The following is a 57,671-nucleotide window of genomic DNA, read 5'->3' on the forward strand; positions in this document are numbered from 1 at the left end:
CAAAAAGGCATCCAAGGTTTAGACAAAGTGGGGCAAACCGCGACAACCATGAAAGGCTCCCTCAATTTGCCTCCAAGACAAAACCTAGCCTTAGCTGGCATGGGTGGCATTCCGGACCAAGCCCCATCCAAAATCACGCAAGGCACCGAGAACCTGAAAGACATCTTACAAAAATTCGATGTGAACTTGAGTGGCAAAGGGAAACAGGCGGATGATATAATAAAAGAAACAAGTAAAGCATTTGAGCCTGAAAAAGTGACATTGAAAAATGGAGAAACAGCTTATAAATCTTCACGTGGTGAACTTGTAAGGTCTCCTGATTTTCTAGATGAAGCTGGAGAAATAAAATGGCCACCGAAAGGAACAGATGGCTTTGCTTGTGATAGTGGTGGAAAGCCTATCACACAGGAAGCTAATTTGAAAAAAGGTCAAATAATTGATAGATACGGAGAGTCTGGAGGTAGATATACGAGTCCTGTTGAAAACGGGAAAATATTAGAATATGATACTAGAGGATTACCATATCCAGAAAGTGCAATGGACTACCATCAGTACGAAGCTATAAAAGATATAAATATGAAAAATGTAATAAGTGGGTATAATAATTTAGAGGAACTTGATCGAATAGAGTTAGATATTTTAATGGATAAATATGAATTTACTTTATCTGATATTGCGAATGCTCGACAAGGCAAAATCGCTGAGATCTTTGGCGATGGTGGGGGAATTCAAATAAAGTTTGAAACTTCTATTTCATGGTATGAAAAACTCGGATTATTACAGGAGGTAAAATAAATGAAATCATTGGAGAAAAAAGCAATGAAAATAAATCAGAAAATAAAAGAATTGGGATTTGAATCCTTACGCGTTTCTGTTTTTAATGCTCCAGATCAAAAAAGAGTAGAATATCAAACTCGAATTGAATTTGATGAAGCAAGTCAAAAATATCAAGTATATTCATTGGCCGACAGAGCTAGCATAATGGGTAGAGTAAAAGAATTTTCTGATTTTGAAAATGCTCAAAATGATTTTTTAAAAAAACTTAGACTTACGATAGAATATAACAAATTAAGAGTTAGTAGAAATGAACCCCCTGAATACCCATGCCCTTTATGGGATAACGAAAAAGCAGAATAAACTAAAGCCCCGACAAAAGTTGGGACTTTTCTATAAGTTTCTTGTGGATTCTTCTACTTATATAATGAGTTGGACTGGATTTTACGGAATCAAAGTTAGCAGAAGTAAACTTGTAGGATACTCTGGTTAGACAAGAAACAAGGAGTGGAAGATATATGTCATTTAGTCCGATAGCAGCAGTAATTGAAATAATTTGCGTCTTTGGCATCACTAGTTTAGGTATATTGGGTTATAAAAAATTGTCTAAAAAAACAAAGCAAAACCACAATTAGCACTAGCGTTAAAAAAACACCCATTTGAAGGGTGTTTTTTAACGCTGTCTTCTATTTTATAAATAAGGTGCTGGATTAACTGGAACACCATTTTTATGGATTTCAAAATGTAAATGTTGTCCCGTCGACTGTCCCGTGGAACCCATAATACCAATATTTTGTCCTTGCATCACTTTTTGACCTGAAACAACACTCAAGCTTCCCGCGCGCATATGTCCATAAAGTGTTTGATAGCCATTGCCGTGGTCAATTTCCACAACGTAGCCATAACCACCATAGCCACTACCCGATGCACCAAACCCAGAAAAGACAACCGTTCCGCTCGCGGCCGCAACAACAGGAACCGTTCCTCCTGCCGCAATATCTTGCCCCTTATGCGCTTCATATTGCCCCGTTACTGGGTTTGTACGTTCACTAAATCCTGAAGTTAAAATACCCGCGGCTGGTTTAATAAACATACCGCCAGAAGAAGTGGGCGCTGAGTATGAACTTCCTTGTGAAGGTTGTGAGGACACGCTTGCGCTTCTTGTAGTTTGGCTACTGCTAGCCTTACGCTTCGCTTCAGCAGCCCGTTTTGCTGCCATTTCTTTCTTACGTTGTTCTTCCGCATACGCCGCCGTCAAATTTGCAGCCACTTGCTGTTCTTCCTTGGATAAGTTAGCTTTTTGTGCCTCTAAGATGGCCACTTCCTGATTTGTCTTATCTTTTTTCGTTGCTAACGTAAGCAATAAATCATCTTGCTCCGCTTTTTGACTCTCCAAATTATTTTTAATCACCGTAATTTGTGTTGCCAGCTGATTTAATTCAGCTAGTTTTTTCTCTGCACTAGCTTGCATATCTTTTAACCGATTTTGATTTTCCTTTTGCTTCGTCATAATTTCCTGGTCAGCATTCACAATTTCTTTAACAAGTGATGCACGTCCAAAAAAATCCGCAAAGTCTTCAGCTTGTAGGAGAACATTTAAATAACTTTGCCCACTTCCATTCGTTTGAATCGCACGAGCTCGGTTATCAAGCACAACTTTACGCTGTTTAATTTCTTCTTTTAAATCCGCAATATCAGCCTTTAATCGCTTAACTTTGCCTTCTTCTGTAATTACTTTCTCTTGCTGTTCTTTTAACTTCTTATTCGTTGCTTCAATTTCTTTTGAAACTTTTTCAAGCCATGTCGCTACATTTTGCGACTCAGCTTCTAAACTCTCCATCTCCGAATTCTTTTGCCCAATATTTCCTTCCACAGAAGATTTTTGATCTTGTATCTTCTTCTTTTGACTCTCCATACCATTTATATCATCTGCAAGTACATTCAGCGGTTGTGTAAGAAGTGCAGCTGCTGTCAGCACCATTACCCCAGATATTAATTTTTTCTTCATTTCTCGGAAAAACCCCTAACTTTTTTATTACTTTTCTTAAAAAAAGATAGAAAAATACCCTTGCCGCCAAGACAAAGGTACTTTTCTATTTTCAATACAACAAATTTATTTTTAGAAATTAGCTACACGGCCGTAACCAACTAAATATTTAGCCCAATATCCACTAGAGATATTATCATACTTAACGCCATTATTTTGCGCATTAATCATTTGACCGCCACCAACATAAATCCCTACGTGTGCAATTCCGCCTCCGTAGTTGAAGAACACAAGGTCCCCTGGCTTCGCTTGGCTTGCACTAACTTTTTGTGCAGCTGCATATTGTCCACCAGAAGTTCTTGGTAAGCTAATACCTGCCGCACGGAAAGCGTAAGAAGTAAATCCAGAACAGTCAAATGCGCTTGGACCTGATGCACCTAATGAATAAGGTTTGCCAAGTTGCGCACGCGCTGCTGAAATCATTGCAGAATATCCGCTTCCAGATGGCTGTTGTACATTAGCACTTGAAGAATTGCTACTACTGTTGCTACTGTTAGTAACGCTATTATTTGTAGAGGTTTTAGTTGTAGAACTAGAACTTCCTGAATTGTTATTGTTATTCTCAACACCAGCAGTTGGTGCTGCTGCCGCTGTCAATGCGCGTGCACGTTCAGCCGCTGCTGCTGCTTGCTTATCACGTTCGCTAACTAAGCTTGCTTTATCACTTTCAGCGCTCGCTTGGTCAGCTGCTAATTGTGCTACAACAGCTTCTTTTTCAGCTTTTTGAGCTTCAATTTTATTTTGTTCAGCTTCAAATTTATGAATCGCTACTTTTTGAGCTTCTTGTTTTTTCTTCACAGAAGCTTGTTTTGCTTTTAATGCTTCTTCATCATTTTTTTGATCGTCTAAAATTGATTTATCAGAATCAACTAATTGGTTGACTGCAGAAACGCGATTAACTAAATCAGAGAAATCTTCAGACCCTAAAATTACATCTAAGTATGCGTTGGAGTTAGACGTTTTTTGCATTGCGCGTGCGCGCTCTTTAAGTACTTCCTCACGCTCTTTAATTCTCTCGTTGATTTCTTTAATATCACTATTTAATTTTTTAAGCTCTTTAGTAGTGTTGTCAAAATCTGCTTGGATTTTCTTAGCATTTTTTTGTGCAGCTTCCATGTCGGCAACTAATTTAGAAAGTTCAGATTCTAAATTACCTTTTTTAGCCTTTAAGTCGTTAATTTTTTTATCTTGTGATTGAATGTCAGTATTAACGTCTGCAAATGCGTTAGTTGTAAATACTGGTGCAATTGTCATTACTGTTGCTAGTGATACTGCAATTAAAGCGTTCTTTTTCAAAGAATTTACCTCCTAAAAAGCTCCCTAAGCTTTTCTTTGTTTTTTATTGTTTCGTTCTTAAACTTTTAAAAATCTTCTAATTGAGATAGCACTTCCCCAGACACCAATTAAAACACCAATAACAATAATTAAAGCACTAATTTCATAAGCAAATGGTGTCGGCGGTAAAAGCGAAAGTGATGATGTTATAAGTTTCGGGTTTAATAGGTTATATGTGTTAATGTAACCTACAAAAGTTAATACTACTGGAATGATTGAACCAATTAGTCCTAACCACGCCCCTTCTAAAACGAATGGCCAGCGTATAAACCAGTTTGTCGCCCCAACAAGTTTCATGATTTCAATTTCTTTTCGTCTAGAGAAAATTGCAATCTTGATTGTGTTTGAAATGAGGAACATCGCTGTTAGTAGTAACCCAATGCTTAATACTATACCAGCATATCTCGCCCATTGCAATGTATCGAATAGTTTATCCACGGTTTTTTCACCGTATTCTGCATCATCTACGTATTTTAATTTTTCAATCTTAGTTGCTACTGTCTTCGTTTGTTCCGGCTGTTCTGCTTGAACAATGAATACATCATGAAGTGGATTGTCTTGCTTGAATAGCTCGAAATTCTTTCCGTATGTTCCAACTAACTTCTTCAATTGCTCATCTTTAGAGGAGAAAGTTACCGTATCCACACCATCAATCTTTTCGATATTCTTCTTTAACTCATCTTCTTGTTCTTGTGTAGCACCGAGTGAAATATGTACGTTAATCTGCACATCATTTTCAACGTCTGAAGCTAGTTTATTCATGTTCATTAAAATGGAAAAAAACACGCTCACAAGAATAAGTGTTACTGTGACTGCACTTGCTGCTGCAAAAGTCATCCAACCATTTCTGTAAAGACTTTTAAAGCTTTCCTTCACATGTCTTCCAAAAGTTTTAAATTTCATATCCATATTCTCCTTGCTGTTCATCACGAGCAATACGACCATTCTCGATAGCAATAACACGATGTTTCAACGTGTTCACAATTTCTTTGTTGTGTGTTGCCATCACAATCGTAGTGCCTTGACGATTAATTTCCTCAAGGATGTTCATGATTTCCCATGAAGTATCTGGATCAAGATTACCAGTTGGTTCGTCGGCAATTAAAACTTTGGGCATGTTCGCGATAGATCTAGCAATCGAAATTCGTTGCTGTTCCCCACCTGAAAGCTCATCTGGTAGCATCCTAACTTTGTGTTTTAAGTTTACTAAATCTAGAACTTCCATAACACGTTGCTTGATTTCAACCGGATCTTTTTCCACCACTTCCATCGCATAGGCAATATTTTCATACACCGTTTTGCTAGAAAGTAATTTAAAATCCTGGAAAACAACGCCAACATCACGTCTTAAATATGGAATTTCGCGATTTTTCAAGTTGATTAAGTCAAAATTATCAACTTGAATTTTTCCTTTGGTCGCTCGTTCTTCACGATAAATCATTTTTATAAAAGTGGATTTACCTGCTCCACTTGGACCAACCACATAAACGAATTCCCCTTGGTCAATTTTAATATTTAGACCATTAGCGGCAGTAATACCATTAGGGTACTTCTTATACACGTCTTCCATCAATATCATTTTATCACCTAATTCGCCTTTCTTAAGAGCTTCATTTGCAAGGTAATGTAATGATAACCTTTGACATAAAACTGTTATGCTGCGCTGAATATACTTCAACACAAAGTCTATTATAACATCCTAGTTTTTCATCAATAGGTTAATTGCATTACAGTTATATTTCAGCCTGTGACAATCTTACTCATTAATTTAATACGAACTTTTTCATATGTTTAAAAACTAAATTTTTGAGTTTTATTTTTGATTGGAATTAAAACCAGTTTTTAGGCAAACTAAAAACCATATAAATGGCTTCTTTTTCCACTGTCCCTATTGTATCTTTTTTCTACTCAAAATAACATTACAGCGAGATTAAAAATGATTACAGTTTCTTCTAATTGGGATAGACCAGTTTTGCCTACAGCTCTAGTTCGTTAGCACATGCACAAACGTTTTCTGTCATATATCTGTTATATAAAAACGGTGTAACTAATCACTTGTATTAGTTACACCGTAAATCCTTCACCCATCACTTCACTTGCACTCATCACAACGACAAATGCATTTGTATCAATTTCCTTCACTACTTCTTTCAATTTTGGAAACTCTCGTTGTGAAATTACACAAAGCAAAATTTGCTTTTCATCCTCAGTATAGCCGCCTTTAGCAGAAAGACGAGTAATTCCTCTATCAATTTTGAATAAAATCGCCTGCCTGATTTCCTCTTGATTTTCCGAGATAATAAGCACCGTTTTGGACTGGTTTAAACCAACTTGAACTAAATCAATTGTTTTACTAGTCGCAAACAAAGCAATTAATGCATAGAGACCCGATTCAATACTGAAAACAAACATGGCAGAAATCACGACAAGTCCGTCAATAATTGCAACACAAACGCCTAGTGATAAATGAAAATATTTATGGACAATTTGTGCAAGGACATCTGTTCCGCCAGTAGATGCTTTACCGCGAAAGACAATACCAAGCCCAAACCCTACTAAAATACCACCAAATAAAGCAGCAATAAGTGGTTCATGCGTCCACGGAGCAAAATCCTGCGAAAGATAAACAAAGAGCGGGATGGTCATCGTTCCTATAAATGTTTTAATCCCAAACTGATAACCTAAAAAGAATACACCTGCGATAAAAAGTGGAATATTAAGCGCCCACTGGATAAACGCTGGTGTCCATCCAGTCAAATAATTCACAATTGTACTAATCCCGCTCACTCCACCAGAAGCAATATGATTTGGGAGTAATAACACATTAAAAGCTATTGCAATAAAGGCCGCGCCCAAAACAACATAAAAATAGTCTAAAATTTTCACAAGCCAAAGTTTCCTCGGCTTACGATTTCGTTTTTTAATCATGCGCACACCTGCCTTATTGAATGCGCGAACGCAAATAAGCATTCACGAATTCATCCAGCTCACCATCCATGACAGCCTGAGTATTCCCCGTCTCCACATTTGTCCGGTGATCTTTTACCATTGAATATGGATGGAAAACATAGGAACGAATTTGACTACCCCAACCAATTTCCTTTTGTTCCCCGCGAATTTCAGCTAATTCCGCCTCTTTTTCCTCTTGTTCTTTTTGATAAAGCTTCGCCTTAAGCATCTTAAGTGCTTGTTCCCGGTTTTTCAGCTGCGAACGTTCTGACTGGCAAGTAACCACAATCCCAGAAGGCGTATGCGTCATCCGCACAGCAGAATCTGTCGTATTAATGTGCTGTCCACCAGCTCCAGTTGCCCGGTACGTATCAATTTTCAAATCTTCCGTCCGTACTTCAATTTCAATATCATCATCCATCTCAGGCATTACATCTACCGAGACAAACGATGTATGGCGCCTCCCAGATGAATCAAATGGTGAAATCCGCACCAAACGATGCACACCTTTCTCCGCTTTCAAATAACCATACGCATTATGCCCTTTAATAAGCAACGTGACACTCTTAATTCCCGCTTCATCACCCGCTTGATAATCAAGCGTCTCCACTTTGAAGCCTTTCTTCTCCGCAAAACGTTGGTACATCCGTAAAAGCATCGAACCCCAATCTTGTGATTCCGTACCACCAGCACCAGGGTGAAGCTCTAAAATCGCATTATTTTTATCATAAGGATCACTCAGCATAAGTTTAAGTTCAAAATCATCCAGCTCTTTGACAAAATCAGCAAGTGCCTCTTCCAACTCGTTTTGTAAATCAGCATCCACTTCCTCACGAAGCAGTTCTAAACTTACTTCTAAATTTTCCTGTTCCTCTTCTAATTTATGAAAAGCATTATAAACTTCTTTTAAACCATTTGACTCATTAATAACCTTTTGTGCCGCTTGCTGATCATTCCAAAAATTTGGATCAAGCATCTGATCTTCTAACTCTGCAATGCGTACTTCCATCGTTTCTAAGTCAAAGAGACCCCCTAAAGTCTGTGATTTGGTTCGCTGTTTTCTCAAGCGAATTACGAATTTCTGCTAATTCCATAGTTATTTCCACCTTTTTTTATTATTCTAAACTTATTTTAGTATATAAAAATCAAGCGCATAAATCCAGAACATTTTTTCAAAGAAAAGGAGCGCCAAAAATAGCGCCCCGAGATTTTTATGCTTCTTTACCATGACAATTTTTATATTTCTTACCGCTGCCACAAGGACAAAGATCGTTACGACCAATTTCCTCACCCTTAACAACTGGCTTGCGTTTCGCTTCTGGTTTGCCCTCAGCCGGATTAACAGCTTCCCCTTTTGCCACCTGTTCACGTTCAAGGTTTTGTCTAATTTCAGCTTTCATGATATAACGTGCAACATCCTCATCAATCGAAGAAATCATTGCCTCAAACATCGCAAAACCTTCCGATTGATATTCACGAAGCGGATCAATTTGACCATACGCACGCAAATGAATCCCGTCACGAAGATGATCCATTGCATCAATGTGGTCAACCCATTTCGTATCCACGACACGGAGCAAGACAACTTTTTGGAACTCATTAAATTCTTCCTCAGGCAACAGCTGTTCTTTTTCGTCATAAGCTTCTTTAATTTTTCCTAAAATAAATGCTTGAATGTCCTCAGTGACACGGCCTTGTAAGTCACTAACCGTAATCGCACCTTCATGAAGCAAGTTCGCATCCACATAATCCACAATACCTTGTAAATTCCAATCTTCTTCCGCCTCGTGCGCAGAAGCATTAGAAATGACTACATAATGAACCGCACGTTCAATCATTTTTTCAATAATCTCACGCAAGCCATTTTCCGCCGTAATAACATCATAGCGCTGTTTATAAATTACTTCACGTTGTTGACGTAAAACATCATCGTACTGAAGAACTTGTTTACGGGAATCAAAGTTATTTCCTTCAACACGTTTTTGAGCAGACTCAACCGCACGGCTAACCATTTTGCTTTGAATCGCTTCTTCATTCATTCCGAAACGTTCCATCATGCTCTTCATGTTGTCAGAGCCAAAGCGACGCATTAACTCATCTTCCATTGAAAGGTAAAATTGAGTTACCCCTGGGTCCCCTTGACGACCCGAACGACCACGCAACTGATTATCAATACGACGAGATTCATGACGTTCCGTACCAATTACAGCTAAACCTCCAGCTGCAACCGTCTCCTCGTCAAGTTTAATATCTGTACCACGACCAGCCATATTCGTTGCGATAGTAACCGCGCCGTGCTTCCCAGCATTCATAATAATATCCGCTTCACGCTCATGCTGTTTCGCATTCAAAACATCATGGCGAATTCCTTTGCGTTTTAACTTGCTCGCAATGAGTTCGGAAGTTTCAATTGCTACCGTACCAACAAGAACAGGTTGCCCTTTCGCATGGCGCTCTGCAATATCTTCCACAACCGCATTAAATTTCGCATCAATCGTTGTATAAATTAAATCCGGACGGTCATCACGAACAATCGGACGGTTTGTTGGAATTTCAATAACACGCATATTATAAATATCGCGAAATTCTTCTTCTTCCGTTTTTGCTGTACCTGTCATCCCCGCCAATTTTTTATACATACGGAAATAGTTTTGGAAGGTAATCGTCGCCATCGTTTTCGACTCATTTTGAATCGTCACACGTTCTTTCGCCTCTAAAGCTTGGTGTAAACCTTCACTAAAACGACGCCCCTTCATAATCCGCCCAGTAAATTGGTCAACAATTAGAACTTCATCTTCTTGCACCACATAATCCACATCAAGCGCCATCGTGTAGTTTGCTTTCAAAGCTTGCGCAATATGATGTAGCAAAATCGTATTCTCTAAATCATATAAATTTTCAACATCAAAATATTTTTCACCACGAGCCATACCTTCTTCGGTTAAATTGACAGATTTTGTTTTAATATCAACCGTATAGTCTTTCTCCTCCGTCAAAGTTGTCACAAAAGTATCTGCACGAACATATAAAACATTCGATTTTTCAGCTTCCCCCGAAATGATTAGCGGCGTACGCGCTTCATCAATTAAAATCGAGTCAACTTCATCAATAATCGCGAACGAAAGCGGTCTTTGCACCATTTGATTTTTATAAACCACCATGTTATCACGCAAATAATCAAAGCCCAATTCATTATTCGTACTATACGTGATATCACACGCATATTGCTCCCGTTTTTCCTCACTAGAAAGTGCGTTTAAATTTAGACCAACAGAAAGACCTAAAAAGTTATATAACACGCCCATTTCTTCCGAGTCACGTTGCGATAGGTATTCATTGACCGTAACAACATGAACACCTTCACCAGAAAGCGCATTTAAATAAACTGGTAATGTTGCTGTTAAAGTTTTACCTTCCCCAGTTTTCATTTCCGCAATGTTCCCTTCATGAATAACAATACCACCCATTAACTGAACGCGGAATGGATACATGCCAAGCGAACGTTTTGCGCCTTCCCGTGCAACAGCAAAAGCTTCAACTAGAATATCATCTAAAGTTTCACCCGCTTGCACACGTTCCTTAAACTCTACTGTTTTTGCTCGCAGATCGTCGTCTGAAAGCGCTGCTGTTTCATCAGCTAGTGCTTCAATCTGATCGGCTTTCTTTTCAAGATATTTGATATCTCTTTTACCTGATTCAAAAATCTTTTTCAACATTCCTGCCATAATTGATTCTCCTCCACATAAATTGACTGCCAACTCTATTTTAAATTTCCAGATTATCTTATTCAAGATACACTTATTAATTTTATCACTTATTCTCAAAAATTGAAAACAGGATTGATTATTTATACCCCGATTTATAAGCTACCAACCATTATAACACCTTCTTCTAAAAATAGATGTGTATATTGTGTGAAAAAGTCCAACTTCCTGAAAAAAATTTATTTTTTTGGTTTACTAAAAAAAACTACTCATAACTCCTTTTCACTCAATTTGGTCTATACCATATTAATTGATAATCCATTTTTTCATGTTTATTCATCTTTTCCTCGGGTATTCTCAAATGCACGCTTAAAACACATTTTAAAAATGTAAGCGCGTACAAAAAAGAAGGAGGATTTTTATGTTTACTCAAAAAAGAAGATGGATAACAGGAAGTGTTTTAGTTGGTATTGTCGCAATTGGACTTAGCTTTACGGGAGGCGAGAGCGCCAAAGCAATAACGGACGATGCAACTGCCATGCCAGACCTCACAAACAAGCAAGTATTAGTAGGCTATTGGCATAGTTGGAAATCTGCTGGAAACGACGGCTACAAACAAGGCACCTCAGCAGATATTGCATTAAAAGATGTAAACTCAGCTTATAACGTTGTCCCTGTTGCCTTTATGAAAGGTGACGGTGTTAACCGTATTCCAACATTTAAACCAGTAGGACAAACTGATGGCGAATTCCGCGCCCAAGTCGCTGAACTAAATAAGCAAGGACGTGCTGTACTTTTAGCGCTTGGCGGGGCTGATGGTCATGTCCAATTGCAAACTGGTGACGAGCAAGCTTTTGCAAATGAAATTATTCGCCAAGTTGAAACATATGGGTTTGATGGCCTTGACATTGACTTAGAACAGACTGCCATTACAGCTGGAAATAATCAAACTGTCATTCCAGCAGCACTAAAAATAGTTAAAAATCATTACTCAGCAGAAGGAAAAAATTTCATGATTACAATGGCGCCTGAATTTCCATACCTAAAACCAGGTGCCGCTTATGAAACATATATCACTTCACTTAACGGCTATTATGACTACATTGCGCCCCAACTATACAACCAAGGCGGGGATGGTGTCTGGGTTGATGAGACAAACCAATGGATTGCACAAAACAATGATATTCTAAAAAAGGAATTTTTATATTACATGTCTGATTCGTTCATTCACGGAACACGTGGCTTTCTTAAAATTCCCGCCAATAAGTTAGTTTTAGGGCTTCCAGCTAATAATGATGCCGCTGCGACAGGCTACGTCATAAATCCGCAAAATGTTTATGATGCCCTCAACCAGTTAAAAGCTGACAATAGCCCGCTCAAAGGACTAATGACCTGGTCAGCAAATTGGGATGTTGGAAAAGATAAAAATGGCGTTTTATATAACAATAGCTTTGCAAATGCATACGGTCCATTTTTAGGAACTAAGTAAATAAAAAACGTCCTGCTCGATGTGGCAGGACGTTTTAATTTCAAATTAATTTGTTTCAATCAAACCGTATTTTCCATCTTTACGACGATAAACGATATTTGTACCATCAGATTCAGCATCTGTATAAACATAAAAACTATGCCCTAACAGATTCATTTGAAGAACCGCTTCCTCACTATCCATCGGCTTCAAATCAAATTGTTTCGTACGAACAATTTCTAAATCAGATTCATGTTCATCTGTCGCGCTTTCACTAACTTCTCCAAAAGCAAAGAAGTCTTGTTGTGCACCTTTATCACGCATTTTACGATTTACTTTTGTTTTATGTTTACGGATTTGTCTTTCTAATTTATCTGCGATTAAATCAATACTTGCATATAAATCTCCGCTTGTTTCTTCAGCACGAAGAACAAGATTTGGGAGAGGAATTGTTACTTCAACCTTTGCATTCTTATCAGAGTAAACTTTTAAATTCACATGCACATTTGCATCTGGAACCTCTGTAAAATAACGTTCAAGTTTATCAATCTTCTTCTCGACGTAATTACGAATCGGTTCTGTTACTTCAATATTTTCGCCACGAATGTTGTACTTAAGCATTGTAATTCCTCCTTTGGGATAAAACAAAAATTCTTGCGAAGAAGAGGCTTCTCTTCTTACTTCTAGTCTAAGGTATAATGCCACTTTTTGCAAATATTTACCTAGAAAAGAAAGGAACTTTCGCCTTCTCCTACTTTACTAATTCATTCCACTTTTCCTCGAGAAACAAACCTCCTTTTAACTATTTTTCAAATAAAGCAGTAAAGTAAATCTCCCTAATATTTTTCGCGCAATAGTTTACAATAAATTCTTGCTCACAATCTCTATCCCCTTCTATAATCGTAAAAATATTTAAAGCGGCCCCCTCAGCAACTTCATTTATATGAATAGCCGCTATCCCAGCATGCATTAACACTTCTAACTCGGGATTATAGCCCAATCGATCATTTATTTTTTCTTTCCCAACATAGAGTGCCTCACTAGAATGATAGGTTTCAATCAATAACTCGCCAAACACTTCTGCTAGCGCATAATCTCCCAATTTCAAAAATCGTTCTAACAATTCTTCAATAAAAATGGATTTCCTAAAAATTACCATTTTATTTTTCATACTCATTTCCATTCGTTTAAATTCTTCACGACAACTCGAACACAACAAACTTTTTTGCTGCAAAAATAGCTTTGTCCCCCAAGTAAATCCATATTCAATTTGTTGATAGCAAATACGACACTTACGTTGCACCGAGTAACCCTTCTTCCCAAGCCGTTTTATTCATAATTTCAATGTGTTGAATCGCTCGCTTCATCTCACAAGTCTTTCCAAAATGAAAAAAACACACTTCACCAGTTGGAAAGTCTTTTTTTCTCCCAGCTCTTCCTGCTATTTGAACTAAAGCAGCCTCAGTAAAAATAGAACCATCGCTACCGAAAACAGCTACTTGTACATCTGTAAATGTAACACCTCGCTCTAGAATCGTTGTTGTAAGTAAAACTTGAATAGTGCCGTCCCGCAATTGTTGCACTTTTTCCTTGCGTAGCTTATCTGCTGAATGCACCGTAGTAAGTCGCCTAAACCCGTACTGCTCCATAACTTCACTAAATTTAAACATAACATCAATCTTAGGAAAGAAAATCAAGATTGGCTTCTTCGCTTTTATATAGCTCATTATCCATGCTATCACTTTTTTAGAAATTCGCTTTTTATTTAGTTGCTTTTGCCAATCTCCAATCCAGCAATTTCGTGGTACTGGTAGCGGAAAACCATGGTATCTTGCTGGGATTTTCACATAGTTTCGTTTTCCCTCTGAGCACTCTAGTTGCCACTTTCTCTCTGGTGTTGCAGTTACAAATATTTGGATTGCTTCTTCACACCCTGCTTTTCGAACCGTATACTCAAGAAAAGGATTCTTGGCATACGGAAAGGCATCCACTTCATCAATGAAAATCAAATCAAAATATCGATAAAAACGCAATAGCTGATGTGTTGTCGCAACTACAAATGTTTCATTATTAAAAACAGCTTCTGAATCTCCGTATAGACACACTTGTGGAACATCTGGAAAAACCTCTTGTAATCGCGGTGCGAGTTCAATACATACATCTACGCGTGGTGATGCTAAGCAAATTCGCAAACCCTTTTTTAGCCCTGCTTCAATACCCTTAAACATCATTTCCGTCTTACCCGACCCTGCAACAGACCATAACAAAAGTGACTGCTTCTCACGAATAGCATTTAATACTGCATCAGATCCTTTTTGTTGTGCAAATGAAAGTATGCCTTCCCACACTAACGGCTCCTTAAAATAAATCCGCTCCGCTTCTTCTGGTTTTTGATAGTAAAAATGTTGCGCGCTATTCACTCGTTTCATCATTAAACAATTCCTACAATACCGTTCATTATTCGGCAAATTTGCAAAACATTCCGCAAGATTATTCCCACACCGAAAGCAAAATGGTTTTGCATCCACTTCGTAAATACTCGGTAGCACCTCATAATTTTCCAAATGCATTATCTCATTTTCAAAATATAGAATACCTTTTGCCATAAATCACCTCGTCCACTTAGTTATACCTCATTTCTATTTTTTTTGCAGAAATCAAAATCATTTTTTAGGAGGGTAAAAATGCGGTTTTCTTCTTAATGAAGAACCTGATTTTCTAGACCGTAAAATATAATTTTCACTACCAATCTAACTTTTTTATACAAAAACTCCGCGACCAAAATCACGGAGTTTTAAGTTTATTTAATTGACCATGTGAGTCCAAGAGCCCCTTCACCTAAATGTGTACCGATAACTGGTCCAAAATAACTGAGGTGAAATTCAACTTCTGGAAACATGTTTTGTAGCTCCTCTAACCACTTTTGCCCTTTTTCAGGTGTATTTCCATGAATAACATAAGCTTGTTCAGCTTCATTTTTTTGAACGGCTTCTTGTAAAATTTCTTCAATTCGCTTTAATGCTTTTTTCTGCGTACGTACTTTTTCAAAAAGAATGATTTGCTTATCTTGAAAATGTAAAATTGGCTTAATTTGCAACAAGCTTCCAATGATTGCTTGAGCTCCTGTTAGACGTCCACCGCGTTGCAGGTTATTTAAGTCATCAACCATGAAATAGGCATCCATGGTATTTTGGATTGTTTCAATATGTGCTAAAATTTCAGATACTGTCTTCCCTTCTGCTACCATTTGAGCGGCACTCAATACCATCGAACCTTGTGCCATACAGGCAATTCCCGAGTCAACACCAATAACTTCAATGCCATCGACCGAATTGCCAGCAGTCACTGCATTTTGGTACGTACCACTGATTCCACTTGTTAAGTGGATAGTCAACACTTTGTTATAACCTTCTTTTTTGAGGGTTTCAAAGAGTGTAATGAAATCCCCTGGCGCGGGCTGTGAAGACGTAGGAAAATCCGTTGATTCCTTTGCTTTTTTATAAAAATCTGCTGTACTTAATTCTACTTCTTCTTTATAAGCAACACCATCAATGATGACCGAAAGAGGTACCACATGGATTTGGTACTTTTCAAGCAATTCTTCTGGTATATAAGCTGTGCTATCTGTAACAATTGCAATTTTTTCTTTTGACATGGCTTCCCCCTGAACCTTTTAACGGATGTAAACCCAGCCATTTTTTATGGCGGTTACAACCGCTTGTGTCCTATCATTCACTTTCATTTTTTGTAAGATACTACTAACATGATTTTTCACCGTTTTTTCACTTATAAATAAGGTTTCTCCAATACCACGATTACTTTTCCCATCCGTGAGTAGTTGAAGAACTTCACATTCTCTATGTGTTAAAATATGAAGCGGCATTTTCACTTCGGGTTGCTGGTAACCATAAATGCCTTGTGCTGTATTTGTGCTTGCTAAATGGCGATATTCACGTATAAGTTTAATGGCAGCTTTAGGGTGAATATACGCTCCGCCGGCATCAACAATTTTAATGGCATCAACAAGCTCTTTTGCATCCATTTCTTTCAATAAATATCCCACCGCACCAGAGCGCAGCGCTTCAGTAACATATTCATCTGAATCATGGATAGTTAATACAATTACTTTAATACTTGGAAATTGTCTTACTAACATTTCTGTTGCATCTAAGCCGTTAACAGTTGGCATGTTAATATCCATTAGGACGATGTCTGGTTTGTATTCTCTAACTTTCGCAACGATATTTTTTCCATTTTCAGCTTCTGCAATGACATCAAACGAGTCTTCTAATTCTAAAATCCGTTTAATTCCTTCGCGAAACAATTGGTGATCGTCGACAATCATAATTTTGAGAGTCATATAAATACTTCCTCCTCTGATTTAACCAAAATTCATTTACTGTTTGTTGTCATCATTGTTGGTGTCCTAGCCCTAAAGTATCCCTTAAATACAATTATAGTAAGTTTCCATCATCTGTTCCTACCCAGCCTAACTGTGTGTGACATTTTTGTTTTGCATAAAATGCAAGTTTCGATAAGCTGATTCTATTACTGCTATTTATTATCCTTTTCCACTCCGAAGATATGTTTCATTTTGCCTATATGAAAAGATATTTTCAGCAATATCTCTATCTAAAGTAATAGTATATTTTATTATAACATGAATTTAACCCTGCTTCATCCAGAAGAACATCTTTGTTAAAAAAAATTATATACAAGCTACTTTATTTCAGCTAAAATGAAAGCAACTATGAACTTCTATTTTGTTAGGAGGAAACCATGCTAGAACAATATTTAACCATTAAAGAACAAGGTGAATGCGAGTTGATTATACAAAAATCGCGTTTTATTTGCCACATTGCGCGAGCTGAAGATGAGCAATCCGCACAAAGTTTCATTGCGCAAATAAAAAAAGAACATTGGAATGCGACGCATAATTGCTCTTCGTACCTTATTGGTGAAAAAGATGAATTTCAAAAAGCAAATGATGACGGAGAGCCTACTGGTACAGCTGGTGTTCCAATGCTCGAAGTATTGAAAAAACGACAAATAAAAAATGTTGTGGTCGTTGTCACTCGTTATTTTGGTGGCACAAAGCTTGGTGCTGGCGGTCTAGTTCGTGCCTATGGCGGCGCTGTTAGTAACGCATGTGATGAAATCGGCATAGTGGAACGCAAGTTAGCAACCATTGTTCATTTTACTATCCAGTATAGTCAACTAGGTAAGTTTGAAAACCTCTTAGAGCAAAAAAATTACCAAGTTGTGGATAAGAAATTTACAGAGATGGTGACTTTATCAGTGTTTGTTGATCAAGATTCTTTACCTTCTTTCAAAGCATGGATAACAGAGATTTCTAGTGGACAAGTTTCTTGTGTAGAAGGAGAACAAAAATATCGTGAGAAGGATGTTTAATAAATGAGTACAGATTTTTTTCATAACCTTCTAACTGTCATTCAAACAGATAGATTACAAATGAAGCAGACATCAATTATTGATGCCCCTGCTCTATTTACAATCTGGTCAGATGCTGAGGTTGCCAAATACATGAACATTGAACAATTTACAACTGTCTTTCAAGCCGAGGAAATGATTAAAGCTATTGAAGCAGAGCCACATGCTTGTCGCTATTCCATTTTTTTAGGCAATCAAATTATTGGTTCTCTTGGCATTAATGAATTTAATTCTGTTGATAACACTGTTGAAGTTGGTTATGAACTTGCTAAGGAGTTTTGGAACAAAGGTTTTATGACAGAATTATTAAATGCTTTTTTTGAACAAATTCAAAGCCATTTAACTTTTTCTGGTGTTTCCGCAAAAGTTCTCCCAGAAAACACTGCCTCTATTTTTCTGTTAGAAAAGCTTGGTTTTAAGCTTGCGACTAAAACGTCAGAGCTTGATCTTTACACACAAAATGTAAGTCCAATTTTCATTTACAAATTTTATTTTAACCAAAAGTAAGCTTTCATTTATATTACATTTTTGAAAGCTTGTATCTTTTCAATGTTTTTTTCAGAAATAGTTAGGTATAATGTAAAAATAAACACTGTAATTTCAAAAGGCAACTAAATTTTAGGAAATCTTAAATTTTATGTAACAAATTGGTTACTTATACATGGTACAATTATGTTTATGTTTGTTGTTAGCAAATGAAAACGACATTTAAGGAGAAAAAGATAATGGATAATGGCTTTAACGGTCGCCAGCGTGCAACCAAATACAAACGCCGTCGTAGGATACTGTACTGGATACTCATTCCAATTATGCTTCTAATTTTAGTTGGCGTAGGTTATGGTACATTCTTATTCAGCAAAACAAAATTAGCTGCAGACAATTCATACGATAACGTCCGAAATGGACAGGCTTCAACTTTAAGAACTAAAGACATTGACCCAATTAAAGATAGTTTCTCTGTTTTAATTATTGGGGTTGACACCAGCGAAAAACGTGCCTCTGATGGTAATCCTCGAAGTGATTCACTTATTTTAGCCACTGTAAATGTTAAAGATGCTCGTGTAGAAATGACCAGCATCCCTAGAGATTCCTACGTTCACATTCAATCAGACAAAAAAGGCATTGATAAATATACAAAAATAAATGCAGCTCACGCTTATGGCGGACCTGAGCTAACTATGCAAACTGTCGAAGAAAAATTCCAAATTCCAATTGATTACTATGTTCGTTTTGACTTTGATGCTTTCCTTAAAATTATTGATGCACTTGGTGGCATTAATGTCGATGTTCCTGTTTCCTTTACAGAGCAAAACTCAAAAGACGAAGCTGGAGCCATTACACTTGAAAAAGGTAAGCAACGTTTAAACGGCGAACAAGCTTTAGCTCTTGCTAGAACGCGCCATATTGATAATGATATTGAACGAGGAAAAAGGCAACAACTAATTATTGAAGCCATCGTCAAAGAAGCAACTAAATTCTCTTCTATTAATAAATATTCGAGTATCATTGACGCTGTCGGCGAAAACATGAAAACAAACTTAACATTTAATCAAATGCTTTCTATTGCAAAATTCGGCATGACAAATACAATTGAAATGAAGTCTCTAAACTTGGAAGGACAGGATTCTCCGCAAGACGGCGTATATTATTATGCTCTTGATGAAAGTTCAGTGGAGAGTGTTGCAAATGAATTTGCGAGTGAACTTAATATTACTCAACCTTTTCCAAATGCAGCTCCTTACAAAGACCCAACGAATAGCGATAGTTCGTCATCTGATAGTGGCGAGTGATAATAAAAATAACCCTGAGCCACATGGCTCAGGGTTATTTTCGTTTACGATGAATTTTTTGGAGCACATTTAGTACCGGGCGGTAATCTTCACCGACTAATCCGATAAATTCGACAACAATTTCAATGCAAACAAGAAGCAGCGCAAGAAGAATGAGGGATCCCCAAGCTGTCGAAAATGAGAACACAAAACCTGCAAGTGAGAATAAAAGCGCCATACAGTAAATCAATAAAACCGTTTGCCGTTCAGTGAAGCCTAACGCCATGAGTCGATGATGAATATGCGAGCGGTCTGCTGCAGAAATTGGCGTCCTTTTTTTCAACCGCCGAATGATAGCAAAAAACGTGTCAGAAAGCGGAACTCCTAGGATAATAAGTGGCACTAAGAGCGAAATAAAAGTGACATTTTTAAAACCCATAAGCGAAAGTACAGCAATCATGTAACCTAAAAAAAGCGCTCCTGTATCTCCCATAAAAACGGAAGCTGGCGGAAAATTGAAGAGTAGAAAAGCCAAAACAGATGCAACAAGAAGGAACGCGACTGGCGCTACAAAAGTATCTTTTAAAATAAGCGCCATACCTGCGATTGTCATTAATGCAATAATTGAAATTCCACTTGAAAGACCATCCAGACCATCAATCAAATTTAACGCATTTATAATAGCAATAATCCAAATCATTGAAATCGGAATCGCAAGCCAACCAAAATCAAGTTGTCCGTAAAACGGAACATTAATAAATTCAATCACGACATTTCCCCAAACTGTTACGCAAAGGGCTGCAAGTAGCTGTCCTAAAAGTTTCAGCTTAGGCGACAACTCAACAATATCATCGATGATTCCGGTAGTAATAATGATTAAAGCCCCTATATAAACTGGTAAAAAGCCTGTTTTATCGATTGGCGCAAGGAAAAAACCAATTGAAAAGCTTATAAAAATAGCAAGTCCACCAAGTGTTGGCGTCACTTTCTTATGACTATGTCTCTCCCTCGGCGCATCAACCGCACCTATCCAAATTGCAAATTTACGTACAATCGGAATTAAAATAACTCCAAGCAAAAAAGTTATGATACCCCATATGAACAAATCTGTTTCAGCTCCATTCTCTAACCTAGCAAAATCTCCCATTCAGCTTGTGTGAATCGTTGCAAGTTCTTCTCATCTATTTGAACTCCAAGCCCAGGACCACGTGGAACTTCTATCTCTCCATCTACAAGTTCAAAATTCTCTTTTATTATATCATGTTTAAAATATCGTTTGGTAGCTGAAATATCTCCTGGAAACTGAAATTCCTCTCGAGCTGCAAGTGCAATATTATGGGCACGACCGATTCCTGCCTCAAGCATACCTCCACACCATACAATTAATCCGTTTTGCTTGCAGAACTTTGCGATTTCTAATGCTTCTGTATGACCACCAACACGCGCCATTTTTAAATTAATTGCTTTTGCACTACCCAATTCATGCGCCTGAAAGACATCTTTTAAAGAGCGAATATTTTCATCTAAGCAAATAGGTGTTTGAATTTGTTTTTGCAAAAAAGCATGATCCACTAAATCACGTACACCAAAAGGTTGCTCAATCATTGCAAGATGAAGTTCATCCATCTTTTGAAAAAGTGGCGTTTCAGCACGCGTGTAAGCCGAATTTGCATCAGCCATCAGAATTAAATCCGGAAAATTCGAACGTACAGCTTGCAAAAACTCCAAATCCGAACCTGGTTTAATTTTCACCTTTACACGTCTATACCCTGCATCCACATATTTCTCGACAAGTGAAACCAATTCGAATGCCGAATTTTGAATGCCAATACTTACTCCAACCGGAACTCCTTTCCGTTTTGCACCTAGATAGGCAGATAACGAAACGCGACTACGTTTAGCAAACAAATCATAACACGCAGAATCAATTGCGGCTTTGGCCATTTCATTTCCTTTTATCCAAGAAAAAGTTTCACGCACATCACTTGGCTTTGTCAGCGTTCTTTTTTTCAACCTTGGAAGTAAAATTGTTCGGATAATATATGCTGCTGTATCGAGCGTTTCCTCCGTGTAATCTGGCAACAAAAAAGCATCTAGCTCTCCGTACCCAATCATTCCATTTTCATCTACTAGTTTTATAAGAAAAAATGTTTTCTCCTCTAAAACACCGTAGCTTGTTCGAAACGGCTCAATTAGTGGTAGGCTTACTTTAAAAAGATTTGCACTTTGAATTCTCATTTTTGCACCTGCTTATTTTCACGACTTACAGCACGCATAAATTGCGGAATTGCAAAAAAGCGACGCCATCTAGAAGGATTAGTTACAAATCGATATATCCATTCAATTCGAAGTTTTATAATAATTTTAGGCGCCCTTTTAATTGTTCCAGACAAAATATCAAAAGAACCTCCTACACCCATAAAGATCCCTTTTTCAAACATACTAAAATGTGACATAATCCATTTTTCTTGTGTAGGTGACCCTAATGCTACAAATACAAAGTCAGCCCCAGATACTTTAATTTCCTGAGCAATTTCCGCACTTTCTTGCAATTTAAAGTACCCATGCCTACAGCCAGCCACAGTTAATTTAGGAAAAGCATTTCTCAATTTTTCTTTAAGCGCCTCATTCACTTCTGGTTTAGCACCTAAAAAATACACTTTTAAATCATAATTTGAAGCTTGTTTTAAGATACCTTGCATTGTATCAAATCCCGTAACCCGCTCAGGAAGTGGAGTTCCTTGACGCTTAGCGGCCATAATAATTCCAACACCATCTGGCGTAATATAGTCCGCTTTTAATACAACTTGCTTAAAGTCAGCATCATTTCTCGTATTCATTACAATTTCAGGATTCGCCGTCACTACAAAGCGCTTTTTTTGTTCTAAAGCATCCTGTAATAACTGTGTTATGAAATCGGCTTGTGATATATGTATAAAGGGAATCCCTAAAATTTCAACATTTTTTGTAGTCATAATTCCTAACTCCTGTTTTTATTGAAGATTATACTTTAGTTTACCATAAAAGAGTGTGAACTCCTATACTGATAGCAGAAAAACCACATACATATTTGCATGTGGTTATAAACCATTGCAACTTTATAGTTTATTGAGTTGCTTCAGTAGAAGGATTTCCTAGAAAATTAGGTTTGTTAGAGCTTAAGTATCTTATTTTTCTCGTTAATACCTCCATCACATAAATCCGATTTTCATCTTTATTTACATAACTTCTCGTTTGTAATTCTCCAACAACTCCAACTAACATACCCTTTTCGCAGTAATTACATATTTCTTCTGCCCTCCTTCCCCATGCAACACATGGCACAAAATCTGCATCCTGATCAAAACGTTTTGCCTTTCCAAATCGATTTAATGCTAATGTGAAATTAAGTACAACTTTATCATCAGAAGTTATACGCAGTTCGGGATCTTTTGTCAATCTACCTACAATCGTTACTTGATTTATCATTCTCAAAATACCTCATTTCTTAATTTTGCACTATCATACAAGACCTTACTTTTTTTGTAAAAACATTAAAATCATATTTTGAGCGTCTAAAATACCAAAATCAAGTGATTTTTCCATAGAATTTTTTATTTTTCAGACTTTTTATCCCTTCAAATTGTCATTTTAAGTATTTTTCATTTATCTTGCATCATGCTAAGATAAAAGCAGAAATTCAGGGCATGCAAAAAGCCTAACCATCTAAGGTTAGACTCTCGGTGGTTATTCTGCATCACTTAGCGCAACCATAATCTCAGCTTCGCAAACGACATCATCAAGAACCGTGGCTTTAACATTCGCTTTAGCAATTGCTCCGCGCAAACGAGTGATTTCAGCTTCTAATTTCAACTGATCCCCAGGAACAACTTGACGTTTGAATCGGCATTTATCAATTCCAGCAAACAAACCTATTTTACCTTTATTTTCAGGGCCTTGAACAATCGCAATTCCGCAAGTTTGTGCTAACGCTTCAACAATAAGTACTCCTGGCATTACTGGGTACTCAGGAAAATGACCATTAAAAAAAGGTTCATTTGCAGAAACATTTTTTATTGCTACTACTCTTTTGCCAGCTTCCATTTCAATCACTCGATCAACAAGCAAAAATGGATAGCGATGCGGCAAAAGCTCTTTTATTTGTTTTATATCTAACATAACTAGCACCTTTCCTAACTGCGTTTCTTTTTACCTAGTGATTCTAAAAGTATACCTGTTCCAATGGCTACAACGTCAAGTGGACTTTCAGTAATCAAAACTGGCACCTTTAATTCCTCTGACATTAAATCAGCTAATCCATGGAGCAATGAACCACCACCTGTCATGATAATGCCTCTATCAATAATATCAGCGGATAGTTCAGGTGGTGTTTTTTCTAGCACTTGCTTAGCAGCATGAATAATATTTCTTAATGACTCATGCAGCGCTTCTTCTACCTCATCACTCGATACTGTAATCGTTCGAGGTAGTCCACTAACTAAATCACGACCGCGAATATCCATAGTCTCTGTCTTCAAATCTTTTACAGCAGTTCCAATGGTCATCTTCAATGTTTCTGCTGTTCTCTCACCAATTAATAAATTGTATTTTCGTTTTATGTACTGAAGAATATCTTGGTCCCACTGGTTACCTGCAATTTTAACTGACTGGCTTGTTACTATATCACCCATTGATAAAACTGCAATATCGGCAGTTCCACCACCAATATCAATAACCATATTCCCACTTGGTTCAAAAATCTCCATACCAGATCCAATTGCTGCAACTTTAGGTTCTTCTTCTAAAAAGACTTGTTTTCCGCCACTCTTCTCAGCAACTTCTCTAATTGCTTTTTGTTCCACAGAAGTAATATTTGTTGGACAACAAATTAAAATACGTGGTCTGGAAAAAAATGTTTTTAGATTTAATTTTTGCAAAAAGAAGTGTAACATCTCTTGAACAATATCAAAATCTGCAATGACGCCATCTTTCATTGGTTTAATTGCGGTAATGTCACCTGGTGTACGGCCAACCATATTATAGGCTTCTGTCCCTACCGCTAAAACTTCTCCAGTTTTATTATTTACGGCTACTACCGAAGGTTCATTAATTACGATACCTCTACCTTTTACATGAATTAATACATTAGCTGTCCCTAAATCGATTCCAACATCTTTAGCCAAAATTTATTACCCCTTTCTCTGTTGTCTAACAGTCACTACTCTCACAGTTTGAATTATAGCATAATTTACTTCTACTCGAAAACTATTTTTAAAATAAAAAAAAGAACCTTCTAGCGAGAAAGTTCTTTTTAGAAATTATTTTACAAAAATAGCTTCTAAACCTTTTTCATTAATAACTTCAGCTGAAACACGCTCAATCTCTGCGCCTAAGCTACGCAATTTGCCGTGGAAGTCATTGTAACCACGGTCCAAATATTTTAATTCCGTTACTTGTGTATAACCATCAGCTACAAGTCCAGCTAAAATAAGTGCAGCAGCAGCGCGCAAGTCCGTCGCTGCAACTTCAGCACCTTGAAGTTTTGCAGGACCATTAATAATAACAGAATGACCTTCTATTTTCATGTCTGCATTCATACGCCGCATTTCTTCAACATGCATAAAACGATTTTCAAAAACAGTTTCTGTCATCACGCTAGTTCCCTCACTAAGCATTTGGATGACCATCATTTGTGATTGCATATCTGTTGGAAACCCTGGATGTGGCATTGTTTTAACATCAACAGCTTTTAATTTTTCTGGACCGATAACTCGGACACCAGTTTCTTCTTCAATAATTTGTACGCCCATTTCTTCAAGCTTTGCAATAAGCGAGCTAATATGTTCAGGAACAGCATCTTCAATAAAAATATTACCTTGCGTAATGGCTGCAGCAATCATGAAAGTTCCTGCTTCAATGCGGTCCGGGATAATAGAATGTTCTGTGGCTGTTAATTCTTGTACACCTTCGATACGAATAACCTCAGTACCAGCACCGATAACACGTGCACCCATTTGGTTTAAGAAATTGGCTAAGTCAACAATTTCTGGTTCTCTTGCAACGTTTTCAATAACCGTTGTTCCTTCAGCAAGCGTAGCGGCCATCATAATATTTTGAGTCGCGCCAACACTTGGAAAATCTAAATAAACCTTTGCACCTTTTAAGCGGTCGGCTGTAGCCTCAATATAACCATTTTCAATTTTCACCGTAGCTCCCATAGCCTCAAAACCTTTAAGATGAAGGTCTACAGGGCGTGAACCAATTGCACATCCTCCTGGAAGCGCAACTCGTGCACTACCTGTACGCGCCAATAAAGGTCCCATAACAACAATAGAGGCTCTCATTTTACGGACGTATTCAAAAGGAGCATCAGATGAAATCTCACCCGTTGCATCAACAGTTACAACATCGCCTTCAAACGTTACATCTGCCTGTAAGTATTTCAACACTTCATTAATTGTATATACATCCGATAAACTAGGAACATTCTTTAAAACACTTTTACCTTTACTAGCAAGGAGTGTAGCAGCTATAACTGGTAATACGGCATTCTTTGCGCCTTCAACTTTTACGCTACCTGTTAGCTTTTTTCCTCCACGTACAATCATTTTTTCCAAAACATATCCCTCCGAGTTAGTCAAACTTCAAAAATCTATTTTTAATTTAATTATATGGAATTTAATACACATCTAAATCATTTTAACATCATTGCTACTTAAATATCAACTTAATTTAACTAAAAAACAATTCATACTTTATGTTTATTTACCAATTTCACACTTTCTAAACATTTCATCTATAGCAATTGTGTGAGCTGCTTAAAAGCTGATAGAAACTCCAAGAAGAAACTACTTAATAAATAGCCGATGACAATGGATAGAATGGCAAATAATAGTCTTGCTTGAACCACTCGATTTTTACTGATGACTTTCTCATATCGAACAGCTTGCAATGCCCAAAATACGATAACAATAAATAAGAGATGAGAAATAATAATAGTTGCTGGTTGCTCCATGACAACGTTGTACAAATTAAACACACCTTTATTAAGAGAATAAATACTTATTCATCTTATCAAAGAATATGATAAAAAGACACGAAAAAGCCCCACTAAATAATGGGACTTTAAAAATTTAATGTTTTTTCGCGTGAATTCGGTTAATGGCTTTTTGCAAAGCAACTTGAGCCATGATTTCATCCACTTTTTGATCTTTAGCTTGTTGTAATCGTTCTTCCGCACGCGTTTTCGCACGCTCTGCACGATCAATATCAATATCTTGTTCACGCTCGGCGGTATCAGCCAAAATATTGACTTCCTCACCATTCACTTCCATAAAACCACCGTTAACGGCAATCCACTCTTCACCTGACTCTTGTTTTAATCGAACAACATCGATTTTAAGTGGTGCTACAAGTGGTACGTGACCATGTAAGATACCGAGTTCACCGGCCTTTGTTCTGGCGATAACCATATTCGCTTTACCTTCATAAACAGGGCCATCTGGAGTAACGATACTAACGTTTAGTTCACTCACACGTATCTCCTCCTGTTTTTATTAAACTTCGATTCCTTGAGTTTTAGCTTTTTCCAAAACTTCTTCAATACGTCCTACAGAACGGAAAGTATCTTCAGGAATGTGGTCATATTTACCAGCTAAAATATCCTTAAAGCCTTTTACTGTTTCTTTTACAGGAACATAGGAACCTGGTTGACTTGTAAATTGTTCAGCAACATGGAAGTTTTGTGACAAGAAGAATTGAACGCGGCGCGCACGTGCAACAGCTTGCTTATCTTCGTCGGACAATTCATCCATACCTAGAATTGCTATGATATCTTGCAATTCTTTGTAGCGTTGCAACAGTTGTTGAACTTGAGTTGCAACCTCATAATGTTCTTCACCAACAATTTCTGGAGAAAGCGCACGTGAAGTTGAAGCAAGCGGATCTACCGCTGGATAAATCCCTTGTTCTGTTAATTTACGTTCAAGGTTTGTCGTTGCATCTAAGTGGGCAAAGGTCGTTGCTGGAGCCGGATCCGTATAATCATCGGCTGGCACATAAATCGCTTGAATAGAAGTAACTGATCCTACATTTGTAGACGTGATACGCTCTTGAAGTTGCCCCATCTCAGTGGCTAAAGTAGGTTGATAACCTACAGCAGATGGCATCCGGCCTAATAAGGCGGAAACCTCTGAACCAGCTTGTGTGAAACGGAAAATATTATCAATGAATAATAAAACATCTTGATGTTCTACATCACGGAAATATTCAGCAATTGTTAAGCCTGTTAAGGCAACACGCATACGTGCACCAGGTGGCTCATTCATTTGACCAAATACCATAGCCGTCTTTTCAATAACGCCAGAATCTTTCATTTCAAAATAAAGGTCGTTACCTTCACGCGTACGTTCTCCAACACCGGCAAATACCGAAATACCACCATGCTCTTGAGCGATATTATGGATAAGTTCTTGAATTAAAACTGTTTTCCCAACACCAGCTCCACCAAACAAGCCTATTTTACCGCCTTTTACATAGGGCGCTAGTAAATCTACAACTTTAATTCCAGTTTCAAGAATTTCTGTTGTTGTTGATAATTGGTCAAAAGTTGGTGCTGAATGATGAATTTTATTGCGCAAAACATCATTTGAAATTGGCTCATCAAGGTCAATAGTATCTCCTAAAACATTAAATACGCGACCTAGAGTGATACTTCCAACAGGGACTGTAATTGGGCTGCCTGTATCGATTACTTCCATACCTCTTTGAATTCCATCAGTGGATGCCATTGCAATTGTACGAACGACATCATCTCCCAATTGGATAGCAACTTCTAAAGTAAGATGATTTGTAGCTTGTTCTTTTGACTGAGTTTGATATTCCACTGTAAGGGCATTGTAGATTTCTGGCAAATTACCGCCATCAAATTTAACATCTACAACTGGACCCATTACTTGGATTACTCGTCCTTTCGTCATGCGATTTTTCCTCCTTACTTACGGTTTCGCAGGTTAAGTCGTTTCAAATAGCTTACTATTCGAGCGCGGCTGCACCACCAACGATTTCGGTAATTTCTTGTGTGATCGCAGCTTGGCGAGCACGGTTATACTGAAGTGACAAGTCACCAATTAAATCTTGTGCATTATCAGTCGCGCTTCTCATTGCTGTCATTCTAGCAGCGTGTTCAGCTGCCTTAGCATCGAGTAGCGCCCCGAAAATTAAGCTTTCTACATACTGAGGTAGTAGAACTTCTAGAATTTCTTGTTCGGAAGGTTCAAATTCGTAGACGGTTAAATCTTTTTCGGTTTCAGTACTTGCATCTTTGAACTGCGTGAGTGGTAGTAATTGCTCACGGCGTAGCTCGCTTGAAATCGAGTTAATGTGATGATTATAGTAAACAAATACTTCGTCATACACACCGTCTTCAAACATTTGAACAGCATTGCTTGCTATATCTTTAATTTCAGCAAATGCTGGATGATCTGAAATACCTTGAACTTCAAGGACAATATTCATCTGACGCATTTTGAAGAAATCGCGGGCATTACGACCTATTGCGATAATCGCATACTCTTCACTTGAATTATGTTTGGTTGAGATTTCCTGAAATACTTCTTTAATTACAGAACTGTTGTACGAGCCAGCAAGGCCTGTATCAGAAGTAATTACGATATAACCTGTTCGTTTTACAGGTCTTGAAACAAGCATAGGATGGTCAGAACTGTTTCCTGTTGCGGCGATATGCGTTACCACATCATGGATTTTGGAAACGTAAGGTGCATAGGATCGGGCATTCGATTCCGCTTTTCCAAGTTTGGATGCTGACACCATTTGCATTGCTTTTGTGATTTGACTAGTTTTTTTCGTTGATGTAATTCGTTGTTTGATATCAATTAAAGATGCCAAAGATTTTCACCACCTTTTATATTCCGATTTGAGAAAATTTATTTTTCCTCACTTGGAACAAAAGTATTTTTAAATTCATTTAGTGCGCTATTTAGCTTTTCTTCATCAGGAAGAGTTTTTGTCGTACGAATCTCTTCTAATAGTTCAGAACGATTATGGTCAAACCATGTATTCATTTCGGACTCAAAGCGGAGAACGTCATGAACTGGAATATCGTCCAGATAGTTGTGCACCAATGCATATAAAATTAAAACTTGTTTTTCTACTTTTAAAGGTTTGTGTAAATCTTGCTTCAATACTTCAACTGTGCGTTTACCACGTTCTAGCTTAGAACGAGTTGCTGCATCTAGGTCTGAGCCGAATTGTGAGAAGGATTCTAGCTCACGGTAAGCGGCTAAGTCAAGACGAAGTGTCCCAGCAACTTTTTTCATTGCTTTAATTTGTGCTGATCCACCTACACGGGATACAGAAAGTCCGGCATTAATCGCTGGCCTTACACCCGAGAAGAATAGGTCGGATTGTAAGAATATTTGTCCATCCGTAATCGAGATAACATTTGTTGGAATATACGCGGAAATATCACCTGCTTGTGTTTCAACAAACGGAAGCGCGGTAATAGATCCCCCACCAAGTGCGTCACTCAGCTTTGCTGCACGCTCTAATAAACGAGAGTGCAAGTAGAACACATCCCCTGGATAAGCTTCGCGACCTGGAGGACGACGAAGAAGTAAGGAGAGTTCACGGTAAGCTGCGGCTTGTTTGGATAAATCATCGTATACGATTAATACATGCTTGCCGTTATACATGAACTCTTCACCCATTGCTACACCAGCATAAGGAGCTAGGTATAGTAAAGGCGCCGGTTGTGATGCGGCTGCAGTAACTACAATTGTGTAGTCGAGCGCACCGTGTTTACGTAAAGTTTCAACAGCGGTACGAACTGTCGATTCTTTTTGGCCGATTGCCACATAGATACAAACCATATCTTGGTCAGCTTGATTTAAAATTGTATCGATAGCAACAGATGTTTTACCCGTTTGGCGGTCACCGATAATAAGTTCACGTTGCCCACGACCAATTGGTACAAGGGCATCAATTGCTTTAATACCAGTTTGAAGTGGCTCGGAAACCGATTGACGTTGCATAACACCTGGTGCAACTGCTTCAATTGGGCGAGTAGCTGTTGTTTCAATGGGACCTAAGCCATCAACTGGCTGTCCTAGCGAATCAACAACGCGTCCGATAAGCGCATCGCCAACTGGAACTTCCATAATTTTACCTGTACGACGAACTTCATCGCCTTCACGGATTTCAGTGTAAGGGCCTAAAATGATGATACCAACATCATTTGTTTCCAAGTTTTGGGCCATACCCATTACACCATTTGAGAATTCTAATAGTTCTCCGGCCATCGCATTATCAAGTCCATGAGCACGCGCGATACCATCACCGATGTAAGTAACTGTTCCTACTTCACTTACTTTTAATTCGCTTTGATAGTTCTCAATCTGCTGCTTAATAATGGAGCTGATTTCTTCAGCCTTAATGCTCATCAATTTCACCCCTCGTTAAAACGGAAACTAGGCTTTTATTTGCCGTTCCATGTCCTTTAATTTCATTTTTAGACTATCATCATAAATACGGGTTCCAATCACCACACGGACGCCACCTAATAAAGATTTATCCACATGATTTCGAATATGAAGTTTTTTCTTATTTAATTTTCTTGCAAAGGCTGCTGAAATTGATGCCTGCTCTGCGTCAGAAAGTGGGACAACAGAATAAACATCGGCTTCTGCTACGCCTTCTAAATCATTTACACGTGCTGCGTAAACATCCGCAATGACCATTAAATAATCTTCGCGACCACGATCAATTAATAGAAAGATAAAATCTCGAAGCGTTTCGTTAATATCTTTAAAAACGGCGCTGGCAAGACTTTTCTTTTGCTCAGTCGTAAGCGTCGGATTTTCAAGTAGTTTTACAAAATCTGGATTCGTCGTTAAAGCTTCTTTCACGCTGGAAAGCTCTTCTTTAAACTGTGCTACAAGATTTTTTTCTTCAGCTACTTGAAAAATTGCTGTGGCATAGCGACTTGCAACTTCCAAATCCTTACTCATTTATCATCGCCTAACCTTTCGATGTAATCTTGGATCAAGTCGCTTTGTGCTTTTTCATCCAGATTTTTCTCGATAACTTTAGACGCAATAAGTACAGATAAGGAACCCACTTGTTCACGAAGTGCGGAAATAGCATCTTCTTTTTCGCGAATGATTTCGGTTTTCGCTTCCTCTTTCAGTCTATCCGATTCCTGGCGAGCTGCTTTAATGATTTCTTCACGCTCTTTTTCACCAAGTTGCTTAGCATTTTCAATCATTGTTTGCGACTCAATACGTGCTTGTTTTAATACTTCTCGTTGTTCTGCAAGAAGACTTTCCGCTTGAGCACGGCTTTCTTCGGCAGAATCTATTTCTGAAGCAATATGTTCTTCCCGTTCTTTCATCACATTCATAAGTGGTTTCCATGCAAAAATACGAATGAGAACCAATAAAAGTGCAAATGTAAATAACGTGAAGAAAGTATCGCCGACTGTAAAACTACCTACGACTAAATGTGGTTGTAACACGTCTGTTTCACTCCTTTCCAAACATTCGCTAAAAACCTTGCGTTTCGTTTACTCAAAGAAACGGGGTGATATTCCCCGGTTTTCTTTAATGACTGATTATTTATTCAGTACCATGAACGCAATTACGACTGCGATGATAGGAAGGGCTTCAACCAAACCGATACCGATGAACATGATTGTTTGTAGCATAGAACGAGCTTCTGGTTGACGAGCAACACCCTCGACAGTTTTAGAAACAATAAGACCATTACCAATACCTGCACCCAGTGCACCTAAACCTACTGCGATTGCAGCTGCAATAACACCTAAAGACATAATTAATATCCTCCTCAAATTCTTGTTTAATTTTTAAATTTATACGAATTGCTTAATGTTCATCACTAACTTTGTGTGACATATAAACCATTGTTAACATTGTGAAAATATAGGCTTGAATTGCTCCAATGAATACTGAGAATCCTTGCCATGCAAGTGCCGGAATAATAGCAAGCACTCCGGTAAACACATTGATATGCGCAAGTTGTGTTGCGATAATAGTAAGCAACACCTCACCGGCAAATATATTACCGTAGAGCCGCAACCCAAGTGTTAATGTGTTGGCAAATTCTTCCACTAATTTTAATGGAAATAGGAATTTCATTGGGCTAAAGTATGTGCCCACAAAATAATGTTTGAATCCTCGCATCTTAACACCATAATAATGCGTTAGCGCTAGCACCATAATAGCAAGTGTTAAAGTTACAATTGGATCAGCTGTGGGTGAACGCCACCATACTTCATCGTGAACAGCAACGGAAGTAATAACCCCTAGCATATTCGCCACGAAAATAAACATTATTAGAGTAATACCTAACACATGAAATCTTCCACCAGTTTTCCAGTCCATATTACTGTTTATAATACCGCGCACAAAATCCATCACCCATTCGATGAAATTTTGTTTCCCTGTAGGTCGGCGCTTTAAGTTCCGCGTACAGAGAATAGCGATTGCTAAAACGATAATACAAGTAATAGAAATCATTAGAACATTAGATAAATTAAAATCTAATCCTAAGAAACGGACCACGGGAAAGTTTTCTTCCAATTTGGTTCACCCCTCTCTTTTTGTTAACTTTTTTTTCTCCGATATAAGGAATAGAGTATGAAATCTAAAAAGATGACTGCATAGGCGATTCCTAGACCAATTATTACGCTATAGACATGAAAATAATCAGGAATTTGAGTTGCGATAATTGTCGCAAGTACCATACTCCCCATTCTAGCTGTTGTCCCCATACCGTAAAAACTTCTATTCTCAGCAAGTGCTTTTGTCATTGCCTGCGTCCGTCTCATAAGTAACCAGTAATTAAACCAGCCAACGATGAGTCCCAGTTTTAGCCCTAAGAAAATATGTACATATGGCGTGAGAAACCATCCAACGAGGCATAGAGCAATAAAAATGACAAGATACTTCTGATGACGATGGTACATTCCTATTAGCGATTCTAACATTAAGTTGCAGTCCTTTCTGTTTCAGTTGCACTCTCAAATTGCTTCATCATTCGGAGCAAGTTGTAAAACTTTGTGAAAACAGACACATTTTACAACCATTTTTATTTCTTCATGACACATGAAAGCCTTATCAGCGTGTCATTTTTAAGAATACAACAGAGAAAAGGGAAAAGTCAATATACTTTCACAAAACCATTATATTCTTACTAGATAATAGTACCATAATCTAGCGAAGGCATAAAATATTTGACTGCGTTTTTGTTAAAAAAAGCTAAAAATATCATTTACAAGGAATCTACCAAAAATGAACACCTCCGATTCGCTGAGAAAAAACATGTAATAGCTTGATTGCATCTCGTGTTTATTTTCACAAACATCACTAAAATAAAAAAAGCTTTTACCTATTGGCAAAAGACTTTATTATTTTGCAGACAACGCAAATCAAAAGTTCTTTCCCAATAAAAGAACGGAAAAAACTATGACTCATTATCCTAATTTTTTAACGCCCAAGCATCCTCTAAATTCTGTCAGCACAAGTGCCGGCGGGATTCATGCGAATGCTTTATAGCGTTCTATCCCTAGGTTAAATGAAAAGCTAGTTTTTTGGGCTCTTTAGTTTATAACATTGAACATCTTATCACATGTTTACAAAAAGCTCTAGTCAAATCTAGTCATGTAACACATCTGTAATAATAATGCGTTTTCATTAGATTTCTTCATAAAAAGCGACTACAAAGTGTAGTCGCTCTGAACTTTATATTCCAAAATCAGCTGGGCGTTTTGTTCCATTAAAATGATGTGAAATCGCTTCTAAAATACGCCTAGATGCTTCTCCGTCACCATATGGATTGGCTGCTTGACTCATTTTTTCATGTACTTCTTTAGAATCAAGCAAAAGAAGAGCTTCTTTAATTAGCGATTCTTTTGCGGTACCAATTAGCTTTAGCGTGCCAGCAGCGACTCCCTCGGGGCGTTCAGTTGTGTCGCGTAGTACTAGGACGGGGACGCCCATGCCAGGCGCTTCTTCTTGAACACCACCGGAATCAGTAAATACAAGATAGGCTTTCTTTAAGAAATTATGGAAATCAATTGCACCGAGTGGTTCAATGAGATGAATTCGGTCATGACCACCTAGAATTGCCACCGCTTTTTCGCGTACTGCAGGGTTTTTGTGCATTGGATAAACAAGCTCAACATCTTCTCGCTCCTCAACAATTTGGCGTACACCTTCGAACATCCCTTGCATAGGGGCACCTAAATTTTCGCGACGGTGCGCGGTCATAAGAATGAGGCGGTTATCTCCTAATCCATCTAGAATCGGATGACTGTAGTTGTCTTGCACGGTAGTTTTCAGTGCATCAATTGCGGTATTCCCTGTTATGAAAATCGTTTCTTCTACTTTATTTTCACGTAAAAGGTTTTCTTTCGATGTTTCCGTCGGTGAAAAATGCAAGTCGGCCATTACGCCTGTTAGCTGGCGGTTCATTTCTTCCGGGAAAGGTGAATATTTATTCCATGTTCTAAGCCCTGCTTCGACGTGTCCGATAGCTGTTTGCTCATAAAAGGCTGCTAATGCTGCCGCGAAGCTCGTAGTTGTATCTCCGTGGACGAGCACGATATCAGGCTTTTGCTCACGAATCACTTCGACTAGCCCAGATAAGACGCGCGACGTAATGTCACTAAGTGTTTGACCTGCTTGCATAATGTTTAAATCTACGTCTGGTTTTACTTTAAAAATTCCAAGTACCTGATCTAACATTTCTCGATGTTGCGCAGTAATAACAACCGTCGACTCAAATTTTTCAGGTGAATTTTCTAATGCTAAAACGAGTGGTGCCATTTTAATCGCCTCTGGTCGTGTCCCAAAAACACTCATGACTTTTATCTTTTTCATCATACAGACTCCTTTATTTCGTCCCGAATAAGCGATCTCCTGCATCGCCCAAACCTGGCACGATGTAGCCTTCTTCGTTTAGTTTTTCATCTAATCCAGCAATATAAATTTCCACATCTGGATGTGCTTTTTGTAAGGCTTCCACGCCCTCTGGTGCTGCGACAAGACACATGAATTTCATACTTTTAGCCCCGCGTTTCTTTAGTGCATCTATCGCCATTATCGCTGAACCGCCTGTTGCAAGCATTGGATCTACGACGATAAACAGTCGTTCTTCAACATCAGATGGTAGCTTAACAAAATATTCAACCGGCTCAAGTGTGTCGTGGTCGCGGTATAGACCAACGTGACCAACCTTTGCTGCTGGAATTAATTTCAAAATGCCATCTTGAAGCCCTAATCCTGCGCGTAGAATCGGCACAACACCTAATTTTTTTCCTACAAGCGATTTTGCTTTCGTCACTTGAATTGGCGTTTCCACTTCCACTTCTTCCAGTTCCATATCGCGCGTAATTTCATAAGCCATTAAAGTTGCCACTTCGTCCACAAGTTCACGGAACGCCTTTGTTCCCGTATCTTTATCTCGAATAATCGTTAATTTATGTTGGATAAGTGGATGATTTAATACATGTACTTCCGCCATTTTCTGTTCTCTCCTTTAAATTCAAAAATTTCCTCTACATTATTGTATCAGAACATTGCTCGAGTGCAATACAAAAACATTTCTTTTCAACAAAAAAAGAAGCAAATCTAAAAGATCCACTTCTTTCTTCTGTTTAAAGCTCTGGATAGAGCGGGTATTTGCTTGTTAATTCGCTTACTTGCGTTCCGACTTCCTCTAGGACATTTTCGTCCTCTAAGTTATGCAAGACCTTTGCAATTAACTCTCCAACAATTTGCGTTGCAGCCGTGTCAAAGCCACGTGTCGTAATTGCTGCTGTTCCAACTCGAATACCACTTGTCACAAACGGACTTTCTGTTTCAAATGGAATGGAGTTTTTATTTACGGTGATTCCAACGCTATCAAGCGCCTCCTCGGCAGCCTTGCCAGTAATCCCTAGATGATTTAAATCAATCAGCAATAAATGATTATCTGTGCCGCCAGTCAACACTTGAACCCCATTTTCCTCAAGCGTTTTTGCTAGCTGTTTCGAGTTTTCAATAATCCGAGATGCGTATACTTTAAATTCTAGCTGAAGTGCCTCACCAAAAGCAACTGCCTTACCAGCAATGACGTGCATAAGCGGACCGCCTTGAATGCCTGGGAAGATTGCTTTATTAATTTTTGTTTCCCATTCAGCTTTTGCTAAAATGAGTCCACCACGCGGACCACGCAGCGTTTTATGTGTCGTTGTTGTCACAAAATCAGCATATTCAACAGGATTTTGATGAAGACCTGCCGCCACTAAACCAGCAATATGCGCCATGTCTACCATTAAGTATGCGCCCACTTCATCCGCAATTTCACGGAATTTCGCAAAATCAATTGCGCGGGGATAAGCACTTGCCCCTGCAACAATCATTTTTGGTTTATGCTCTAATGCCGTCGCTCTTACGATATCGTAATCAATTTGCTTTGTTTCTTTACTCACACCATATTCGACAAAATTGTACAATAACCCACTAAAATTTACTGGACTTCCGTGTGTTAAATGCCCCCCGTGCGCTAAATTCATTCCTAGCACTGTGTCGCCTGGCTCTAGTACAGCTTGATAAACCGCCATGTTCGCTTGTGCCCCAGAATGCGGTTGTACGTTGGCATATTCTGCGCCAAATAATTGTTTCGCGCGGTCCCTTGCCAAGTCCTCCACAATATCCACATACTCACAACCACCGTAATAACGTTTACGCGGATACCCTTCTGCATACTTATTTGTGAGTACTGATCCCATTGCCTCCATCACTTGCTCGCTAACAAAATTTTCAGATGCAATTAGTTCAATGTTGTTCCTTTGTCTTCCGAGTTCTAAACGAATCGCATCAAAAACTTCCTTGTCTTGCTTTTGCAGATAAACCAATACGAGGACCCCCATCCTTTTTTATTATAGTGTGAATTTTTGTATTATCCATAATATTACTTGAATTTGAGTGAAAAGCAAGTATTTTTTTCGATTTTTTAGTAAATTTCGAAAGTGAAGGGTTTCACTCAGAAAAAACACTCCACAACTCATTCACTTTGTTAAATATTTATTACCTGCTGCTTTTTCTAAACGGTTCATAATGGCTTCTCCAATTCCATCTCTTTCGTAAGGCTCTGCCAAAATAAGCGTGACGTTTGTATGATCAAAAAGACGTAAGCCGTCATACAAGCGTCTTGCTATATCTTCCATTTTTTGTCTGCTGCCGATTTTAATTGTATTCACAGCTGAATGAATTTCACTGGCGAGCTCATCAGAAATAAGCAAGCCAACACTTTCGCCATTTTCCTCAGCCAGTTTAATTTGTTCCTCCCAAAAAGCAATATCGCCTTTCACTAGATAAACTGGTGCAACAGGGGCATAGTGGGTGTATTTCATGCCAGGTGCCTTTGGTGTCTCTTCATTTATTTCCATATTTTTAGCGGCTTTCACTTCGCCAATAATTTCTTGAATTTGCTCAATTGATATACCGCCAGGACGTAAAATTGTGGGCATTTCACCTGCAAAATCGATAACGGTAGATTCTAAGCCTACTCCTGTACTCCCGCCATCTATTATCGCCGCAATTTTCCCAGTTAAATCTTCTTCTACGTGCCTTGCTGTTGTAGGGCTTGGTCGTCCAGAACGATTAGCGCTTGGCGCAGCTACCGGGCGTCCTGTGATGCGGAGTAATTCTAAGCCTACTGGATGTACAGGCATTCGAACGCCAACGGTATTTAAGCCCGCTGTCACATTTTTTGCTACGCTACCTTTTTTCATTGGTAAAATAAGCGTGAGCGGTCCTGGCCAAAATGCATCAATTAGTTTTTGTGCTTTATCTGGAATTTGCTCAATAAACTCATCCATTTGGCTCGCACTTGCAATGTGGACAATCAGCGGGTTATCAGACGGGCGTCCTTTTGCCTCAAAAATTTTCTGTACAGCGTCCTCATTTGTTGCATCAGCCCCGAGTCCATAAACTGTTTCTGTCGGAAATGCTACTGTCTCACCTTTTCTCAAGAGTTCTGCTGCCTCCTCGTATATATGCCTACCTTGATCAATATTCCACCGTTTCGTTTCCATCTTTAAAAACTCCTTTTCTTCCAGCTATTTTCTATTTTAACCCTTTTAAACCTTTTTTACACCCGTCTGAATAAAAAATATAGATGTCTCTGTCTATTTATTTCAGCTAGGTGATAAATATGTAGCAAAAATTTTATGCAAAATTAATGACATGCAGAAAACCAGTCTGAATTCAACTTGTAGAAAAACTCGAAGTATACACAAGATAAAACGTCTCAGGTCAAATGGTGCAATTCTAGGCAAAGGCGAGTGCCAAGGCGGAGCACACTCGAGTACGTAATCATCGGAATGGAAACTTTAACAGCGAAGATTACTGTTTGGTATCAGGCTGAATTATCCACATTCTGTGGATAATAACTTTGTCAATGGGGATAATTTTTTGTGAACCTGTGGATAATGTTGATAAATGTGTTGATAAGTGGATTTTCAAGATTAAAATCTAGTTAAAAAAAATTTTTTGCACAAATTACTATCCACAAGTCTGGATAAAATTTAAGGCGTCCCTTAAAAGGAACGCCTTTATATCAATACATTTGAGCATACAACGATACGATCTTTATTGTTAATATCTTTGTGGATAACTACTTCTGCTTGTGGAAAACTTTTCTGAAATAATTTTTGGACAGCTTTTCCTTGTGTATAACCAATTTCAACGCCAATCCAAAATTTTTCATTTACTACGAGCGGCAACTCATTTGCAAGTCGCTCATACATTGCGAGACCATTATTTTTGGCGAATAAAGCAAGTTCAGGTTCATTCTTTAATACATAATCAGACATTTCTTTTCGCTCAGCTTCCGCAATATACGGTGGATTGGCAACAATCATATCAAAAGTCCGGTTTGTTGCGACAAACTCTGCTACTAAATCAGTTTCAACGAACTCCACCTCTGCATCTAAAAGTTGACTGTTTTTTTTCGCAACTAAAAGGGCTTCTTTAGATATGTCTGAAGCCGCTACAGTAAGGTGTGGCACGCTTTTTTTCAGCGCGACAGCAATTGCTCCACTCCCCGTACAAATATCCAAAACCGTACATAACGCTTCTTTTTGTGCGATTCGTTCTGCAAGCAAAACGAGCTCTTCCGTTTCCGGACGGGGAATAAGCACGTTTTCATCCACATAAAAATCAAAACCATAAAACGGCGCTTCATTTAGAATGTACTGAACAGGTTCACCGTCTAAATAACGCTTGAAATCCATTCGAAACAATGCTTCACTTTCAGCAGAAAACGAGTCTAAAAGATGCATCCAAAGTTCAGATCTTGTGTATCCTAGGCGTGTTTCCAGTAAAATTTCAGCGGCATTTAGATCTAAATGCCGCTTCTCTAAAATTTGTTTTGCTTCTTTTAACACAGAAGAAATGGTTTTATTCTGCATCGTTTAAATGCTCCAATTTGCTCGTTTGATCTTCCAAAATGAGCACATCAATAATTTCATCCAGTTTCCCTTCCATAATTTGGTCCAGTTTTTGAATGGTCAGACCAATCCGGTGATCCGTCACACGGTTTTGCGGATAGTTATATGTCCGGATGCGTTCTGAGCGGTCACCCGTTCCAACAGCAGACTTACGTGTAGCATCATATTCTTCACGTGCTTCACTTTCAAATTTATCATAAACACGTGCACGTAATACTTTCATAGCTTTCTCTTTGTTTTTAATCTGTGATCGTTCATCTTGCATGGATACGACAATCCCTGTTGGAATATGCGTTAACCTTACTGCAGACATGGTTGTATTGACACTTTGCCCGCCCGCACCAGTTGATGCGAATGTATCTGTTCGAATATCTTTATCTTGAATATCAATTTCAACATCTTCCGCTTCTGGTAGAATGGCAACAGTTGCTGTAGACGTATGAATCCGCCCGCCAGATTCGGTTTCTGGAACACGCTGTACACGGTGTGCGCCATTTTCATACTTCAAACGAGAAAAGGCCCCGTCCCCTGTAATCATAGCGATAACTTCTTTATACCCACCAATTCCAGTTGGATTGGCATCCATAATTTCAACTTTATAGCCACGCGATTCGGCATAGCGGCTATACATTCGGAATAAATCACCAGCAAATAAAGCCGCCTCATCACCACCAGCTGCTCCGCGGATTTCCATAATAACATTTTTATCATCATTTGGATCTTTTGGAACAAGTAACAGTTTCATTTTCTCTTCTAATTCCACTTTTTCTTCCTGCAAACCAGATAGCTCTTCTTTTGCCATTTCACGCATATCATCATCAAGCTTTTCAGAAAGGAGTTCTTTTGTCTCCTCGATTTGGCTTGTCACATCTTTGTAGTGACGATATGTTTCAACTGTTTCAGCAATTCCAGATTGCTCTTTTGATAAGTCTCTCAAACGCTTTGGATTAGACACAACTTCTGGATCGCTTAAAAGTTCATTTAGTTCTTCGTAGCGATTTTCTACCGCTTGTAATCGGTCATACATATTTTTAGCACCTCACTTTAATCTGCTATCGGCGGATGCGCATGACATTTCCGACAAACTGGAAAGTACTGGTCATTCCCACCAATTAAAATTTGTTCTCCTGTATAAACAGGCTTTCCTTGGTCATCTACACGTAAAACCATTGTTGCTTTTTTGGCACAGAACCAGCAAATGGTTTTCATTTCTTCAATTTTATCTGCATAGAGTAGTAAATATTTTGACCCTTCAAAAAGCTCATTTTGAAAATCATTCTTCAAACCATACGCAATAACTGGGATTCCTAGCTCATCCACAATATTTGCAAGTTCAAAAACATGATGTTTTTCTAGAAACTGTGATTCATCTAAAAGCACGCAAAACGGTTGCGGATTCATCCTTTTAACTTCTTCAAAAATATTTGTATCTGAGAAAACCGGTGTCGCATCACGTTTTAAACCAATACGGCTAGAAATTACCCCCACCTTATCACGATCATCAATCCCAGACGTAAAAATCACCACGGGTTTATTTTGCTCCTCATAATTATGAGCCACTTTTAGAATTTCAATTGTTTTACCGCTATTCATTGCCCCGTATCTAAAAAATAACTGCGCCATCACCTTTGCCCCTTTTCTTAAACTCTTTTCCTATTCTAACACAGCCGAAAGAAAATTGGGATACGGAAGGAACAAAAAAATTGAGTGCAAAATAGCACTCAATTTAGCCTCACTGGAATACAAGCGAGCCGCTGCCCTCAACTTCAAGCGGGAGCACTTTCGCCTCCGCATCAAAATTTTGAAGCACACTCATTAAATTTATTTTCTTATCATGCGGTGCAAAAATTAAAATTGTCGGACCTGCACCACTTAAACAAGTCGCGTAAGCACCTTCTGCGCGCGCAATTTCGCGAATTTTAACAAGATGGGGCACTAGCTCTGCACGATATTTTTCGTGCCATAAATCGCGTTCCATCATTTCCCCAGCAAGCCGCATGTCGTTTTGAAGCACAGCCGCAATCATCACGTTCGAAATCGCACTCGCAGACACCGCTTCTTTATACGACAACGTTTCAGGCAGAACATCACGACTTTCACTAGTTAAAAGCTCCGTCTTAGGAATAAACGCTAAAATCGCGCAATTTGGAAACAGGTGACGCACATAAAAATCAGCATCCTTTAGTTTCGCGCCTACGACCAAATTCCCTAACACGGCTGGCGCCACGTTATCAGGATGCCCTTCAATTTCAGCCGCGATTTCAACTTTCCGTTCTTTCGACAAGTCAAGTCTTCCTAAAAAATTCGCGAGTTCGATTCCCGCTACAACAGCTGCTGAGCTACTCCCCAAACCGCGTGCAGTTGGAATATCACACGTCATTTTAAGCTCATGCGGCGTTAAGTTTGGCACTAATGACAATGCCGTTTGGATAATTACATTCGTTTCATCATTTGGGATGCTACCTTCTAAATCGTGTTTAATACGCCACTTGGAACTCACTTCCCCAATTTCAAGCGTCAAATACAGCGTTAGCGCGAGGCCACACGAATCAAATCCCGGTCCTAGATTGGCTGTCGTTGCGGGGACACGGATACGCATTAGGCTTTCACTCCGTTTTGAAGATGTACGCGCATTTCATCGATATTTTCAGCATGGATGATGTTAAAATCATGCACATTCATCGCCGTGTCAGGATCTTTTAGACCGTTTCCAGTAAACACGCAAACAACGGTTTGACCCGGCTTGATTTTGCCATTTTTCACATGCTGAATAACACCCGCGAGTGACGCTGCTGAACCTGGTTCAATAAATACGCCGTCTTGTCTTGCCACTTTTTTATAGGCATTCACAATTTCATCATCCGTTACGGAATCGATATAGCCGTTTGATTCATCGCGTGCAGCTTCCGCTAGATTCCAACTAGCTGGGTTGCCGATTCGAATCGCTGTCGCAATAGTTTCAGGGTTTGCAATTGGTTCGCCTCGTACAATTGCTGCAGCGCCTTCTGCTTCAAAGCCGTGCATCGCAGGACGTCCAGACGCAAATTTATCATCCCACTCTTTGAACCCTTTCCAGTAAGCCGAAATGTTACCTGCATTTCCAACTGGAATTGCCAAAACATCTGGCGCTTTTCCAAGCTGTTCACAAATTTCAAACGCAGCAGTTTTTTGCCCTTCTAGGCGGTAAGGGTTGACTGAATTGACGAGAGTCACAGCTTCTGTTTCTGCTAATTTTCTAACCGAATCAAGGGCTTCATCAAAGTTCCCCTGAATGGCAATAATATCAGCACCATACATGACAGCTTGGGCAAGCTTACCAAGTGCCACTTTACCATCAGGAATAACGATGTATGCTTTTAATCCTGCGCGAGTTGCATAAGCCGCTGCTGCTGCTGACGTGTTTCCTGTTGACGCGCAAATTACCGCCTCAGCGCCTTCCTCTTTTGCCTTCGCAACCGCCATCACCATGCCGCGGTCCTTAAAAGAGCCTGTCGGATTCAATCCTTCATATTTCCCGTACAAGGTCACCCCAAGCTCTTTGGATAAATGAGGCAAAGGAATAAGGGGTGTGTTGCCTTCTGCAAGTGAGATGAGCGGTGTACGTTCTGAAATCGGTAAAAAATCTTTATATTTTTCAAGAAGTCCTTTATACATATTCTTTAACCCTCCACAACTGCATATTTAGTCAAGATTCGTATTTCTGGTTCCTCTTCCGTACGTTGAAGCGCGACGTTTAGTTGCGCCTTACTGATAGAATGGGTCACGATGACAACGGTCGCTGTAAATTCATTAAGCGGCTCCTGAATAATTTTATCAAATCCAATACCCGCCTCAGCAAAAATTTGCGTCAGTTTTAAAAAGGTTCCTGTTTTATCGTCCATCTCTAAACGCAAGTAATATTTGGCATACACTTTTTCTTTTGGCGTATGTTTGGTTTCATGAATAAAACTATTAAACGCGTTTCCATTTGTACCAAGTTTACTATTTTTTGCCACTGTAATTAAATCGCTGACAACGCTTGTAGCTGTTGGCAATTCACCAGCACCCGGACCATAAAACATTGTTTCGCCAACTGCTCTGCCGGTAACAAAAACCGCGTTATTTTCATAGTTTACTCCCGATAAAGGATGTGCTCTTGGAAGAAGAACCGGCCCAACATCGACACTTACCGTACCATCTACTTCTTCCGCGCGCCCAACAAGTTTCACTTTGTACCCTAATTGATAGGCGGTCGCAATATCTAGCGGAGAGATTCCGCGAATTCCTTTTGTTTCAACGTCGTCTAAACGCACATTCATTCCAAATGCAAGTCGTGTTAAAATAACCATTTTACGTGCAGCATCAATTCCGTCAACATCACTTGTTGGATCAGCTTCTGCAAAACCTAAATCCTGCGCTTCTTTTAAAACTTCGTCATAGCTTTTATTTTCTGTAGTCATTTTCGTCAGCATATAATTGGTTGTCCCGTTTACAATACCCATTACTTTTTGTATTTTGTCTGCTGCCAAGCTATTTACAATTGTTCGTAAAATTGGAATGCCGCCTGCCACGCTTGCCTCATAAAATAAGTCACAACCATTTTCTTGCGCAACTGTAACAAGTTCATCTCCGTGGATAGCGATTAAATCTTTATTTGCTGTCACAACATGCTTTTTGGCTTTCAATGCGCGCAAAATATACTCACGTGCCATATCAATACTGCCCATCACCTCGACAACAACCGCAATTTCTGGATCTTCAAAAATATCATCTGGCGTGGTCGTAAGTGTAAAACCTTTCGTCTCGTATCTGCGATTTTTTTCAAGATCACGAACGAGCACAGTTTTAACGTTGATATTGTAGCCCGTTACTTGGCTGATTTTTTCTTGATGTTCTTCTAAAATATGAATGACACCGCTGCCTACTGTCCCAAAACCTAGCACGCCTACTTGTAAATTTGCTTTCACATGAAAACCTCCTTATTAAAATGATTTACTTTAAAAAAAGTAATTAGTGCTATTATACGCAATGCTAGATATAAAAGTAAAGCTCATTTTCGAACTTTCTCATTTTTTTAATTTAACTGACAATTTTTCACCAAAAAGAAAAACACACCTCAGCAAATGAGGTGCGCGCAGTAGTTCGATTATTAAGCTTCCAAAACACGAAATTATTTGATTCCGTATTTTTTGTTGAAGCGGTCCACACGTCCGTCTGCAGTCGCGTGTTTTTGCTTACCAGTATAGAATGGGTGCGAATCAGAAGAGATTTCGACACGTAGTAACGGATATTCGTTACCATCTTCCCATTGAATAGTTTCGCTTGACTGTTTAGTAGAACCAGACAAGAATTTGAAATCAGTACTAGTATCAACGAAAACAACTGGACGGTATTCAGGATGAATTCCAGCTTTCATTTCTTTTCAACTCCTTCGCCCTGAATCATCTGAAACAGAGTAATTAACTGCAAGGAAACACACAGTACACTAATTATAACAAGCACAGCTAAAACAAGCAACAGTTATTTTTTAAACATTTGGTCTTGTAAAAGCTCAAAAAATGCCTGATTAGTATCTGTTTTTTTCATGGAGCGAATAAAACGCTCTGACATATCTAATGAATCACCTTGAAGTGGCATTGTTTTTCTTATTTTCCAAAGTTGCTCTAATTTTTCTTTCGGAAGAAGCAGTTCTTCTTTACGTGTGCCTGAACGTCGAATATCAATCGCAGGGAAAACGCGGCGCTCTGCAAGTTGGCGATCTAAATGAAGCTCCATGTTCCCAGTTCCTTTAAATTCCTCGTAAATAACATCATCCATTCGTGAACCCGTATCCACTAAGGCTGTCGCTAAAATCGTCAAACTTCCGCCTTCCTCGATGTTCCTAGCTGCCCCAAAAAAGCGCTTTGGCCGGTGAAAAGCAGCCGGATCAATTCCACCTGAGAGCGTTCTGCCACTTGGCGGAATAACCAAATTATACGCGCGCGCCAAGCGAGTAATGCTGTCCATCAAAATAATGACGTCACGCTTTTGTTCTACAAGACGCATCGCACGTTCTAAAACGAGTTCGGCGACTTTAATATGATTTTCCGGAACTTCATCAAATGTTGAACTAGCAACGTCTGCAGACACTGATCGTTCAATATCCGTCACCTCTTCTGGACGCTCATCAATTAAAAGTACGATCAATTCGGCGTCCGGATGGTTGGTTGTAATCGCATTCGCAATTTCCTTAAGCAAGATTGTTTTCCCAGCCTTAGGTGGCGCAACAATTAGCCCCCTCTGACCAAAACCGATTGGCGCAACCATGTCAATCATCCGCATCGAAATTGGAAATTTTCCGACTTCAAGCGCCATCTGTTTATCGGGATAAAGTGGCGTTAAACCAGGAAAATGTACACGTTCTTTTGCCACTTCAGGATTCTCACCGTTGACCGCTTCCACATGTAGCAAGCCAAAATAGCGTTCATTTTCTTTTGGCGGACGCACCTTTCCAGAAACTTTATCGCCTGTTCGCAAATCAAAACGCCTAATTTGTGATGCAGAAATATAAATGTCTTCTGAACTTGGTGAATAATTAATCGGGCGCAAAAAACCAAATCCTTCAGAAGGAATAATGTCTAAAACGCCTTCCATGAAGAAAAAACCTTCTTTTTCCGCATTCGATTTTAATAACGCAAAAATAAGCTCTTTTTTCGTTAACTTGCTATAGTACGCAATTTTATGTTCTTTCGCAAGCGCATAAATTTCTTTGATTGTCAGGCTCTCTAAATATGCTATGGACAATTTTGCCATATGTGTACCACCTTTTTTTATTTTTGTTTAAACTAGGGATTTGAAATAAATGGAAGGAAAAGACGGGGCAGAGGAATAGCCCCGCTTTTATTTTAGAAAGTTATACCAAATTGCTTTCAGTGATTTCTTTATAAATATCTGCTCCTAAGTCGGAGAGTTTTTGAATAATATTCCCGTAACCACGTTCAATATGCTCCACGCCTAAAATTTCCGTCTGACCTTCAGCAAGCAAACCGGCAATTACAAGGGCGGCTCCCGCGCGAAGATCGGTTGCCGTGACACGTGCACCAGAAAGGGGCGTTTTCCCGTAGATGACAGCCGTCCGTTCGTTCTGTTTAAATTGCCCGCCCATGCGCATGAGCTCAGCGATATGCTTGAAACGGCTTGGGTAGATTGTGTCGGTCACGATGCTGTCACCGTCCGCCTGAGTTAGAAGCGTTGTGAACGGTTGCTGCAAATCTGTTGGAAATCCGGGGTAAACATAGGTTTTTACGTCCACTTTTTTAAATGCCACAGATTTTTTGACTAAAATGGAGTCTTCTGAAATCTCTAACGGAACGCCCATTTCAGCTAGCTTCGCCGTAATCCCCTCCAAATGATCAGGAATTACATTTTGAATTTCAACCCCGTCACCTATTGCAGCCGCTGCAATCATGTATGTACCCGCTTCAATTCTATCCGGGATAATCGTATGGTGGCAGCCATGTAGTTTAGGCACACCTGTGATACGAATCGTGTCTGTTCCAGCGCCTTTAATGTTCGCACCCATATTAGACAGAAGAGTTGCAACATCAATAATCTCTGGCTCTTTTGCCGCATTCTCAATAACCGTCTTACCTTCTGCTAAAACGGCAGCGAGCATAATGTTAATTGTTGCCCCGACGCTAACTACGTCCATATAAATTCGCGCACCGCGCAATTTTTCGGCACGCAAATAAATCGCACCTTGCTCGTTTGTCACTGTCGCACCAAGTGCCTCAAAACCTTTTATATGCTGATCAATTGGTCGCGGCCCCAAATAACATCCGCCAGGCAAACCAACAACCGCTTTTTTAAACTTGCCAAGAAGTGCTCCCATCAAATAATAAGACGCACGTAATTTTTTAACATTTCCATTTGGAAGTGGCATATCCACAATCTCACTAGGGTCAATAATTGCCGTTTGGCTATCCGACTTGACCGAGCCGCCTAGTTCAGAAACAATATCATACAATGTATGAACATCTGAAATATCTGGAAGACCTTCAATCGTCACTTCAGAATCCGCCAAAATTGCTGCCGGAATTAAAGCTACCGCACTGTTTTTAGCACCATCTACGACTACTTTTCCAGAAAGCCGTTTCCCCCCATTAATGACTAACCGATTTTCCATGCCAATCCCTCTTTCTTTTCAGTCTCACTTGTTACTATTTCTAAATCCTAACATGTTTTGAAGCTAATCGCCACTAAATCCGCTTACTAATCAGATTTCCCCGTCATTTTATTTTTATCTGGAATCGCTATCGCTATCGCGCCAAAAACAATACAACTATAATACGTCACAATCCGCCATAAAAGAAGAGCCGTTAATAGCTTCGCGGAAACAAGCAACGTCCCAAACAGCAAAGTAAACGTGTACTCTGCGCCTCCTGTCCCACCAGGCGTCGGCACAACCGTTGCAAACATCATGATAAACGCATGGAACGTTATTACCATAAAAAGATTTAAATCCGAAACCCCTACTCCTAGTAAAATAAAATAAGGAATGACGAAATACGCCCAAAGCTGCAAACTCGTATAAATGCTCGCACTCCAAATGAGCTTCCTATCACGACTAATACGCCCACTTTCCTCGTGAAAAGACGTAATTTTATCATCAACGGACGCCTGAATTTTTTGAATCCGCTCTTTCTTCATAAACCAATTAAATGGCTTTAAAATAAGATGTACGAGCTTTGTGGTAAAACGAGAACTTTTCCCAACCAAGATAAGCCCGACGACTACCGCCAAATGAATAGTGAAGCCAATTAAAACCAAATATTTAACTTGCGGGAGAGCCCCTGTTAGTAAATAATGAAAGCCAAAAATAAGAACAATGATAAAATTGATTACAATCATCGACTGATAAATGATAAATTTAAATAACAAAATAGAGCTAGAAACGCCAATGTCTAACCCTTTTTTCACAAGAGCGTATAATTGCGCAGGCTGTCCACCTGCTTGCATCGGCGTAATTGTATTGAAGAACTGACCAATCATCGTAATTCGGAATGAGGAAAAAAAACTTTCTTTTCGGAAAGCAGGCAAGATACTCTTATGTAGCACAACCGCTTCAAAAAGCCAGTAAATAAACATAAACAAAAATGCAACTAGCAGCCACCATACGTTAACGTTTTTAATTTCCTGAACAAATTGTTCTAAATCAACGCCACGAAACTGCCAAATAATAAAGGCACTACTAATGATGAGAATTAAAATTATGTTTAGCCAATTCTTACGCGCATTTTTGCTTAGCTTCACCTACATCACTTCCTTACTAAATCATGATAAAACTTGTCCCAAATTGCCGTCAAACGGTCCTCCGAATAAAATTCAGCTCCGCGTCTAGCTTGCGCAAGTAGTGCTGCATATTTATCCGTATTCGCTTTTAATTCTGCAATTTTAGTAATAAAATCCGTATTATCTTGCCCCTCTTCATAGTACCCAGATAAAATTTCTTGGTATAAATCAAGATTACGCAACAATACTGGGGTTCCCGTGCTCATCGCTTCTAAAATCGCCATGGGAAAAAGTTCATTGTACGACGGCATAAAAAATAAATCTGCCATATTGAAGCAGGCATTCATTTCCGAGCGATCAATAATCCCAATGAATTTCACATTTTCTGGCGGATTGTCGTAAATTTTTTTCAACTCTTCATAGCCAGAAGTAATCTTCCCAAACGAAAAGCCGCCAGCCCAAACAAATTGCACATCGGGCAAAGATTTTGCAACTTCAATAAAGTCCAGCACGCCTTTTCTATGCTGTACCTGTCCTACACCAAGCACAACAAATTTATCAGCAGAAATTTGATATTTTTCGCGAAACATTTCTTTTTTCTTTTCATCCGAAAAAAAAGTTTTTTTAGAGACGAAGTTAGGGATGTAGTGGATTTTCTCTGAAGGAATGTCATACACCTCTAGTTTCGGTATAAAAGAAGGATTTACAACAACAATTTCATCCATTCTTTTATAAAAAGAGATTAAATATTTATAAAAAACAGCGCGGGCAATTCCCGGTAATTTTAAGCTACCTTCCATTGTTTCTGGTAAGAAATGGACGTAGCCAACCCGAACCCCGCGCTTTTTTTTGAAAAAAGTAGATAAATAAAAATGAAAATCTACCGTATGATAATGTGTAATATCCGTCTTGTGGAACTTATTAATCGACATCTCAATTTTATCTTTTAACCGTTCATCAAGCAGATTGACAAGTTCTCTATACGCAGAGGCTACACCTTGTCCTTTTACTTTTTCTGCCGATGACAGCATAGTTAGCTTAATCACGCCGCGATGACCTACCTTTCCGTATATGTGTATTAGATGATGTTAACGAAAAAACTTGTGACGCCATCTTACTTTTAATTAGCGTTCGTTGCCTGTTTAATCGTTTTTTGTTTTCCATCGAGTAATAATTCTCATATATTTCTGCATAGGTTTCTTCAATTCGCTCACCAAAATGATCTGCGGAATAATTATCTACTTGTTTTAGCGCGTTTACCGCTAGTTGCTTCGCCATAGCCTGATTTTGAAGCGCCATAACCAATGTATCCGCAAGCTCATCATCTGTTTCAAATAAAAAGCCCGTTTTCTTATCAATTAAAATACCTTCAATACTTTCATCCTTCTTCGCAACAACGGGAAGCGTGGAAGCCATCGCCTCTAAGTATGTTAAGCCTTGCGTTTCAGAGGTTGACGCACTTACAAAGAAATCACTCAACTGGTAATAGTTGTTAACTTCTCTCCATTCCACGGCACCTGTAAATATGACCGCATCAGAAAGGGAAAGTTCTTCTACCAAGTCCTCTAATTCTTTACGAACTGGACCATCGCCAACCACCACTAATTTAGTAAAAGGGAGTTTAGCTAAAACGCCTGGCATAGCTTGGATAATCGCATCAATATTTTTCTCATGTGCCACACGTCCTAAAGAAAGGATAACCGCATCCTGTTCCCCGATACCCAATTGCTTTTTCATTGCCATTATTTTATCCGAAGAAGTTTGATCACACATTTGAATATTCGTGCCAGTTGGAATTGTATAAATTTGTTTATAAATTCCACATTCCTCTAAATGATGCCGTACTTTCTCTGTTGGAGCAATGAGTGCCTCATAACTATCACAAAAAGACTTAGTCATCTTACGCACCATTTTTGGCGTTAAAATTTTGCCATTCGCAATATAATGCAAATAATCTTCATACATGGTGTGATATGTATGAATCGATGGGATGGAGTATTTCTTAGCAATTTTTTTACCAAGCAAGCCTAAAGAAAACTCTGTATGTGTGTGAATAATATCTAATTTTAGTTCACCGACAAGGCGAATAAACTTGTTCATACCAGCAATTGCAATTCTTCTCTCAGGAAAAAAAACAAATGGGATACTAGGTAACCTAAATACACGTCCCTCTTCGCTCTCACGATCAGCATTAGGGTCAGTAGTTGTAAATATATATACATTATGTCCTCTTTTTCTTAACTCCGTCTCCATTGTTAAAATGGACGTAGCGACCCCGCTTATTTGCGGACTGTAGGTATCGGTAAAGATTCCTATATTCATTACTATCCCTACTCTCTTTCCGTGTTGGTTCATTCATCAAAACGTTCTTGTTCCGTCATAATACATTATACATGTTTAGCAATAACAATTTCATGCGCCCTTAGAACGATTTTTTCCTAAACTTCTTTAGAGAACGTTGATAAATTTTGCGTTTTTCATCACTTTCAACTGTCCCCATAATAACATAATCCACTTATTTTCACACAAAATATAATTTTTTACGGGTTTTAAGGAATAAAAAAGGAGCAGAATGTATTCTGCTCCCAACTTATATAGATTCAATTTTTGATTTACGCTTTACCGTTAGAACCAAACTCTTGAATTTTTTCAGTAACTGTTTTAATGATTGCATCAACACCAGGTCCGATAACTTTACGTGGATCGTAAACTTTATCATCAGTAGCTAATTTTTCACGAACAGCTGCAGTCCAAACGATTTGGCACTCAGTGTTTACATTGATTTTGCTGTGACCTAATTCAATTGCTTTTTTAATTTGGTGTTCAGGAATTCCAGAACCGCCGTGAAGTACAAGTGGAGCACCTGTAAGTTCGGAGATTTCTTTCATTTCATCAAAGCCAAGTTTTGGTTCACCGCTATAAGGTCCATGAACAGAACCAAGAGCAGCTGCTAATGCATCAATACCAGCTTCTTTAACAACGCGCAGACATTCTTCTGGGTTAGCATAGCTAATTCCACCTGTAACTCCGTCCTCAGTACCACCTACAGTGCCAACTTCAGCTTCTACAGAAACACCTTTAGCGTGAGCATAATCAACAACTTGTTTAGTCATGGCAACGTTCTCGTCAATCGGGTGGTGTGACCCATCAATCATTACAGATGAGAAACCTGCATCGATTGCCGCTTTACAAGAATCAAAACTTGAACCATGGTCTAAGTGGATTGCCACAGGTACAGTGATTTTAAGATCTTCAACAAGACCTTGAGTCATTTTAACAACTGTGTTGAATCCTCCCATATATTTAGCAGCACCTTCAGATACTCCTAGGATGACTGGTGATTTTTCAGCTTCCGCAGCTTTCAAAATAGCTTGAGTCCATTCAAGGTTGTTAATGTTGAATTGACCTACAGCATATTTCCCAGCTAATGCTTTTTTCAGCATGTCTGTCATGTTAACGATAGGCATAATACAATTTCCTCCCTCAGGAATTTAAAATTTGAATTTCCGCCGCGAAAAATAGTGGCAGCTATTTTTCCCTAACACGTCTATAATAACAGATTTGTGATTCATTTACCATAAAAGTTGCGAATTATTTTCTGAAAACGCTTTAGTCCCTAAGGTTTGAAAGGCGCTCTAATCTTCCTTCCTATAAAGTCTAGCACCCGCCACCTCTTGATTCGCAAAAACTTGCAAGGCTTTCGGTAAAACTTTTAATTCATACGGTGCATCACCGCCATAAACTCCGTCATAACTAATATTCAGCACTTCCTTAGATTCCAATTTGACATGCTTCACTTGCCGATGAATGACATGCGGGCTTTCAAGATGCGTCCCTCGCTTTAATAGCAGAAACAGTGAAAACAATTTGGCTGGTGATACTTTTTTCAAAATCAGCAAATCAAAATAACCATCATTGATTTTGGCGGGGGGACAAAGCGATTCAAGCCCACCGACCGTGTGAGAATTGCTAACAAAACAAATAAGCATCTGCCCAGTAAAACGTTCATCGTCAAATGAGATGTCGACAGGCGTCGCCTTGAGACTTGGTAGCATCTTTAACCCATCAAAAAGATAGGCTAGGCGTCCGTAACGATTCTTTTTCGCCTCCGGCACCGCATATGTAATTTCCGTAATTTTTCCAGCAGCTACATTATTGATAAAAAATTCATTTTGATTTGCCTTACCAATATCAACACCAACTGTCTCACGCTTGATGATGCTGTTTAGCGCTTCAAGCGGATCTTTATTCACACCAAGAGCTCGCGCATAGTCGTTCGTCGTTCCCATCGGTAAAATACCTAAAACGGGGCGCTTAGACGACAGCATAATTCCATTCACAACTTCATTCACCGTACCGTCGCCACCAGCCGCAATGATGGCAGATATACCAGATTCCGCTGCTTTTTTTGCAAGGTTCAAAATACTTTTAGGCTCACTTGTTGACGACACAAGCGTCACTTCAAAATCCGCCGCATTCAATTTTTCTTCAACAAGCGGCATCCATTTTCGAAATTTATTTTTGCCAGCCGCTGGATTATATATCAACACTACTTTTTTAATCAAAATGTCCCCTACTCTCCCTTTTATGCTAAATTTAGTTTGCTATACATACAGGAAGAATGTCAAATTTAAAAGACTGCTAAAACCGGCAGTCTTTTAAATACTTTTTCTAAATTTTGGTTTCAAAACATTATCGTAACTTGAAAATTCTTCTTTCGCCTGATATTTTTCAAAAAAAGCTGGTTCAATCGTAAATAAGCGCTCTAAAAATAGGGCTTCTACTTTAAACAAGGCTTCCATTTCTGCTAGGCTGATAACTTGGTTAGATAAAATAAGTTCGAAAATATTTCGTATTTTCCCTGGTCGTTTAAGTGGTATTTCTGAATCAAGTGGTTCCACAAGCTTATATCCTTTTTTCATAATCTGCCGATAAAAATAGCTGTTTTGTTGTGGTGTTAGAAAACCTAATCGATACGCTCGCATTTCCAAACCTTGGATTGAAACATTATATTTCGCTTTAAGTTCAATATACGTATCCGGATTAGAAATGCGTTCTAATTTTTGCAAATCTTTAACTATACTTTTTTCAGGTAATAAAAAATAGGAGGCAAACAAGTTAGCTTCATTTTCGATTCTGTTATAATCTTCTTTTTCTAGTGCAAGCATATCCATATTGTTGTGCATCAGTAAATGACCTAGTTCATGTGCTAAATCGAAATTCCTTCGCACAGCCGACTTTTTCACACCAAGCACAATAATTGGTATTTGATTAGCTGACCACGCACTATAGGCATCTGTTTTGCTATCAACTTGCTTCTCTACAATATGGATACCCGACTTCTCCATTTGTAGTAATAAATTGGCATTATCTTCCGTTACACCGATATATTCTTTGGCTAATGAAGCGATTTCCTCAATGCCATTTTCACGGTAATATATATCCAAACATTTTTCCCTAAGTTCTAAAATAATACTTTTAGGTGCGCTTAGAAAGCTTTCTAACGTCGTAATAATCTCATGAACAAAATTCAAATACTCCGTTTCTGAAAAAGCTTGTTTTCTACTTGTCACATCAGCCGCACGATAAATCATCTGTTCTTCTTTAAACATCACTGGAACTGTCAATTCTTGTAAGAAAAACTGTGCTTTCACTCCAAAAAGTCTTTTAAGTTCAACAACGATTTCAAATTTAGGATTAGTTACTTGATTTTCAAACTGCCACACGGCTTGTTCAGAAACTCCTAACTTCTCTCCCAGCTCTTTTCGCGACAAACCATACAAAGTTCTGACCCTTTGAAGATTCTCACCTCTAAACACAATTATTTCCTCCTTACTTAGTTTCCAACTTCTTCTTCTGGTATCGTTGTATATCCATAATCCTCAATACTACTGAATTCAACTTCACCAGAAATCGCTTCATATTCATCTTCCTGAATAACCACATTACTACTTTGCAAGTAAGACGATAGTTTTTGCACACTATGAAGTTCCCCAGTTTCAGCATCTGGAGCTACAATTTCAACATTTACAATCTCTTTTGTATGACTATCTGTTTCATATGTCACAATGTAAAACTCCGAAAAGTTTCTTTTTCGTATTTCTTCTGTCTGCTCGAACTTTTCAAACTCTAAAAACTGTAGTTGTATCGCTATACCTTCCATTTTCACTCGTCCTAAACGAAGCTCATGAATCCACGGATTATTCACTTTAGCTAAGTCTACTAAATATTGACTTTTTTTATTTGAATTTTGAAATGTTCGCTTCAACCGAAAAATATTTTTAACGATAAATAGACACTTGTTGTCTTTTCTACCAAAAGCAAATTGAAGGTATTCCCATGATTCACCCGCTTTTGCAAGTTGGTCTTTTTCAATCAACCCCGTAAGTTTTCTTGCCACAGCATCATCAATATGATTACCTTTTACAAAAGCATAGCTTGCCGAAACTTTTAATTCTTTCTTTTTTTGTCTACGTATTTCTAAATAATCTTTATATCCTTGTAAGATACCATCTACAATGGCTTGAGCTTGTTGTTCATTTACGACTTCTTGGTTCATTCTCATCCTCCTTACAATGTTGTTATTTAACATTATAGCATTAAGAAGGTATGAAAATAAACTAAAAACGACATATTCTTTATTTTTTATAAAGTAATTAAATGAAAAAGGCACCTAAACTTAAAGTTCAGGTGCTCCTACTTCATTATTTGACTGCCGCACCAATAAAACCTTTAAACAAGCTTTGCGGACGATTTGGTCTAGAAATAAATTCTGGATGATATTGACAAGCAACAAACCACGGGTGATCTTTTAATTCTACCACCTCAACAAGACGACCATCAGGGCTAGTTGCCGAAACAATCATACCTGCCTGCTCCATTTGCTCTCGGTAATCATTATTGAATTCATAACGATGGCGGTGACGCTCCTCAACAATCGTTTCTCCGTATGCTTCCGCTGCTTTTGTACCTTCCTTAATTCGCGCAGGATAAAGTCCCAAGCGAAGCGTTCCACCCATGTTTTCGATATTTTTTTGCTCTGGGAGTAAATCAATGATATTATGTTTTGCTTCTGGATCAATTTCAGCGGAATGCGCCCCGTCAAGCTTAAGAACATTTCGCGCAAACTCAACTGTCGCAAGTTGCATACCAAGACAAATCCCAAAGTATGGCACTTTGTTCACGCGCGCATATTCAACAGCAAGGAGTTTCCCTTCAATCGCCCGGTCACCAAACCCTCCGGGAACTAAAATACCATCTGCATCTTTCAAAAGTTCTACAACATTTTCTTTTGTAACTTTTTCCGAGTCAATCCAGTCAATTTGAATCTCCGCATCATGCGCATAACCAGCATGCCGTAAAGCTTCTGCTATAGAAAGGTAAGCATCTTGTAAGGAAACATATTTTCCAACGAGCGCAATTCGAACCTTCTTTGATAAATTTTGCACGCGGTGCACAAGTTCCGTCCACTCCGTCATTTCAGCTGGCGGCGCATCTAATTTCAAATGATCGAGTACGATTTGATCCATTTTCTGCGCTTGTAACGAAAGCGGCACATTATAAAGCGTATCTTCATCACGACTTTCAATGACTTCAGATGCTTTAATGTCACAGAAAAGAGCAATTTTTTCTTTCATTTCTGTGGAAACGGGTTGTTCTGTTCGTACCACAATAATATTCGGCTGAATCCCCAAACTACGCAGCTCTTTAACACTATGCTGAGTGGGTTTCGTTTTCATTTCACCAGCAGCTTTAATGTAAGGAATGAGTGTTGTGTGGATATAAAGAACATTTTCAGACCCAACATCGCTTTTGATTTGGCGAATAGCTTCAAGGAACGGTAATGATTCAATGTCCCCAACAGTCCCACCAATCTCGGTAATGATAATATCTGAATCTGTCATTCTTGCCGCTCTAAATACACGGTCTTTCAGCTCGTTTGTAATATGCGGGATAACCTGCACGGTTCCACCAAGATAATCACCGCGACGTTCTTTTTTAATGACTTCTGAGTAAACTTTACCCGTTGTGACGTTGCTATATTTATTTAAATTAATATCAATAAAGCGCTCATAATGTCCTAAATCTAAATCTGTTTCAGCACCATCATCAGTGACAAAAACCTCACCATGTTGATACGGGCTCATTGTCCCTGGATCCACGTTAATATACGGATCGAATTTTTGAATCGTCACGCTTAATCCACGATTTTTCAGCAGTCGCCCAAGTGATGCTGCTGTAATTCCTTTACCAATAGATGAAACTACGCCACCTGTTACAAAAATATACTTCGTCATTAAAAAATTCGACTCCTTCCTTTTCTAAAAAATAGCGGTTAAATGGACTTAACCTTCGGGGTGAACTCTATTACCTCAAAACGTCCTTACAAATAAAATCACCAAATGCATGTAAA

Annotated in this window: 55 protein-coding genes and 1 pseudogene; 6 read left to right on the forward strand and 50 right to left on the reverse strand. The window is 38.7% G+C overall.

Annotation, left to right across the window (positions count from 1 at the left end; genetic code table 11):
• Together R8923_RS11225 and R8923_RS11230 are read left to right on the forward strand one after the other, a co-directional pair.
• On the forward strand, positions 1-795 hold a 795-nt coding region (locus R8923_RS11225; protein WP_485872848.1), incomplete at its 5' end, for a glycohydrolase toxin TNT-related protein.
• Positions 796-1,137 (forward strand): Imm59 family immunity protein, encoded by a 342-nt coding sequence (locus R8923_RS11230; protein WP_485872849.1) that lies wholly within the window; start codon positions 796-798, stop codon positions 1,135-1,137.
• A 328-nt stretch (positions 1,138-1,465) separates the two neighbouring features.
• On the opposite strand, the gene R8923_RS11235 is transcribed toward R8923_RS11230, so the two are convergent.
• The 7 genes from R8923_RS11235 to secA all read right to left on the reverse strand — a co-directional run bounded on the left by R8923_RS11235 (position 1,466) and on the right by secA (position 10,830).
• Positions 1,466-2,782: a murein hydrolase activator EnvC family protein gene (locus R8923_RS11235; protein ID WP_485872850.1), complete on the reverse strand. Its 1,317-nt coding sequence runs from the start codon at positions 2,780-2,782 to the stop codon at positions 1,466-1,468.
• A 111-nt stretch (positions 2,783-2,893) separates the two neighbouring features.
• Positions 2,894-4,117, reverse strand: a complete 1,224-nt coding sequence (locus R8923_RS11240) for a coiled-coil domain-containing protein (RefSeq protein WP_485872851.1) — start codon at positions 4,115-4,117, stop codon at positions 2,894-2,896.
• A 57-nt stretch (positions 4,118-4,174) separates the two neighbouring features.
• Entirely contained in the window at positions 4,175-5,059 is an 885-nt protein-coding gene (ftsX, locus tag R8923_RS11245; protein WP_485872852.1) for a permease-like cell division protein FtsX, read from the reverse strand.
• On the reverse strand, positions 5,049-5,735 hold the full coding sequence (ftsE, locus tag R8923_RS11250; protein ID WP_485872853.1) for a cell division ATP-binding protein FtsE: 687 nt from the start codon (positions 5,733-5,735) through the stop codon (positions 5,049-5,051). Before ftsE ends, ftsX begins: the two co-directional genes overlap by 11 nt.
• Before the next feature lie 485 nt (positions 5,736-6,220).
• Positions 6,221-7,084 carry a YitT family protein gene (locus R8923_RS11255; protein ID WP_485872854.1) on the reverse strand — a complete coding sequence of 288 codons (864 nt, stop codon included), beginning with the start codon at positions 7,082-7,084 and terminating at the stop codon, positions 6,221-6,223.
• Between the two features lie 13 nt (positions 7,085-7,097).
• A protein-coding gene (gene prfB / locus R8923_RS11260) for a peptide chain release factor 2 (RefSeq protein WP_485872855.1) occupies positions 7,098-8,199 on the reverse strand; the annotation gives its coding sequence in 2 pieces (ribosomal slippage) (positions 7,098-8,126 and positions 8,128-8,199; 1,101 coding nt in all).
• 117 nt (positions 8,200-8,316) lie between these two features.
• Positions 8,317-10,830, reverse strand: a complete 2,514-nt coding sequence (gene secA / locus R8923_RS11265; protein ID WP_485872856.1) for a preprotein translocase subunit SecA — start codon at positions 10,828-10,830, stop codon at positions 8,317-8,319.
• A 400-nt stretch (positions 10,831-11,230) separates the two neighbouring features.
• Between secA and R8923_RS11270 the strand changes: the two genes are divergently transcribed.
• The gene (locus R8923_RS11270) at positions 11,231-12,298 is read left to right on the forward strand and encodes a chitinase (RefSeq protein ID WP_485872857.1); all 1,068 of its coding nucleotides are present in this window, start codon (positions 11,231-11,233) and stop codon (positions 12,296-12,298) included.
• Between the two features lie 45 nt (positions 12,299-12,343).
• Here R8923_RS11270 and hpf read toward each other — a convergent pair whose 3' ends face one another.
• The 5 genes from hpf to R8923_RS11295 all read right to left on the reverse strand — a co-directional run bounded on the left by hpf (position 12,344) and on the right by R8923_RS11295 (position 16,637).
• The gene (gene hpf / locus R8923_RS11275) at positions 12,344-12,898 is read right to left on the reverse strand and encodes a ribosome hibernation-promoting factor, HPF/YfiA family (RefSeq protein ID WP_485872858.1); all 555 of its coding nucleotides are present in this window, start codon (positions 12,896-12,898) and stop codon (positions 12,344-12,346) included.
• Positions 12,899-13,079: 181 nt separating this feature from the next.
• Complete coding sequence (locus R8923_RS11280) at positions 13,080-13,580, reverse strand: hypothetical protein (RefSeq protein WP_485872859.1); 501 nt, start codon at positions 13,578-13,580, stop codon at positions 13,080-13,082.
• Positions 13,570-14,883 (reverse strand): ATP-dependent helicase ComFA, encoded by a 1,314-nt coding sequence (locus R8923_RS11285; RefSeq protein WP_485872860.1) that lies wholly within the window; start codon positions 14,881-14,883, stop codon positions 13,570-13,572. The genes R8923_RS11280 and R8923_RS11285 overlap by 11 nt, the downstream gene beginning before the upstream one ends.
• 194 nt (positions 14,884-15,077) lie before the next feature.
• A complete protein-coding gene (locus tag R8923_RS11290; RefSeq protein ID WP_485872861.1) occupies positions 15,078-15,932 on the reverse strand; it encodes a DegV family protein in 855 nt (284 codons plus the stop codon).
• A gap of 18 nt (positions 15,933-15,950) precedes the next feature.
• The gene (locus R8923_RS11295; RefSeq protein ID WP_088809728.1) at positions 15,951-16,637 is read right to left on the reverse strand and encodes a response regulator transcription factor; all 687 of its coding nucleotides are present in this window, start codon (positions 16,635-16,637) and stop codon (positions 15,951-15,953) included.
• A gap of 419 nt (positions 16,638-17,056) precedes the next feature.
• On the opposite strand from R8923_RS11295, the gene R8923_RS11300 reads away from it, so the two are divergent.
• The 3 genes from R8923_RS11300 to R8923_RS11310 all read left to right on the forward strand — a co-directional run bounded on the left by R8923_RS11300 (position 17,057) and on the right by R8923_RS11310 (position 19,518).
• A complete protein-coding gene (locus R8923_RS11300; protein ID WP_485872862.1) occupies positions 17,057-17,689 on the forward strand; it encodes a YigZ family protein in 633 nt (210 codons plus the stop codon).
• A 3-nt stretch (positions 17,690-17,692) separates the two neighbouring features.
• Positions 17,693-18,235, forward strand: coding sequence for a GNAT family N-acetyltransferase (locus R8923_RS11305; RefSeq protein ID WP_485872863.1), 543 nt, complete (start codon positions 17,693-17,695; stop codon positions 18,233-18,235).
• Between the two features lie 218 nt (positions 18,236-18,453).
• Positions 18,454-19,518 (forward strand): LCP family protein, encoded by a 1,065-nt coding sequence (locus tag R8923_RS11310; protein WP_485872864.1) that lies wholly within the window; start codon positions 18,454-18,456, stop codon positions 19,516-19,518.
• Between the two features lie 34 nt (positions 19,519-19,552).
• Here R8923_RS11310 and R8923_RS11315 read toward each other — a convergent pair whose 3' ends face one another.
• The 38 genes and pseudogenes from R8923_RS11315 to pyrG form a co-directional block, all read right to left on the reverse strand.
• Positions 19,553-20,602, reverse strand: a complete 1,050-nt coding sequence (locus R8923_RS11315) for a glycosyltransferase family 4 protein (protein WP_485872865.1) — start codon at positions 20,600-20,602, stop codon at positions 19,553-19,555.
• Positions 20,603-20,622: 20 nt separating this feature from the next.
• Complete coding sequence (gene menC / locus R8923_RS11320; protein ID WP_485872866.1) at positions 20,623-21,735, reverse strand: o-succinylbenzoate synthase; 1,113 nt, start codon at positions 21,733-21,735, stop codon at positions 20,623-20,625.
• Positions 21,732-22,472: a WecB/TagA/CpsF family glycosyltransferase gene (locus R8923_RS11325; RefSeq protein WP_485872867.1), complete on the reverse strand. Its 741-nt coding sequence runs from the start codon at positions 22,470-22,472 to the stop codon at positions 21,732-21,734. The genes menC and R8923_RS11325 overlap by 4 nt, the downstream gene beginning before the upstream one ends.
• A 130-nt stretch (positions 22,473-22,602) precedes the next feature.
• The gene (locus R8923_RS11330) at positions 22,603-22,965 is read right to left on the reverse strand and encodes a single-stranded DNA-binding protein (RefSeq protein WP_485872868.1); all 363 of its coding nucleotides are present in this window, start codon (positions 22,963-22,965) and stop codon (positions 22,603-22,605) included.
• Positions 22,966-23,223: 258 nt separating this feature from the next.
• Positions 23,224-23,655 carry a 3-hydroxyacyl-ACP dehydratase FabZ gene (fabZ, locus tag R8923_RS11335; RefSeq protein WP_485872869.1) on the reverse strand — a complete coding sequence of 144 codons (432 nt, stop codon included), beginning with the start codon at positions 23,653-23,655 and terminating at the stop codon, positions 23,224-23,226.
• 14 nt (positions 23,656-23,669) lie between these two features.
• On the reverse strand, positions 23,670-24,659 hold the full coding sequence (gene mreB / locus R8923_RS11340) for a rod shape-determining protein MreB (RefSeq protein ID WP_485872870.1): 990 nt from the start codon (positions 24,657-24,659) through the stop codon (positions 23,670-23,672).
• A 135-nt stretch (positions 24,660-24,794) separates the two neighbouring features.
• Positions 24,795-26,093 (reverse strand): UDP-N-acetylglucosamine 1-carboxyvinyltransferase, encoded by a 1,299-nt coding sequence (gene murA, locus R8923_RS11345; protein WP_485872871.1) that lies wholly within the window; start codon positions 26,091-26,093, stop codon positions 24,795-24,797.
• Between the two features lie 179 nt (positions 26,094-26,272).
• Complete coding sequence (locus R8923_RS11350) at positions 26,273-26,506, reverse strand: DUF1146 family protein (protein WP_485872872.1); 234 nt, start codon at positions 26,504-26,506, stop codon at positions 26,273-26,275.
• A 103-nt stretch (positions 26,507-26,609) separates the two neighbouring features.
• The gene (locus R8923_RS11355; RefSeq protein ID WP_088809717.1) at positions 26,610-27,011 is read right to left on the reverse strand and encodes a F0F1 ATP synthase subunit epsilon; all 402 of its coding nucleotides are present in this window, start codon (positions 27,009-27,011) and stop codon (positions 26,610-26,612) included.
• Positions 27,012-27,032: 21 nt separating this feature from the next.
• Positions 27,033-28,454 carry a F0F1 ATP synthase subunit beta gene (gene atpD / locus R8923_RS11360; protein WP_485872873.1) on the reverse strand — a complete coding sequence of 474 codons (1,422 nt, stop codon included), beginning with the start codon at positions 28,452-28,454 and terminating at the stop codon, positions 27,033-27,035.
• A 55-nt stretch (positions 28,455-28,509) separates the two neighbouring features.
• Positions 28,510-29,382, reverse strand: coding sequence for a F0F1 ATP synthase subunit gamma (locus R8923_RS11365; RefSeq protein WP_485872874.1), 873 nt, complete (start codon positions 29,380-29,382; stop codon positions 28,510-28,512).
• A 38-nt stretch (positions 29,383-29,420) separates the two neighbouring features.
• Positions 29,421-30,935, reverse strand: coding sequence for a F0F1 ATP synthase subunit alpha (gene atpA / locus R8923_RS11370; protein WP_485872875.1), 1,515 nt, complete (start codon positions 30,933-30,935; stop codon positions 29,421-29,423).
• Between the two features lie 27 nt (positions 30,936-30,962).
• The gene (locus tag R8923_RS11375) at positions 30,963-31,502 is read right to left on the reverse strand and encodes a F0F1 ATP synthase subunit delta (protein WP_485872876.1); all 540 of its coding nucleotides are present in this window, start codon (positions 31,500-31,502) and stop codon (positions 30,963-30,965) included.
• Entirely contained in the window at positions 31,499-32,008 is a 510-nt protein-coding gene (gene atpF / locus R8923_RS11380) for a F0F1 ATP synthase subunit B (protein WP_485872877.1), read from the reverse strand. The genes R8923_RS11375 and atpF overlap by 4 nt, the downstream gene beginning before the upstream one ends.
• Before the next feature lie 96 nt (positions 32,009-32,104).
• Positions 32,105-32,323, reverse strand: a complete 219-nt coding sequence (gene atpE / locus R8923_RS11385; RefSeq protein WP_003723467.1) for a F0F1 ATP synthase subunit C — start codon at positions 32,321-32,323, stop codon at positions 32,105-32,107.
• A gap of 52 nt (positions 32,324-32,375) precedes the next feature.
• Positions 32,376-33,092: a F0F1 ATP synthase subunit A gene (atpB, locus tag R8923_RS11390; protein WP_485872878.1), complete on the reverse strand. Its 717-nt coding sequence runs from the start codon at positions 33,090-33,092 to the stop codon at positions 32,376-32,378.
• Between the two features lie 6 nt (positions 33,093-33,098).
• Positions 33,099-33,499, reverse strand: a pseudogene (locus R8923_RS11395) (ATP synthase subunit I).
• Between the two features lie 754 nt (positions 33,500-34,253).
• Positions 34,254-35,393: a non-hydrolyzing UDP-N-acetylglucosamine 2-epimerase gene (gene wecB, locus R8923_RS11400; protein ID WP_485872879.1), complete on the reverse strand. Its 1,140-nt coding sequence runs from the start codon at positions 35,391-35,393 to the stop codon at positions 34,254-34,256.
• Positions 35,394-35,406: 13 nt separating this feature from the next.
• On the reverse strand, positions 35,407-36,036 hold the full coding sequence (gene upp / locus R8923_RS11405; protein WP_485872880.1) for a uracil phosphoribosyltransferase: 630 nt from the start codon (positions 36,034-36,036) through the stop codon (positions 35,407-35,409).
• 133 nt (positions 36,037-36,169) lie between these two features.
• On the reverse strand, positions 36,170-37,411 hold the full coding sequence (glyA, locus tag R8923_RS11410; RefSeq protein WP_485872881.1) for a serine hydroxymethyltransferase: 1,242 nt from the start codon (positions 37,409-37,411) through the stop codon (positions 36,170-36,172).
• A gap of 153 nt (positions 37,412-37,564) precedes the next feature.
• Positions 37,565-38,593: an L-threonylcarbamoyladenylate synthase gene (locus R8923_RS11415; RefSeq protein ID WP_485872882.1), complete on the reverse strand. Its 1,029-nt coding sequence runs from the start codon at positions 38,591-38,593 to the stop codon at positions 37,565-37,567.
• 519 nt (positions 38,594-39,112) lie between these two features.
• The gene (gene prmC / locus R8923_RS11420) at positions 39,113-39,970 is read right to left on the reverse strand and encodes a peptide chain release factor N(5)-glutamine methyltransferase (RefSeq protein WP_485872883.1); all 858 of its coding nucleotides are present in this window, start codon (positions 39,968-39,970) and stop codon (positions 39,113-39,115) included.
• Positions 39,960-41,036: a peptide chain release factor 1 gene (gene prfA / locus R8923_RS11425; protein WP_485872884.1), complete on the reverse strand. Its 1,077-nt coding sequence runs from the start codon at positions 41,034-41,036 to the stop codon at positions 39,960-39,962. The genes prmC and prfA overlap by 11 nt, the downstream gene beginning before the upstream one ends.
• A 17-nt stretch (positions 41,037-41,053) precedes the next feature.
• Positions 41,054-41,632, reverse strand: a complete 579-nt coding sequence (locus R8923_RS11430; protein WP_485872885.1) for a thymidine kinase — start codon at positions 41,630-41,632, stop codon at positions 41,054-41,056.
• A 109-nt stretch (positions 41,633-41,741) separates the two neighbouring features.
• Positions 41,742-42,608 carry a homoserine kinase gene (gene thrB, locus R8923_RS11435; protein ID WP_485872886.1) on the reverse strand — a complete coding sequence of 289 codons (867 nt, stop codon included), beginning with the start codon at positions 42,606-42,608 and terminating at the stop codon, positions 41,742-41,744.
• The gene (gene thrC / locus R8923_RS11440; protein WP_485872887.1) at positions 42,608-43,663 is read right to left on the reverse strand and encodes a threonine synthase; all 1,056 of its coding nucleotides are present in this window, start codon (positions 43,661-43,663) and stop codon (positions 42,608-42,610) included. Before thrC ends, thrB begins: the two co-directional genes overlap by 1 nt.
• Positions 43,664-43,668: 5 nt before the next feature.
• The gene (locus R8923_RS11445) at positions 43,669-44,955 is read right to left on the reverse strand and encodes a homoserine dehydrogenase (RefSeq protein ID WP_485872888.1); all 1,287 of its coding nucleotides are present in this window, start codon (positions 44,953-44,955) and stop codon (positions 43,669-43,671) included.
• Positions 44,956-45,158: 203 nt separating this feature from the next.
• Positions 45,159-45,404, reverse strand: coding sequence for a type B 50S ribosomal protein L31 (locus R8923_RS11450; protein ID WP_485872889.1), 246 nt, complete (start codon positions 45,402-45,404; stop codon positions 45,159-45,161).
• A gap of 104 nt (positions 45,405-45,508) precedes the next feature.
• A complete protein-coding gene (rho, locus tag R8923_RS11455) occupies positions 45,509-46,780 on the reverse strand; it encodes a transcription termination factor Rho (RefSeq protein ID WP_485872890.1) in 1,272 nt (423 codons plus the stop codon).
• A gap of 100 nt (positions 46,781-46,880) precedes the next feature.
• Positions 46,881-48,152: a UDP-N-acetylglucosamine 1-carboxyvinyltransferase gene (locus tag R8923_RS11460; protein ID WP_485872891.1), complete on the reverse strand. Its 1,272-nt coding sequence runs from the start codon at positions 48,150-48,152 to the stop codon at positions 46,881-46,883.
• Positions 48,153-48,238: 86 nt separating this feature from the next.
• Positions 48,239-49,279 carry a lysylphosphatidylglycerol synthase transmembrane domain-containing protein gene (locus tag R8923_RS11465; protein WP_485872892.1) on the reverse strand — a complete coding sequence of 347 codons (1,041 nt, stop codon included), beginning with the start codon at positions 49,277-49,279 and terminating at the stop codon, positions 48,239-48,241.
• A 5-nt stretch (positions 49,280-49,284) separates the two neighbouring features.
• On the reverse strand, positions 49,285-50,304 hold the full coding sequence (locus R8923_RS11470) for a glycosyltransferase family 4 protein (RefSeq protein WP_485872893.1): 1,020 nt from the start codon (positions 50,302-50,304) through the stop codon (positions 49,285-49,287).
• Positions 50,297-51,580, reverse strand: coding sequence for a glycosyltransferase family 4 protein (locus tag R8923_RS11475; RefSeq protein ID WP_485872894.1), 1,284 nt, complete (start codon positions 51,578-51,580; stop codon positions 50,297-50,299). The genes R8923_RS11470 and R8923_RS11475 overlap by 8 nt, the downstream gene beginning before the upstream one ends.
• A gap of 290 nt (positions 51,581-51,870) precedes the next feature.
• Complete coding sequence (gene fba / locus R8923_RS11480; protein WP_007476837.1) at positions 51,871-52,725, reverse strand: class II fructose-1,6-bisphosphate aldolase; 855 nt, start codon at positions 52,723-52,725, stop codon at positions 51,871-51,873.
• Positions 52,726-52,893: 168 nt separating this feature from the next.
• Complete coding sequence (locus R8923_RS11485) at positions 52,894-53,823, reverse strand: diacylglycerol kinase (protein WP_485872895.1); 930 nt, start codon at positions 53,821-53,823, stop codon at positions 52,894-52,896.
• A gap of 93 nt (positions 53,824-53,916) precedes the next feature.
• A complete protein-coding gene (locus tag R8923_RS11490) occupies positions 53,917-55,077 on the reverse strand; it encodes a spr1629 family repressor/antitoxin (protein WP_485872896.1) in 1,161 nt (386 codons plus the stop codon).
• 17 nt (positions 55,078-55,094) lie between these two features.
• On the reverse strand, positions 55,095-55,817 hold the full coding sequence (locus R8923_RS11495) for a spr1630 family ClpXP-sensitive toxin (protein ID WP_485872897.1): 723 nt from the start codon (positions 55,815-55,817) through the stop codon (positions 55,095-55,097).
• 145 nt (positions 55,818-55,962) lie between these two features.
• The gene (pyrG, locus tag R8923_RS11500; RefSeq protein WP_485872898.1) at positions 55,963-57,555 is read right to left on the reverse strand and encodes a CTP synthase; all 1,593 of its coding nucleotides are present in this window, start codon (positions 57,553-57,555) and stop codon (positions 55,963-55,965) included.
• Positions 57,556-57,671: the final 116 nt, after the last annotated feature.

Source organism: Listeria tempestatis (genome assembly GCF_963575625.1).
Lineage (GTDB): Bacteria > Bacillota > Bacilli > Lactobacillales > Listeriaceae > Listeria > Listeria tempestatis.

Bases quoted from the DNA above. Each gene is read 5' to 3' on its own strand.
- R8923_RS11230 (WP_485872849.1), top strand. From the start codon at position 796: ATGAAATCATTGGAGAAAAAAGCAATGAAAATAAATCAGAAAATAAAA.
- R8923_RS11235 (WP_485872850.1), bottom strand. From the start codon at position 2,782: ATGAAGAAAAAATTAATATCTGGGGTAATGGTGCTGACAGCAGCTGCA.
- ftsX (WP_485872852.1), bottom strand. From the start codon at position 5,059: ATGAAATTTAAAACTTTTGGAAGACATGTGAAGGAAAGCTTTAAAAGT.
- ftsE (WP_485872853.1), bottom strand. From the start codon at position 5,735: ATGATATTGATGGAAGACGTGTATAAGAAGTACCCTAATGGTATTACT.
- R8923_RS11255 (WP_485872854.1), bottom strand. From the start codon at position 7,084: ATGATTAAAAAACGAAATCGTAAGCCGAGGAAACTTTGGCTTGTGAAA.
- secA (WP_485872856.1), bottom strand. From the start codon at position 10,830: ATGGCAGGAATGTTGAAAAAGATTTTTGAATCAGGTAAAAGAGATATC.
- R8923_RS11270 (WP_485872857.1), top strand. From the start codon at position 11,231: ATGTTTACTCAAAAAAGAAGATGGATAACAGGAAGTGTTTTAGTTGGT.
- hpf (WP_485872858.1), bottom strand. From the start codon at position 12,898: ATGCTTAAGTACAACATTCGTGGCGAAAATATTGAAGTAACAGAACCG.
- R8923_RS11285 (WP_485872860.1), bottom strand. From the start codon at position 14,883: ATGGCAAAAGGTATTCTATATTTTGAAAATGAGATAATGCATTTGGAA.
- R8923_RS11290 (WP_485872861.1), bottom strand. From the start codon at position 15,932: ATGTCAAAAGAAAAAATTGCAATTGTTACAGATAGCACAGCTTATATA.
- R8923_RS11295 (WP_088809728.1), bottom strand. From the start codon at position 16,637: ATGACTCTCAAAATTATGATTGTCGACGATCACCAATTGTTTCGCGAA.
- R8923_RS11300 (WP_485872862.1), top strand. From the start codon at position 17,057: ATGCTAGAACAATATTTAACCATTAAAGAACAAGGTGAATGCGAGTTG.
- R8923_RS11305 (WP_485872863.1), top strand. From the start codon at position 17,693: ATGAGTACAGATTTTTTTCATAACCTTCTAACTGTCATTCAAACAGAT.
- R8923_RS11310 (WP_485872864.1), top strand. From the start codon at position 18,454: ATGGATAATGGCTTTAACGGTCGCCAGCGTGCAACCAAATACAAACGC.
- menC (WP_485872866.1), bottom strand. From the start codon at position 21,735: ATGAGAATTCAAAGTGCAAATCTTTTTAAAGTAAGCCTACCACTAATT.
- R8923_RS11325 (WP_485872867.1), bottom strand. From the start codon at position 22,472: ATGACTACAAAAAATGTTGAAATTTTAGGGATTCCCTTTATACATATA.
- R8923_RS11330 (WP_485872868.1), bottom strand. From the start codon at position 22,965: ATGATAAATCAAGTAACGATTGTAGGTAGATTGACAAAAGATCCCGAA.
- fabZ (WP_485872869.1), bottom strand. From the start codon at position 23,655: ATGTTAGATATAAAACAAATAAAAGAGCTTTTGCCGCATCGCTATCCA.
- atpD (WP_485872873.1), bottom strand. From the start codon at position 28,454: ATGACGAAAGGACGAGTAATCCAAGTAATGGGTCCAGTTGTAGATGTT.
- atpA (WP_485872875.1), bottom strand. From the start codon at position 30,935: ATGAGCATTAAGGCTGAAGAAATCAGCTCCATTATTAAGCAGCAGATT.
- R8923_RS11375 (WP_485872876.1), bottom strand. From the start codon at position 31,502: ATGAGTAAGGATTTGGAAGTTGCAAGTCGCTATGCCACAGCAATTTTT.
- atpE (WP_003723467.1), bottom strand. From the start codon at position 32,323: ATGTCTTTAGGTGTTATTGCAGCTGCAATCGCAGTAGGTTTAGGTGCA.
- wecB (WP_485872879.1), bottom strand. From the start codon at position 35,393: ATGAAAAAGATAAAAGTCATGAGTGTTTTTGGGACACGACCAGAGGCG.
- upp (WP_485872880.1), bottom strand. From the start codon at position 36,036: ATGGCGGAAGTACATGTATTAAATCATCCACTTATCCAACATAAATTA.
- R8923_RS11415 (WP_485872882.1), bottom strand. From the start codon at position 38,593: ATGGAAACGAAACGGTGGAATATTGATCAAGGTAGGCATATATACGAG.
- prmC (WP_485872883.1), bottom strand. From the start codon at position 39,970: ATGCAGAATAAAACCATTTCTTCTGTGTTAAAAGAAGCAAAACAAATT.
- prfA (WP_485872884.1), bottom strand. From the start codon at position 41,036: ATGTATGACCGATTACAAGCGGTAGAAAATCGCTACGAAGAACTAAAT.
- R8923_RS11430 (WP_485872885.1), bottom strand. From the start codon at position 41,632: ATGGCGCAGTTATTTTTTAGATACGGGGCAATGAATAGCGGTAAAACA.
- thrB (WP_485872886.1), bottom strand. From the start codon at position 42,608: ATGCGTATCCGTGTCCCCGCAACGACAGCCAATCTAGGACCGGGATTT.
- thrC (WP_485872887.1), bottom strand. From the start codon at position 43,663: ATGTATAAAGGACTTCTTGAAAAATATAAAGATTTTTTACCGATTTCA.
- R8923_RS11450 (WP_485872889.1), bottom strand. From the start codon at position 45,404: ATGAAAGCTGGAATTCATCCTGAATACCGTCCAGTTGTTTTCGTTGAT.
- rho (WP_485872890.1), bottom strand. From the start codon at position 46,780: ATGGCAAAATTGTCCATAGCATATTTAGAGAGCCTGACAATCAAAGAA.
- R8923_RS11460 (WP_485872891.1), bottom strand. From the start codon at position 48,152: ATGGAAAATCGGTTAGTCATTAATGGGGGGAAACGGCTTTCTGGAAAA.
- R8923_RS11475 (WP_485872894.1), bottom strand. From the start codon at position 51,580: ATGAATATAGGAATCTTTACCGATACCTACAGTCCGCAAATAAGCGGG.
- fba (WP_007476837.1), bottom strand. From the start codon at position 52,725: ATGCCTATCGTTAACATGACAGACATGCTGAAAAAAGCATTAGCTGGG.
- R8923_RS11495 (WP_485872897.1), bottom strand. From the start codon at position 55,817: ATGAACCAAGAAGTCGTAAATGAACAACAAGCTCAAGCCATTGTAGAT.
- pyrG (WP_485872898.1), bottom strand. From the start codon at position 57,555: ATGACGAAGTATATTTTTGTAACAGGTGGCGTAGTTTCATCTATTGGT.